The organism is Neobacillus sp. PVCKKU3 (genome assembly GCF_058323225.1).
The window spans coordinates 1-57,671 of record NZ_JBLVQN010000028.1 but is presented as its reverse complement, the minus strand read 5'-3'; the positions used below and the strand labels follow the sequence as shown (position 1 = coordinate 57,671).

General features: G+C 40.5%; 54 protein-coding genes, 1 rRNA gene and 2 riboswitches. Of the genes, 11 read left to right on the top strand and 44 right to left on the bottom strand.

The features are described from left to right. Positions 1–43 precede the first annotated feature (43 nt). Complete coding sequence (locus ACNQGS_RS18555) at positions 44–190, top strand: hypothetical protein (RefSeq protein WP_213118969.1); 147 nt, start codon at positions 44–46, stop codon at positions 188–190. A 46-nt stretch (positions 191–236) separates the two neighbouring features. Here the strand turns inward: ACNQGS_RS18555 and ACNQGS_RS18550 are convergent, their stop codons facing one another. Next, a complete protein-coding gene (locus tag ACNQGS_RS18550; RefSeq protein WP_491488627.1) occupies positions 237–1,298 on the bottom strand; it encodes an LLM class flavin-dependent oxidoreductase in 1,062 nt (353 codons plus the stop codon). Positions 1,299–1,445: 147 nt separating this feature from the next. Here ACNQGS_RS18550 and ACNQGS_RS18545 point away from each other — a divergent pair, with 147 nt between their 5' ends. Next, on the top strand, positions 1,446–2,192 hold the full coding sequence (locus ACNQGS_RS18545; RefSeq protein ID WP_491488626.1) for a YoaK family protein: 747 nt from the start codon (positions 1,446–1,448) through the stop codon (positions 2,190–2,192). Between the two features lie 389 nt (positions 2,193–2,581). Here the strand turns inward: ACNQGS_RS18545 and ACNQGS_RS18540 are convergent, their stop codons facing one another. Further along, the gene (locus ACNQGS_RS18540) at positions 2,582–3,145 is read right to left on the bottom strand and encodes a hypothetical protein (RefSeq protein ID WP_491488625.1); all 564 of its coding nucleotides are present in this window, start codon (positions 3,143–3,145) and stop codon (positions 2,582–2,584) included. A 96-nt stretch (positions 3,146–3,241) separates the two neighbouring features. Between ACNQGS_RS18540 and ACNQGS_RS18535 the strand changes: the two genes are divergently transcribed. Continuing rightward, positions 3,242–5,608 carry a TOTE conflict system archaeo-eukaryotic primase domain-containing protein gene (locus ACNQGS_RS18535; RefSeq protein WP_491488624.1) on the top strand — a complete coding sequence of 789 codons (2,367 nt, stop codon included), beginning with the start codon at positions 3,242–3,244 and terminating at the stop codon, positions 5,606–5,608. Between the two features lie 60 nt (positions 5,609–5,668). Here ACNQGS_RS18535 and ACNQGS_RS18530 read toward each other — a convergent pair whose 3' ends face one another. Both ACNQGS_RS18530 and ACNQGS_RS18525 read right to left on the bottom strand, forming a co-directional pair. Beyond that, positions 5,669–6,400 (bottom strand): gamma-glutamyl-gamma-aminobutyrate hydrolase family protein, encoded by a 732-nt coding sequence (locus ACNQGS_RS18530; protein ID WP_491488623.1) that lies wholly within the window; start codon positions 6,398–6,400, stop codon positions 5,669–5,671. 172 nt (positions 6,401–6,572) lie between these two features. Next, positions 6,573–6,875 (bottom strand): EthD family reductase, encoded by a 303-nt coding sequence (locus ACNQGS_RS18525; RefSeq protein WP_491488622.1) that lies wholly within the window; start codon positions 6,873–6,875, stop codon positions 6,573–6,575. Between the two features lie 184 nt (positions 6,876–7,059). On the opposite strand from ACNQGS_RS18525, the gene ACNQGS_RS18520 reads away from it, so the two are divergent. Then, complete coding sequence (locus ACNQGS_RS18520; protein WP_491488621.1) at positions 7,060–8,283, top strand: NAD(P)/FAD-dependent oxidoreductase; 1,224 nt, start codon at positions 7,060–7,062, stop codon at positions 8,281–8,283. A gap of 101 nt (positions 8,284–8,384) precedes the next feature. Here the strand turns inward: ACNQGS_RS18520 and argH are convergent, their stop codons facing one another. Continuing rightward, the gene (gene argH / locus ACNQGS_RS18515; protein ID WP_491488620.1) at positions 8,385–9,875 is read right to left on the bottom strand and encodes an argininosuccinate lyase; all 1,491 of its coding nucleotides are present in this window, start codon (positions 9,873–9,875) and stop codon (positions 8,385–8,387) included. Between the two features lie 139 nt (positions 9,876–10,014). After that, the gene (locus tag ACNQGS_RS18510) at positions 10,015–10,560 is read right to left on the bottom strand and encodes a TetR/AcrR family transcriptional regulator (RefSeq protein WP_491488619.1); all 546 of its coding nucleotides are present in this window, start codon (positions 10,558–10,560) and stop codon (positions 10,015–10,017) included. A gap of 169 nt (positions 10,561–10,729) precedes the next feature. On the opposite strand from ACNQGS_RS18510, the gene ACNQGS_RS18505 reads away from it, so the two are divergent. Beyond that, entirely contained in the window at positions 10,730–12,202 is a 1,473-nt protein-coding gene (locus ACNQGS_RS18505) for a DHA2 family efflux MFS transporter permease subunit (protein WP_491488618.1), read from the top strand. A gap of 121 nt (positions 12,203–12,323) precedes the next feature. Here the strand turns inward: ACNQGS_RS18505 and ACNQGS_RS18500 are convergent, their stop codons facing one another. Both ACNQGS_RS18500 and ACNQGS_RS18495 read right to left on the bottom strand, forming a co-directional pair. Further along, a complete protein-coding gene (locus ACNQGS_RS18500; RefSeq protein ID WP_491488617.1) occupies positions 12,324–13,469 on the bottom strand; it encodes a DUF3800 domain-containing protein in 1,146 nt (381 codons plus the stop codon). Between the two features lie 97 nt (positions 13,470–13,566). Further along, complete coding sequence (locus ACNQGS_RS18495; RefSeq protein WP_491488616.1) at positions 13,567–13,752, bottom strand: hypothetical protein; 186 nt, start codon at positions 13,750–13,752, stop codon at positions 13,567–13,569. Between the two features lie 114 nt (positions 13,753–13,866). On the opposite strand from ACNQGS_RS18495, the gene ACNQGS_RS18490 reads away from it, so the two are divergent. Beyond that, a complete protein-coding gene (locus ACNQGS_RS18490) occupies positions 13,867–14,931 on the top strand; it encodes a sulfite oxidase (protein WP_491488615.1) in 1,065 nt (354 codons plus the stop codon). A 54-nt stretch (positions 14,932–14,985) separates the two neighbouring features. Here the strand turns inward: ACNQGS_RS18490 and ACNQGS_RS18485 are convergent, their stop codons facing one another. After that, a complete protein-coding gene (locus ACNQGS_RS18485) occupies positions 14,986–16,269 on the bottom strand; it encodes a Zn-dependent hydrolase (protein ID WP_491488614.1) in 1,284 nt (427 codons plus the stop codon). Between the two features lie 282 nt (positions 16,270–16,551). On the opposite strand from ACNQGS_RS18485, the gene ACNQGS_RS18480 reads away from it, so the two are divergent. After that, positions 16,552–18,102 carry a nuclease/transposase family protein gene (locus ACNQGS_RS18480; protein WP_491488613.1) on the top strand — a complete coding sequence of 517 codons (1,551 nt, stop codon included), beginning with the start codon at positions 16,552–16,554 and terminating at the stop codon, positions 18,100–18,102. A 206-nt stretch (positions 18,103–18,308) separates the two neighbouring features. On the opposite strand, the gene ACNQGS_RS18475 is transcribed toward ACNQGS_RS18480, so the two are convergent. From ACNQGS_RS18475 to lipP1, 17 genes are all read right to left on the bottom strand, one after another. Next, positions 18,309–19,235: a DMT family transporter gene (locus ACNQGS_RS18475; protein ID WP_491488612.1), complete on the bottom strand. Its 927-nt coding sequence runs from the start codon at positions 19,233–19,235 to the stop codon at positions 18,309–18,311. 189 nt (positions 19,236–19,424) lie between these two features. Next, positions 19,425–21,113: a bifunctional metallophosphatase/5'-nucleotidase gene (locus ACNQGS_RS18470; RefSeq protein WP_491488611.1), complete on the bottom strand. Its 1,689-nt coding sequence runs from the start codon at positions 21,111–21,113 to the stop codon at positions 19,425–19,427. Positions 21,114–21,274: 161 nt separating this feature from the next. After that, complete coding sequence (locus ACNQGS_RS18465; protein ID WP_491488610.1) at positions 21,275–21,727, bottom strand: flavodoxin domain-containing protein; 453 nt, start codon at positions 21,725–21,727, stop codon at positions 21,275–21,277. Continuing rightward, complete coding sequence (locus tag ACNQGS_RS18460) at positions 21,724–22,761, bottom strand: ribonucleotide-diphosphate reductase subunit beta (protein ID WP_491488609.1); 1,038 nt, start codon at positions 22,759–22,761, stop codon at positions 21,724–21,726. Before ACNQGS_RS18460 ends, ACNQGS_RS18465 begins: the two co-directional genes overlap by 4 nt. A 15-nt stretch (positions 22,762–22,776) precedes the next feature. Further along, positions 22,777–25,065, bottom strand: coding sequence for a ribonucleoside-diphosphate reductase subunit alpha (locus tag ACNQGS_RS18455; RefSeq protein ID WP_491488608.1), 2,289 nt, complete (start codon positions 25,063–25,065; stop codon positions 22,777–22,779). Positions 25,066–25,205: 140 nt separating this feature from the next. Then, a riboswitch (cobalamin riboswitch) is annotated at positions 25,206–25,405 on the bottom strand. A gap of 86 nt (positions 25,406–25,491) precedes the next feature. Continuing rightward, on the bottom strand, positions 25,492–25,944 hold the full coding sequence (locus ACNQGS_RS18450) for an OsmC family protein (RefSeq protein ID WP_491488607.1): 453 nt from the start codon (positions 25,942–25,944) through the stop codon (positions 25,492–25,494). A gap of 284 nt (positions 25,945–26,228) precedes the next feature. Next, the gene (locus tag ACNQGS_RS18445; protein ID WP_491488606.1) at positions 26,229–26,762 is read right to left on the bottom strand and encodes a cysteine hydrolase family protein; all 534 of its coding nucleotides are present in this window, start codon (positions 26,760–26,762) and stop codon (positions 26,229–26,231) included. A gap of 129 nt (positions 26,763–26,891) precedes the next feature. Then, the gene (locus ACNQGS_RS18440; protein WP_491488605.1) at positions 26,892–27,893 is read right to left on the bottom strand and encodes an LLM class flavin-dependent oxidoreductase; all 1,002 of its coding nucleotides are present in this window, start codon (positions 27,891–27,893) and stop codon (positions 26,892–26,894) included. 127 nt (positions 27,894–28,020) lie between these two features. Then, the gene (locus ACNQGS_RS18435) at positions 28,021–28,164 is read right to left on the bottom strand and encodes a hypothetical protein (protein WP_491488604.1); all 144 of its coding nucleotides are present in this window, start codon (positions 28,162–28,164) and stop codon (positions 28,021–28,023) included. Positions 28,165–28,202: 38 nt separating this feature from the next. Beyond that, complete coding sequence (locus ACNQGS_RS18430; protein ID WP_491488603.1) at positions 28,203–28,340, bottom strand: hypothetical protein; 138 nt, start codon at positions 28,338–28,340, stop codon at positions 28,203–28,205. A 118-nt stretch (positions 28,341–28,458) separates the two neighbouring features. After that, positions 28,459–29,358, bottom strand: a complete 900-nt coding sequence (purU, locus tag ACNQGS_RS18425; RefSeq protein WP_491488602.1) for a formyltetrahydrofolate deformylase — start codon at positions 29,356–29,358, stop codon at positions 28,459–28,461. A 108-nt stretch (positions 29,359–29,466) separates the two neighbouring features. After that, positions 29,467–30,135, bottom strand: coding sequence for a phosphatase PAP2 family protein (locus tag ACNQGS_RS18420; protein WP_491488601.1), 669 nt, complete (start codon positions 30,133–30,135; stop codon positions 29,467–29,469). Between the two features lie 165 nt (positions 30,136–30,300). Further along, positions 30,301–31,317, bottom strand: coding sequence for an NADPH-dependent curcumin/dihydrocurcumin reductase (curA, locus tag ACNQGS_RS18415; protein ID WP_491488600.1), 1,017 nt, complete (start codon positions 31,315–31,317; stop codon positions 30,301–30,303). 166 nt (positions 31,318–31,483) lie between these two features. After that, a complete protein-coding gene (locus tag ACNQGS_RS18410) occupies positions 31,484–31,672 on the bottom strand; it encodes a hypothetical protein (protein WP_491488599.1) in 189 nt (62 codons plus the stop codon). Next, positions 31,647–31,793, bottom strand: coding sequence for an NAD(P)-binding domain-containing protein (locus tag ACNQGS_RS18405; RefSeq protein ID WP_491488598.1), 147 nt, complete (start codon positions 31,791–31,793; stop codon positions 31,647–31,649). Before ACNQGS_RS18405 ends, ACNQGS_RS18410 begins: the two co-directional genes overlap by 26 nt. A gap of 22 nt (positions 31,794–31,815) precedes the next feature. Beyond that, positions 31,816–32,748, bottom strand: coding sequence for a D-2-hydroxyacid dehydrogenase (locus ACNQGS_RS18400; protein ID WP_491488597.1), 933 nt, complete (start codon positions 32,746–32,748; stop codon positions 31,816–31,818). Positions 32,749–32,846: 98 nt separating this feature from the next. Further along, positions 32,847–33,800 (bottom strand): LipP1 family hormone-sensitive lipase, encoded by a 954-nt coding sequence (gene lipP1 / locus ACNQGS_RS18395; protein WP_491488596.1) that lies wholly within the window; start codon positions 33,798–33,800, stop codon positions 32,847–32,849. A 228-nt stretch (positions 33,801–34,028) separates the two neighbouring features. Then, a riboswitch (Lysine riboswitch) is annotated at positions 34,029–34,209 on the top strand. Between the two features lie 111 nt (positions 34,210–34,320). Here lipP1 and dapA point away from each other — a divergent pair. Then, the gene (gene dapA, locus ACNQGS_RS18390) at positions 34,321–35,208 is read left to right on the top strand and encodes a 4-hydroxy-tetrahydrodipicolinate synthase (RefSeq protein WP_491488595.1); all 888 of its coding nucleotides are present in this window, start codon (positions 34,321–34,323) and stop codon (positions 35,206–35,208) included. 198 nt (positions 35,209–35,406) lie between these two features. Continuing rightward, positions 35,407–36,177 (top strand): sulfite exporter TauE/SafE family protein, encoded by a 771-nt coding sequence (locus tag ACNQGS_RS18385; RefSeq protein WP_491488594.1) that lies wholly within the window; start codon positions 35,407–35,409, stop codon positions 36,175–36,177. Positions 36,178–36,211: 34 nt separating this feature from the next. On the opposite strand, the gene ACNQGS_RS18380 is transcribed toward ACNQGS_RS18385, so the two are convergent. Next, positions 36,212–37,516: an ATP-binding protein gene (locus ACNQGS_RS18380; RefSeq protein WP_491488593.1), complete on the bottom strand. Its 1,305-nt coding sequence runs from the start codon at positions 37,514–37,516 to the stop codon at positions 36,212–36,214. A gap of 132 nt (positions 37,517–37,648) precedes the next feature. Between ACNQGS_RS18380 and ACNQGS_RS18375 the strand changes: the two genes are divergently transcribed. Beyond that, positions 37,649–37,861: a hypothetical protein gene (locus tag ACNQGS_RS18375; protein ID WP_491488592.1), complete on the top strand. Its 213-nt coding sequence runs from the start codon at positions 37,649–37,651 to the stop codon at positions 37,859–37,861. A 48-nt stretch (positions 37,862–37,909) separates the two neighbouring features. On the opposite strand, the gene map is transcribed toward ACNQGS_RS18375, so the two are convergent. The 5 genes from map to ACNQGS_RS18350 form a co-directional block, all read right to left on the bottom strand. Next, positions 37,910–38,650, bottom strand: a complete 741-nt coding sequence (gene map, locus ACNQGS_RS18370) for a type I methionyl aminopeptidase (protein ID WP_491488591.1) — start codon at positions 38,648–38,650, stop codon at positions 37,910–37,912. 128 nt (positions 38,651–38,778) lie between these two features. Further along, entirely contained in the window at positions 38,779–39,606 is an 828-nt protein-coding gene (locus tag ACNQGS_RS18365) for a dienelactone hydrolase family protein (protein ID WP_491488590.1), read from the bottom strand. Between the two features lie 202 nt (positions 39,607–39,808). Next, positions 39,809–40,999 carry an aminotransferase-like domain-containing protein gene (locus tag ACNQGS_RS18360; RefSeq protein WP_491488589.1) on the bottom strand — a complete coding sequence of 397 codons (1,191 nt, stop codon included), beginning with the start codon at positions 40,997–40,999 and terminating at the stop codon, positions 39,809–39,811. Between the two features lie 261 nt (positions 41,000–41,260). Further along, on the bottom strand, positions 41,261–42,004 hold the full coding sequence (locus ACNQGS_RS18355) for a glucose 1-dehydrogenase (RefSeq protein ID WP_491488588.1): 744 nt from the start codon (positions 42,002–42,004) through the stop codon (positions 41,261–41,263). Positions 42,005–42,096: 92 nt separating this feature from the next. Further along, positions 42,097–43,077, bottom strand: coding sequence for an NADPH:quinone oxidoreductase family protein (locus tag ACNQGS_RS18350; protein WP_423798664.1), 981 nt, complete (start codon positions 43,075–43,077; stop codon positions 42,097–42,099). A gap of 295 nt (positions 43,078–43,372) precedes the next feature. On the opposite strand from ACNQGS_RS18350, the gene ACNQGS_RS18345 reads away from it, so the two are divergent. After that, the gene (locus ACNQGS_RS18345) at positions 43,373–44,356 is read left to right on the top strand and encodes an alpha/beta hydrolase (protein WP_491488646.1); all 984 of its coding nucleotides are present in this window, start codon (positions 43,373–43,375) and stop codon (positions 44,354–44,356) included. A 55-nt stretch (positions 44,357–44,411) separates the two neighbouring features. On the opposite strand, the gene ACNQGS_RS18340 is transcribed toward ACNQGS_RS18345, so the two are convergent. The 12 genes from ACNQGS_RS18340 to rrf all read right to left on the bottom strand — a co-directional run bounded on the left by ACNQGS_RS18340 (position 44,412) and on the right by rrf (position 57,478). Next, positions 44,412–45,236: an IclR family transcriptional regulator gene (locus ACNQGS_RS18340; RefSeq protein WP_491488587.1), complete on the bottom strand. Its 825-nt coding sequence runs from the start codon at positions 45,234–45,236 to the stop codon at positions 44,412–44,414. Positions 45,237–45,343: 107 nt separating this feature from the next. Then, positions 45,344–46,279: an amidohydrolase family protein gene (locus tag ACNQGS_RS18335; RefSeq protein ID WP_491488586.1), complete on the bottom strand. Its 936-nt coding sequence runs from the start codon at positions 46,277–46,279 to the stop codon at positions 45,344–45,346. Between the two features lie 18 nt (positions 46,280–46,297). After that, positions 46,298–47,734: an NAD-dependent succinate-semialdehyde dehydrogenase gene (locus ACNQGS_RS18330; protein ID WP_491488585.1), complete on the bottom strand. Its 1,437-nt coding sequence runs from the start codon at positions 47,732–47,734 to the stop codon at positions 46,298–46,300. A gap of 74 nt (positions 47,735–47,808) precedes the next feature. After that, positions 47,809–48,513, bottom strand: a complete 705-nt coding sequence (locus ACNQGS_RS18325; RefSeq protein WP_491488584.1) for an alpha/beta fold hydrolase — start codon at positions 48,511–48,513, stop codon at positions 47,809–47,811. A gap of 28 nt (positions 48,514–48,541) precedes the next feature. Next, the gene (locus tag ACNQGS_RS18320; RefSeq protein WP_491488583.1) at positions 48,542–49,375 is read right to left on the bottom strand and encodes a beta-keto acid cleavage family enzyme; all 834 of its coding nucleotides are present in this window, start codon (positions 49,373–49,375) and stop codon (positions 48,542–48,544) included. Between the two features lie 53 nt (positions 49,376–49,428). Then, positions 49,429–50,415 (bottom strand): NAD(P)H-quinone oxidoreductase, encoded by a 987-nt coding sequence (locus ACNQGS_RS18315; protein ID WP_491488582.1) that lies wholly within the window; start codon positions 50,413–50,415, stop codon positions 49,429–49,431. Positions 50,416–50,644: 229 nt separating this feature from the next. After that, the gene (locus tag ACNQGS_RS18310) at positions 50,645–52,132 is read right to left on the bottom strand and encodes a carotenoid oxygenase family protein (RefSeq protein WP_491488581.1); all 1,488 of its coding nucleotides are present in this window, start codon (positions 52,130–52,132) and stop codon (positions 50,645–50,647) included. A gap of 43 nt (positions 52,133–52,175) precedes the next feature. Beyond that, a complete protein-coding gene (locus tag ACNQGS_RS18305) occupies positions 52,176–53,198 on the bottom strand; it encodes a Bug family tripartite tricarboxylate transporter substrate binding protein (RefSeq protein ID WP_491488580.1) in 1,023 nt (340 codons plus the stop codon). Positions 53,199–53,290: 92 nt separating this feature from the next. Beyond that, the gene (locus ACNQGS_RS18300; RefSeq protein ID WP_491488579.1) at positions 53,291–54,817 is read right to left on the bottom strand and encodes a tripartite tricarboxylate transporter permease; all 1,527 of its coding nucleotides are present in this window, start codon (positions 54,815–54,817) and stop codon (positions 53,291–53,293) included. Between the two features lie 13 nt (positions 54,818–54,830). Further along, a complete protein-coding gene (locus ACNQGS_RS18295) occupies positions 54,831–55,286 on the bottom strand; it encodes a tripartite tricarboxylate transporter TctB family protein (RefSeq protein ID WP_491488577.1) in 456 nt (151 codons plus the stop codon). 232 nt (positions 55,287–55,518) lie between these two features. Beyond that, positions 55,519–57,141 carry a chaperonin GroEL gene (gene groL, locus ACNQGS_RS18290; RefSeq protein WP_491488576.1) on the bottom strand — a complete coding sequence of 541 codons (1,623 nt, stop codon included), beginning with the start codon at positions 57,139–57,141 and terminating at the stop codon, positions 55,519–55,521. A gap of 220 nt (positions 57,142–57,361) precedes the next feature. Then, a 5S ribosomal RNA gene (rrf, locus tag ACNQGS_RS18285) occupies positions 57,362–57,478 on the bottom strand. Positions 57,479–57,671: the final 193 nt, after the last annotated feature.

Here is a 57,671-nt window from a genome sequence, read left to right as displayed (position 1 = left end):
GGTTTGTACAATGATAATAAGGATTTCGGAAGGCGGGAATAGAATGGACAACAACACTCCTGTAATTTATAACGGCAAGAGGTATGTCATCCTTTTTAAGTACACTTCTGGGTACTGCGAAATTAAAGAAGTAGGAAGCTTGCATCACATCGAATTGGTTCATTTATCAGAATTAACAGATGTATCATAACACCACAAAAGGCATGCCACTTAAGCATGCCTTCTTTTATTTAGACCTATTCTTTTCCTCCGCCAGACGCTTCCCATTTAGCAACTTCCTCATGGACAATTGGTGCCACTTCTTTTCCTAAAAGCTCAATCGCTTTCATCACGTCTTCATGAGGCATGGTGCCAACAGGGACATGCAGCATAAACCGGGTAATCCCAACATTTTTTCGCAAATGAATGATTTTTGTGGCGACCGTTTCTGGGTCTCCAACGTAAAGAGCCCCTTCAAAGCTGCGGGCAGCATCGAAGCTTGTACGGTCGTATTGACCCCAGCCACGCTCCCGGCCAAGTTTATTCATGGCATATTGGGTTGGCGGGAAAAACTTTACAACAGCAGTTTCAGTAGTCTCCGCGATAAACCCATGCGAATGCGAGGCAACCGGAAGCTTCTCCGGGTCATGACCTGCGCGGGCAGCAGCTCGTTTATAAAGCTTGACTAGCGGTGCAAAATGTACAGGACTTCCTCCAATGATAGCGAGGACTAATGGAAGTCCAAGCAGGCCTGCCCGGACCACTGACTCGCTGGTACCGCCGCTGCCAATCCATACAGGGAGCGGGTCCTGAACTGGTCTAGGATAAACGCCGCGATTGTCGATTGCCGGACGGTGCCCTCCACGCCAGGTCACTTTTTCCGATTCGCGTATTTTTAACAAAAGTTCAAGTTTTTCATCAAAAAGCTCATTATAGTCATTTAAATCATATCCGAATAAGGGAAACGATTCGATAAAGGAACCGCGTCCAGCCATAATTTCGGCCCGTCCGTTCGAGATACAGTCAAGTGTTGAAAAATCTTGAAAAACCCTGACTGGGTCATCAGAGGATAAAACTGTTACAGCGCTTGTCAGTCGGATCCGTTTGGTTTGAGAGGCCGCCGCCGCTAGAATAACAGCAGGTGCAGATGCTGCATAATCCTCTCGATGATGCTCGCCTACACCAAATACATCAAGCCCAACCTGATCTGCTAAAACGATTTCTTCCACCACTTCCCTAATTCGCTGGGCATGGCTAATTACCTCGCCAGTTTGGACATCCGGCGTTGTTTCTACAAACGTGCTAATACCTATTTCCACTAAAAAACCCCCTGAATAACTTTTAATTCTTTTTTATCATTTATTGTGTGTTTTTACCAAGAAAATAGCCTGAACGCCTTATTTAATATGTAATTCGTTGAAAAAATGGTTAATCTATTAGGAAAAGCGTGCTTGGGGAGAGTCTTCATGGATAAAACTTACAATAAAAAGGTATCGCTTTACTCTGTACGTGAGCAACTACATAGAGGCGTTGAAAGAGTGCCGCATTTAACGCCTGAATCCATCGGATTGGGTGTCTTACTGGCGTTAATTGGCGGATTCTTAGATGCTTATACGTACGTGAGCAGAGATGGGGTTTTTGCGACTTCCCAAACCGGCAACCTCGTATTGTTGGGAGTTGAGGTTTCAAAGGGAAATTGGGAGCAAGGCTGGAGGCATATACCGCCTATTTTGGCCTTTGTAATCGGGGTTGTAGTTGCTCAAAGCTTGAAACAACCGTTTATTACGAGGAAGTTCCCTCATCCCGCCCGATCAGTTCTTTTCTTAGAAAGTCTCGTCCTTTTGTTTGTCGGGGCCCTGCCAGCGGCCGTGCCGAATACGTTCGTGGTAATAACGATTGCCTTCGTGTCCTCCGTTCAAATTTCGTCGTTTCGAACCTTGGTCAAGTGGCCTTATAATTCTGCGATGGTGACTGGTAATTTGCGGACAGCAGCCGAAGCAGCCTATTCTGCGTTTTTGTTACGCAACCGTCAAGGCATCCAGCAATTCTTCGATTTTAGCGTTGTAATAGTATCATTTTTAGTGGGGGCGTTGCTGGGAACCCTATTCACCCAGCATTTTGGAACAAAAGCGATTTGGTTTGTGTCGGGGATATTAATTTGTGCGTTGATGGTGTTGAATGCGAATCCGAGGACGTTGTTGAATAAGGGGTAATGTTTTATCTTTTAAGAACTTTATTGGACATTTCCTCTCATCCACTAGACCGTTTTGTCCTTTAGACACCTTCTATTGGACATTTCGGCACCTGACACCCCTTGTTTTGTCTTTTAAAAGCGTTTTATTGGACAGTTTGATCCCTGACACCCCTCGTTTTATCTTTTAAAAGCGTTTTATTGGACAGTTTGATCCCTGACACCCCTCGTTTTGTCATTTAAAAGCCCCTTATTGGACATTTCGGCACCTTACACTCCTCGTTTTGTCTTTTAAAAGCCTCTTATTAGACATTTTGGCATCAGACACCCTTATTTTTGTCTTTTAAAAGCCTTCTATTGGACATTTTAACTGCCACCCACCTCATTTTTGTCTTTAAATCCCAAAACACCTTAATAGGAAGTATGAATACTTTCAAGTTTAGGAGTAACACCCATTATAAACGCCCTAAATTTTTCAACCAGTTCAAGATATTCGGAATCCACAACTAATTCATTCCACTCAATTTCATCATATTCATCCATGAATCGGTAATCTAGATAATTGCCCTGATCGATTTTATAATCATACTTTAGCGTTATCACTTCCCACACTTCTTCGAAATCTTTCATGAGCCCATCAGCAATGAAAAAGGGAATATCTCTATCCGTTTCATATCGAAAAATAACCGGAATTTGAAAATAGTTACCGACAATTACCGCGTACCGTTTTCCCATATACTGAAAGATTATATATTCTTCCGTATCATTCTTCATAATTAGCTTTATTTTTAAAGGTTTCCTATACGGATTATGGCGTTGTTTTACCTGAGAGAATTGTTCCTCCTCAACCCCTGCTCTACCTTCTTTTTTACAGTCTTTACATATATGAATTTTATGTCCCTTGCCACTAAACTTCTCATTTGCTCGATATCGGCCGCAGCCTTTGCAATAATGGCCTCTACTTTTCTTAGCCATCCTTTTCAACTCCAATAATTTATAAAATCTATCAACTTTGGCTATAATGATATTATACTATTTTGGATTTCATTAAAATTATAATGAGGGATTCCAATGCAAAACCTTGAACAGCAACTTCAGCAAGCATTAAACGAATGCCAAAGACTTAAACAAGAGAATCAGCTATTAAAGCAAATATTAAAAACTCATAACATAGATTACCGGCCGGAACAGTCATATACCATTTCCATGAAGGAACAGGATAAAAAGGAAAAGATTCTGGAAAGAATCAAGATTTTCAAAAATCTTTTTAAAGGCAGGACCGATGTTTTTGCCGTTCGCTGGGAATCTAGTGATGGTAGAAAGGGGTATTCACCTGCTTGTGAACATGAGTGGCATCCAAACCTTTGCCATAAACCTAAAGTGAAATGTGCCGTTTGTCAGCATCGAAAATTTCTCCCCCTTACCGACCAGGTAATCTACGATCATCTATATGGGAAACATACAATTGGAATCTATCCCCTGCTACTAGATGATACTAGCTGGTTTTTAGCAGTTGATTTTGATAAAAATAACTGGCAAAAGGACTCGCTCGCTTTTTACAGCACTTGTAAAGAGTTGAATGTCCCTGCCCACATTGAACGGTCCCGCTCAGGAAACGGCTGTCACATTTGGCTTTTTTTCGAGCAAGCACTGCCAGCCTCCCTAGCACGGAAACTGGGTAATCTTTTATTATCGCTGACTATTGAAAAAAGACATGAAATCGGAATGACTTCGTATGACCGTTTATTTCCGAACCAAGATACTATGCCTAAAGGGAACTTTGGTAACTTAATTGCCCTGCCCTTGCAAGGTCGGTCAAGAAATGAAGGAAACAGTTTATTTGTTGATGAAAACTTTTTCCCATTTGCGAATCAATGGGACTATTTAAAACAAGTTAGGAAAATGTCTTTAGCAGAAGTACAAATCTTAATAAATGAATTCAACGGTGCTTCTTTTAAAGAACTCCGCCAACCAACAGAGAATAAAAATCTGCCTGAAAAATTAAAGGTCATTGAAAGAAATGGTTTATACATTGAAAAGGAAGAGCTCCCATCCTCTTTCATCCATAAACTGATGCAGGTGGCAACCTTTAATAACCCAGAGTTTTATAAAGCCCAGGCCAAGCGATTTTCAACACATGGAATCCCTAGAAAAATAGCTTGTTATGGCGAAACCGACCAATTCTTCATATTGCCAAGGGGATGTAAAAATGAACTTTTGTTATTGCTTAATGAACACAAGATTAAACCAGCTTTTCAAGACGAGACCAATTGGGGCTCCGAGATTTCGTTAAGCTTCCAAGGGACTTTAAGAACAGAGCAAGAACAAGCCGTCACAAAATTATTGGAGCACTCTAATGGGATACTATCGGCAACCACTGGATTTGGTAAAACTGTTATTGCAGCTGCCCTAATAGCTGAAAGAAAGGTAAATACATTGGTAATTGTTCACCGAAAGCAGTTAATCGAGCAGTGGAAACAAAGCCTATCGAACTTTTTAAGTTTGGAAACTAATCAAATAGGACAAGTTGGCGGTGGAAAAAACAAACAGTCTGGACTCGTTGATATCGCAACCATACAAAGCCTTAATTATAACGGTGAAATTAAAGATATAATTATGCAATATGGCCAAATCATTGTAGACGAATGTCACCACATCGCAGCCTATAGTTTTGAGAAAGTATTAAAAGCAGCAAATGCAAAATTTGTTCATGGGTTAACAGCAACCCCAAAAAGAAAAGATGGGTTGGACCCAATTTTAACGATGCAACTAGGACCAGTTCGTCATAAGGTTACCGCTAAAAATCAAGCAAAAGTGAGGCCGTTCAATCATATCCTTCTGCCAAGGTACACCAATTTAAGAATTCCAAAGAATGGAGAACAGAAAGATATTCAATCTATTTATAGCGAACTCGTTAAGGATGAAATCCGAAATCAAATGATTTTTGATGATGTTTTAAAAGAACTTGAAAAAGGTTCTGTCCCACTTATATTAACTGAGAGAGTAGAGCACGCCTATGAGCTAAAATCAAGGTTTACGGGATTTGCCAAAAACCTCATCATCCTAACCGGTCAAATGAGCAAAAAGGAACAAAAGGAAAATTTAAAAAGACTAGAAGAGTTATCGGATGATGAGGAAAGACTAGTTATTGCCACCGGAAAGTACATTGGTGAAGGCTTCGACCATGCCCGATTGGATACCTTATTTTTAGTCATGCCGTTATCCTGGGAAGGTACATTGCAACAATATGTCGGCAGACTTCATCGACTCCATGAAGATAAATCCCAAGTGAAGGTCATTGATTATGTGGATCATAAAGAGCCAATTTTGAAAGCTATGTTTGAAAAACGAATGAAGGGCTACAAATCGATGGGATACAAATTGCCGGAAACGAAGTCAAAGGCAGGATCTGAATCCGAACAAATGAGGTTGTTTTAAAAATTACAAATGGGGTGTCAACAAATGACACCCTTATTTTGCATTTGTGGCTATAATTCCTTACAAAACCGGCACTTTCGAACAGCTTTTAATGAACTCCACAAATAAATTATTCATCACTGAATCGGTACTCGCCATTGATTCCGGATGCCATTGTACTCCTAATGTAAATGTGGTTGGATGAATATACTCTACTGCTTCAATAATTCCGTCAGATGCCGTCGCAACGACACGTAAATCGACAGCGACCGTATCCAAGGCTTGATGATGAAGGCTATTAACTCTTACCAGTTCAGAACCTATCATATCAAATAACTTGCTATCTTTTGAGATATTCACCCAATGACTATCCTTGCTCCTATCAATCTTTTGCGTATGCTGGATTGGCTCCTTTACTTGGCTCGAAATATCCTGTATTAATGTCCCGCCTAAAGCTACATTTAAAATTTGGACGCCTCGGCAAATCGCAAGCAGCGGAATATTATTCTCAATTGCATATTTTGCAATGGCTATTTCAGTCAAATCCCGTTCTGGAGTGGTCGGCCCTAAACGGCGATGAGGGTCTTGTCCATAATACTTTGGATCGACGTCCTCTCCACCGCTAAGGATGATTCCATCACATAGTCCTAGAGTTTCAACAGCCAATTCAGGATTTATAAAAGGAAGCACAATCGGGATTCCTCCATTTGCCGCTATGCTTTTATGATAATCATGATGGACATATACACCTTCCATATATTCGTTATGGTTAACATAGGCACCCGTAATGCCGATGATTGGTTTCTTATGCATTTTCATCCCCCTCGTATGTAGCAACACTAAAAACCACCATTTTTTCAAATGATGGTATTATTCAAAATATATCATAAAAAAGTTTTAAAGAAACTAGAAAAAGATTCATATTAAACTTCTTTTAATAGAGTTTTATTACAATCCGCAAAATGGAACTGATTTTCCAATGAAGCTATTCCACAATCGTAATAATTGGAGGGTTCTTTAAGAATCTCATTAAATTAGGTCCATCCTCTTCAGCTGCTTTTGCCTCAGGACTGGCCAATGCCTGTGTTAATGTGTCCAAACTCTCAAACTCAAGCTCCGTAATTAAATAAAAATTTAAATCAGAATTTTGAGTCTGAAGGACGCGTCGAACCGATTCCCTCATAATGTTAGGAATCTTCTTACCTAGTGGAACATGGACATTAAAATAATGTTGATCAAATGCTTCCTTATCAATCGGTTGTTCATACATAATAATCATTTTTGCCATACAAACGCCCCCTTATATACACTGCAATGTCAATATATTTCGGCTTTTTCCTTAAAATACCTTTTTTGATGTGAATAAATGCCCAAATGAAAATAATCGTAATTTTTTAAATAATAGTTCCATAATCTTAGTTTAGTTACCATTGATTAATATCCAGACTAAAAATTCAATTCGGGGTGATTGAGTGAATAAAAAGTTTGACGTAATTATTACTGGCGCAAGGTGTGCAGGCTCCTCTTTAGCTATTTATCTAGCAAAAGCAGGTTTTCAGGTATTGTTAATTGACCGATCTTCTTTCCCTAGTGATACTCTATCCACTCATACCTTTTTCAATAACACAACCGCCCTTTTCCGCGAAATGGGTGTGCTTGATAAGTTATTGGAAACCAATGCCCCGCCGGTTAAAGATATAAAGTTTCTGTTTGAGGATACCACCATTGAAGGAAAAATACCTGAAGTCCATGGTGAGGAAAACTGTTATTGTATAAGGCGAACATATCTGGATCATATTCTTCTTGATCATGCTAAATTATTAAACGGTGTGACTGTATTAGAAGGATTCCGTGTAACAGACATCATCCGCCAAAATGAAGTAGTAGTTGGTATCAAAGGGAATGATTCTCGCGGCCTTGATCAAGAGTTTTTGGCCGATATCATTGTTGGTGCCGACGGAAGAAACTCAACCATCCGCAGGCTTATAGGCGCTAAGCAAAAAGTCCACGCACCTTCAAACGTGGGCATTTATTATGGGTATTTCAGCAATTTTAACAATGATCCCGTACCGAAATTTGAAGTACACAGAGTAAAAGACAACACGGCGATTCTTTTCCCTACGAATGATGACCTATGTACAGTAGTTGGAATTTTCCCATTAGAGAATAAAGCTTTCATTCAGAACTTGAAAAATAAGCCTGAAGAAAGTCTTCGCAGCCTATTAACAGAAGGTTTTCCAAACACCACTATCGGTTCCCGTTTACAGAAAGCCACCCTTGTTGAACCGATCAAAGGGATTCTAGGCTATGAAAACTTCTGGTATACCGGGATGGGAAATGGCTGGGCGCTGGTTGGGGATGCGATTTGTTTTAAAGACCCAAGCATGGCACAAGGGATTCATGATGCGGTATATGGGGCAAAAATACTATCCGAAATACTAGTAAAATATAAAAATCAATATCAACTATGGCCCAAAATGGCAGAGGAGTATCAAAAGGCACTGGAAGATGAGTTTATGGTCCGTTTTTATATGGGCTGTCAAATATCCAAAAATGAACGGATTTCTGAAGAGCAGGATGCAGTAAATAAACTGATCAGCACTCACCCTAAAGCTGTTGAGAAGTTTCTGGGAATCTATAACTATGCTAACGAACCTGCTGATTTGGAAAAAGAACTAATGGGCATTATGGGGTGAAAATACTTAATCATCATAAAAGAGATTTATTACTTCGGAAAATTATTACTAGGCGAATTGCAGCCCCCTAATTAATCTTTGGGGGCCTGTTTTATTAATATTTATACTAAAAATCCCCTTAACTGTTTCTGTTTTCTGGACAATTCGTCCACGATTTGTTCGTACTCATGTAACCTCATTCCTAGACTTTGCTTTCTCTCGACAATCATCCTCTTCACCTCACCTGGATCCGGTCCACCCTGGATGCTTCTAAGCTTTACAAAGTATTCCGGAGAAATAATGTTTTTCCATTCATCCTCAGTAAGGGATACATCGACGAATTCTTGCAGCATCGAGTTAATCTCTTCAATCTTCCAATCATTTAATTCTTTTTGTCCCTTACATGTTTTATTGGCAATTGCGCTTGCAACCGAATGTGCCTTCCTGAAGGAGATCTTATATTTCCTCGTTAATGTATCGGCCAGTTCCGTAATCGTGATGCAGGATTTTTCGGACATCGCCTTTAAGTGCACCTTATTAACTTGAAGAGTCGATATCACAGCATACATTAGCTTCATAACCCGATTAGCCTTCGCAAATGCCCGGTATAAATGCGGCTGCAGATCATCTTCTGTATCAACAATATCCCCGAATGGTGTATTATGAATCATCTGGATGGCAGCGAGCGCCTCACCAACAGAACTGCTCGCAAGCGATCGGGAATGTTCCACTGAAACTGGGTTCCTTTTTTGAGGCATTATGCTGCTGACTTGAACATAGGGGTCAGCTACCTTAAACGCGTCAAATTCCCTCATTACATATAATAAGAAATCCTGAATCCATCTACCGGTATTCACCATGCATGTCAAGATGGCGGTTGCTGTTTCCAATAAATAATCTGCCCCCGCAATGGAATCATAGGAATTCTCAACAATCCGGTCAAACCCCAACAACTCCGCCGTCCGCGACCGATTGATAGGAAAACCAGTCGTTGCTAACGCGGCTGCTCCGAGCGGTGATTGGTTTACCGTTTCATATGCAGACCATAACCGTTTCATATCCCGCTGCAAAATATCATAAATCGCTAAAAAATAATGCCCTAACGTCGTCGGCTGCGCCGGCTGTGTATGGGTATAGGCCGTCATATAGGTTTCCACATGACGCTCCGATTGCTCCAATAATGCTTCACTCAGCCGATATCCATTCCCAATCAGCTGTAAAAGATGCTCCCTCAGCACCAAACGGTACATCGCCACCCCCATGTCGTTTCGGCTTCGGCCGATATGGATTTTCCCTGCTAGGTCATCACCAATTTCATCCGCAATTTTTGCCTCCATCATGAAAAATAAATCTTCATATTGAGGGTCATAGGTGATTTGCGAAATATCCGTTTTTGCCACTTTATTAATACCTTCCAGCATGATTGTGGCTTCGTCATTTTTGATGATTTGTTGTTCCGAAAGCATTATCACATGTGCACGGTGAATATCAAACATTGCCTCAAACAAAAAATCTCTTTGATCATTAAATATTGGCTTTAACAGCTCTTCAATATAAGTTAATCCTGGAAATGCATTCCCTTCATTTTTGAGAAATTCATGATGCTTGCTCATATAGTCCACTCCGATTTTTTGGCTTTGATGGTTGAATCTTTTCCCCGCCAAACAGTCCCTGCAATATGTATACGGGATTAATTTTCTGACAGTGACATCTGATTCCTTTATTAACACAAAAAATCGGATCAAAAATTGTTCATCGCTTGTACATTAAAGAAATTTGGTTAGCTATATATTCAGAGCTAAAATGAATACCATCCTTGATCCACCACATAATAATGCCCATCAATGAAGCTGTCAGGATTTCAATGGAAACAAAATTTTGGGGTAACTCATTTTGCTTGTTATTTCTTCTAGTTTCAATGAGATTTTTTATAAGGTTGAATAAATTGGTTTCGATGCTTTTATTTTCAAATAAAATGGCAAAAAATTTACGATTGTCATATATGTAGTCTAAAAATATGACTAATTGTTCTCGGTCGTCTATGATTTCTGTTTGTATAAATGGTTTTAGCTTAATAGACAGTTCGTCAAAGATTTCATATGTGATCTGCCTTAATAGGTCGTTAATATCTTGATAATGTAAATAAAAGGTCGCTCGGTTTAATTCCGCGCGATCCGCAATTTTTTGAACAGTTAATTGCGATAATGAAGGTTCTTCTATTAAAAGAGATAGAACGGCATGTTTAAACATTTTTTTCGAGCGAATGGCACGGGGATCTTCCTTTTTTAGACTAGACATTTCGAACTCCTTTATCGATTATTAATGCTTTCTTCAACAGATTGCTTACAAGATGTTGATTAGTTGACGTTTTGAAAAAAATTGTAGATGGGCAATTCTTATTTGGTCTGTTAGTATTTATTTTATTGACACTATGTTGATAATGCAAACAAAAGAAAAGGAGTTTGAAATGGAACGAAAAAGAGAAGATGTTAACAAAGGAATCCTATTATTTGTTTTAATTTCGGGTTGTTTCTTATCGGTATTGAATCAAACGTTATTAAATGTAGCCTTAAGTAACTTAATGGATGTATTTGATGTTTCAGCCACAACCGTTCAATGGCTGTCAACTGGCTTTATGCTAGTAAACGGTGTATTAATTCCGATAACAGCCTTTTTAATGAAACGCTATACGACAAGGCAACTATTTATCAGCTCCATGCTGTTTTTATTAGCGGGAACCGTTATCTGCGCGATTGCTCCAAATTTCAGCCTATTATTAATCGGGCGAATGATTCAAGCAGCAGGCGCAGGGATTATTATGCCTCTGATGATGAGCGTCATTTTATTTATTTTTCCAATCGAAAAAAGAGGCAGCGCCATGGGCTTGATTGGGTTTGCCATGATTTTTGCCCCTGCGATTGCCCCTACCTTGGCTGGGTATATTATTGAATATGGTTCATGGCGATGGCTATTTATTGGTTTAGCACCTTTTGTCCTGATTGTGATTTTATTCGCATTAAAATATCTAGTGAATGTATCTGAAACCGCCAAAACAAAACTAGATGTAGGAAGTGTCTTTCTTTCAACAATCGGTTTTGGTTTAATCTTATATGGCTTCAGTAATGCAGGTAATAAAGGATGGGACGATCCGGTTGTTATTTTTTCACTAATAATTGGATTGGTTGTTACAGTTTTATTCAGTGTTCAACAAATTCGCTCAAATGATCCTTTATTGAATTTATCTGTATTCAAGAACAAGGTTTTTACATTAACGTCATTAATAAATGTTTTAGTAACGATGATGATGTATGCCGATTTGATCTTATTACCGATTTACCTTCAAAGCGGACGGGGTTTTACAGCATTTGAAGCTGGCCTTTTATTATTGCCAGGCTCTATCATCAATGCCATCTTGTCGCCAGTCACTGGCAAGTTGTATGACAAACTTGGTGCAAAACCTTTATTTATTACGGGGCTTATATTTATCATTCCTTCGATGTGGGCTGTTACAGATTTAACCAGTTCAACATCTTATATGTATTTAATGATTCGTACCATCTGTTTACGAATTGGTTTAAGTTTTATCACGATGCCTCTTAATACTGCCGGTTTGAACGCATTGCCTAAGCAATTAGGGACACATGGCTCTGCTGTTAATAATACGGTCCGTCAAATTGCCGGAGCAATTGGGACAGCAGTGGTGATTACCATTTATACCTCACAAGCAACCAATCACGCAGCAGAAATAATGCGGGAAAAGGCAGCTGCTACCCCGCAGCAAATAGCATCACTATCTTCGATTCAAGGGTCAAGTGATGCCTATTACTTTATGATGATATTAGCTGTTGCTGCACTCGTTTTAACATTATTTATGCCGGGGAAAAGTGCTGCTGGTAAAAAAGAAACTGCATTGTCATCTAAAATGGTTGAGGAAAGTTAGATTGAACATAAATGGTATTTGCTAATAAAAAATGACTATCAAAACATATCCGTTGATAGTCATTTTTTCGTACATATTTTATTTATGATAGTTGACGGAAGCCGGCGACTAGAAAGTTTTTTTAGTGGGCCTTCGATTTTTCCATCTCAATTATTTTTTTCAGATATCCATATTCCTTTGGGTCGAGAATGTCTATTTCCTGGTTTGTCGCAAGGAGAATCTGGTCACGGCACTTTGAAATTCGTTGAAGCATTGGGTAAATAGTCAAACTTGATAGATTCACAAAGTCATATAAGTCGTTTAAGCAAACCGGTAATTTATAGCCTTTATTGCTGCTGGCGATTAATAACCCGGTATCACACAGCTTTGAAACAATGTTGGAGCGGAAATAATGCTGATTCATTTTCACATCCCGAATGGCATTCAAATTATCAAGAATTTCTTGAGTATACACGTATTCATCGGGATTTTCCTTCAAATTGAATAAAAGAAACTTCAAAAAATCGATTCGGAGCCTTTCCTCCTCTTCCTCACTCTTGCGGTGTTTTTCGATATAGTGATAGGAGGAATTGACGGCCTGTTTGATGATTACTTCGTTGTAGCGGGAGTCAGCGGGGTCTGTTTTGTAATCATAAAGAAAATGTCGGTAATCCAAAGGCAGCAGATTAAGAGCGGCAATTTTATGTTTAATCGTTTTTAACAATGAATAGGAATGGACGGAATAAGAACTCCGGTCATAACTATTGCCCAAAGTCTCCGCAATTAATCCGGACAGTTTAAGCAGGATTTCAGAATGGCTGTTCTTGAACCCAAACGAAGAATAATTGAATAAATCCGGAATACTCCTTGTCATGATGTACTTTTTAAATTCCTGCAAAAATTTCTTCCCATCAGCTTCATACGCCACAAGATCAAGCTGATCAAAGGTTCTGTTCAAGTCCTCATAAACCATTCGATTAACATATTTAATAAAAGGCGCTTGATGTAGAATGCCGCTGTCTTCTCTTACCTTCCGCTTATCAATGACGTACGCATATATGCTAAAAGGCAAATCCTTAATATCCTGCAAAAGCTTGGATCTTTGGGCATCCTCCATAGGCACTGCTTCTGACGGGAAATAGTTTTGAAGCTGTCGTTCTAAGTTTTCTTTTTCAGATTCTTTCACAAGTATGGATACAATGATAAAGTGGGTCGAATGGTCGTGGTTGTCAAAATCAAATCCATAATTTCCAAATTCATCGAAAAAAGCTAATTGTAATTCGGTCAACCTTCCCACCTCACAAAGTGAAGACTTTACTATATATTTCAACAATATTGGTCGAAAACCTTTTAAAAGCCAAAAAAATAAAGCAGGAGTTCCCGCTTTATTCTGCAAACAGTATTCTGATTTCGTTTTCCGCTTCCACCTTGCGTCCGTAACGGTACCCTTCGATCAACAAGTGCCGTTCGTGGTCATCCAAAGGACGTCGCCACTTAGATTCAAGATACAAGATGACTTCGTTGTACAGGATGTACGGATACTCCATTGGTTCATTCATTGGTTCATTCATTGATTTTCACCTCATCCTAAAAATAAAACCTTCTCATTTTATTTTTGACAAGGGCTTTGATTTATATAAGTCTATATTTTTAATATATTTATAAGGTAGGAAAGGAGTGATTGTTTGTATCCAAGAGATCCTTTTTTTAAAAATAAACCTTACCTAACAACCCGCAGTTTACAGCCCGAAAATCAAGAAACACCCATCCATTTTCTTGAAAACAGTGAAACGCCAACCGCATTAACCTATCGAAGAAATCATTTTCAATATCCCGCCTTTTCCAACCATTCGTACTATCTAGCCATTACCGGCGCAGTGAAGACTCCGATTACCATTCCATACAACCAAATCATTACAATGCCTTCCCGAACAGTTACCGCTCTGGTTGAGTGTTCTGGGAACAAACGATCCCACTTCAGACCAAAAGTGTTTGGAGAGCAATGGAAGGATGGGGCGATTAGCCTGGGGACATGGAAAGGGGTATCCCTCTTTCATCTGCTTCAGATTGCCGGAGTTCAGGATAGTACCCATGAAGTGGTCTTTGAGGGGAATGATTCTGGGATCAAGAAAGGTCAACAAGTTCCTTTCGTAAGAAGCCTTCCGCTAAAAAAAGCCATGGAACATGATGTCATCGTTGCCTGGGAACATAATCACAAACAGATTAGCCCGAAACATGGATTTCCGTTTCGATTAATCGTTCCCGGCTGGTACGGAATGGCGTCAGTAAAGTGGCTAAAAACTATTCGTGTAGTGGACCATCCTTTTTCCGGGCCCTTCCAGACAGATGATTATGTCTATTATCCTCATAAAAACAATAATGAAGAGGCCGTCCCTGTAACAGTGAGCCATGTGAATTCGATTATTCAGCAACCGCTTGACCGGCAAATCTTGCAGCCTGGCCAGCATGAAATAAAGGGTCTCGCTTGGACTGGCGAAGGTGTGGTTATATCCGTTGAGGTTAGTGTGGATGATGGTGAAACATGGAAGACGGCCACTCTCCATGGCCAGCCCCGGCAATTTCAATGGATAAAGTGGTCATATTCTATTGTATTTGAAAAAAATCGCGAATACTCCATCAAGGTACGTGCCTATGATTCAAACGGCCATTTGCAGCCCGATACCGCTTTCTGGAACCGGAAGGGCTATGGGTACAATGCGGTGTCACAAATTAAAATAAAGATAGAATAATGATACATGGGGACGGTTCTTCTGCTTCAGAAGCAGAAGAACCGTCCCCGCGTTTCACAAACTTTCAATAAAGCTTTTAAGCACATGCACTGATATTACGCAATCGTTTAGAGAGGACCATTCTTTTGGATTGTGGCTGATTCCGTCCTTGCTTCTTACAAAAATCATGCCAACTGGGATCTCCTCTCCTACGATCATTGAATCATGACCGGCACCACTAGGTAATCGCATTGGCTCAATTAGATTTTCTTGAAATGCTTTTTCCAATTTCGCTTGAATGTTGTCATCAATCGGTACAGGCTTAACAGAGGTATTCACCTTAATCGATACCTCAATCCCTCGTTTTTCAGCAATGGATTTTGCTTTTTCAATAACAAGTGATACGAGTTCATCACGGGTATACTCGTAAATGTCACGAATATCAGCAAACAAGGAGACCTCTCCTGGGATGACATTTACCCCATTTGGATGAACAGAAAGCTTACCAACCGTTGCAACGGCAGTAGAGCTTACTTTTTCGGGTAAAGTCTCCACCGCAACCACGAATTCACCTGCAGCAACTATCGCATCCTTTCGATCATCCATCGGTGTATTTCCGGCGTGGCCCGCTTTACCTGAAAAAATAATTTCCAGCCAGCATGGCCCAGCTATTCCGCTGACAATGCCAACAGGGAGCCCTGCCTTTTCAAGTCGCTTTCCCTGTTCAATATGTACCTCAACAAATAATCCAATGTCCTTCTTGTGGCTTGAAGCCTTTTTCAAGTCGTCGAGACTTGTCCCGTATTTTTCAAGCACCTCTTCAAATGAATCCCCATTAAAATCAGTCAATTGAAGCTGTTTATCGAGATTAATCGTTCCCATCAAGCTCATACTTCCTGTTAAACTGCCATTAAACCGAGCTCCCTCTTCATCCGAAAAAATGACAACTTCAAATGGACGCTGCGGAAGATATCCCGTGTCCTTCCACGCCTCAACCACTTCAAGAGCAGCTAATACGCCAAGTGGGCCGTCAAAATTCCCTCCATTTGGGACACTATCGACATGGGAACCTGATGCAATCGCTGGCACGGCATCATCTAATCCCGCCAATCTTCCGAATACATTCCCTGCACCATCTTCCCATACCTTTAAGCCAGCCTCTTGCATCCATGTTTTCACCAATTCTTTAGCTTGCTTTTCCTCTGCTGAAAAACCGGGACGATTCACTCCGCCTTCAGGGGTAGCACCGATTTCGGAAAGCTTGGCCAATCTTTTCGCCAGACGGTCTCCGTCTATTCCGGAGTGATTGAGAGATGGATCAAAATCTCCTAAGAGTTTTGCTAAAAAATCTTCTGTCATATTCCTTACCTCCCGTTCTTTTATTCTATTTTATTAAATTATTCCTAAGTAATAAACGGATATGCTGTTTAAACTTAAAGGCTTTGGGAAATTTGGACAATATCTTTTCATTATAAAAAGAGTAGTGATAGATGTTTCACCAAATTCTAATCGAAGGAAGCCCCTACGTTTAAGTATGGGGAGGAAATCGGTTTTTTTGATATTTTCAAAGAGGTCTTGATAGACTCAATAAGAAAAATTTGGTATAGTAGTAATAGAACAAACGTTTGGAGGCTTTAAGAGATGTCGAAGAAAGAAGAACCAAATTTTATATTAACTCTTTCTATGGATACAAACGATTCAGCTAGCTTTCGCCTGGATAAAATCTTTGAGGTTTCTCGAAAAATCCAAAACGCATGTTTAGGAGAAATTTTGAAACGTGACCGTTTGGTTCAAGACAACAAACAATATCGAAAGAACGTACGTTGCATAAAAGCGGTTAAGAATAAAATTTCAAAATCTAAAAATGAAAAAGAAGTAAAAAGACTCGAACAGGAAGTTCGCTTATTGTACAGCAAACAAAAAGAAATAGAAACTCAATTTGGCTTAACTGAATATGCCATACATAGCTTTGTCGCTCCAATGAAACGACATTTTGAAGGCGTTTTAGATATTAATTCTGCCCAAAAATTAGCAACTCGTGCTTGGAAGGCATATGAAAAAAAGCGATATGGAAACGCTAATCATGTATACTTTAAAAAGTACGGAACCATGACTTCCATTGAAGGTAAAACAAACAAATCAGGCATTACTTTTCGTGAAGAAAATGGCCAGTACTTCACCAAAATAATCGGTTTAAAAATATCTGTTAAAGTGAAACCAATTGATATTTACACAAAAGAAGCTTTATTACACTTGGAAAATATCAAATATTGCCGAATCGTTCGCAAAATGATACGTGGAAAAATGAGATACTTCGTTCAACTGATTATCAAAGGAATTCCACCAAAGAAACGGGATCAAAAAACAGGGCAATATAAAATTCTTCTGGGCAAAGGCAGAGTCGGAATTGACCCTGGAACCCAAGCTATGGCGGTTGTATCGGATGAAGCAGCCATATTACAAGAGTTAGCTCCAGGCATTGACAAACTGGAAAAAGAAAAACGCATTATACAGCGAAAAATGGAACGCTCCAAACGGGCAACGAACCCAAATAAATTCAATTCTGACGGTACATTTAAAACGGGCAATAAAGAAAAATGGGTATTTTCTAATAATTACCTTAATCTTCGTAATAAGTTGCAAGATATTCATCGTAAACAAGCGGCGAAACGTAGACAATCTCATTGTCAGTTAGCCAATATTGTGTTAAGGACAGGGAATGAGTTTTTTGTTGAAACCATGAACTACAAAACTCTGCAAAAACGAGCAAAAGAGACTAAGATTTGTGAAAAGACTGGTAAATTACAGCGTAAAAAGCGTTTTGGAAAGTCTCTTGCCAATAAAGCACCAGCTTTATTTGTTTCAATTTTGGAATATAAATGCAAATATCTTGGGGCAAAATTAAATAAGATTAATACTTGGACAGCCAAGGCCAGCCAATATAACCACGAAATGGATGATTATCAGAAGAAAAAACTCCATCAACGATGGAGTCAAGTCGGCAATTATACTGTTCAAAGGGATTTGTATTCTGCTTTCCTCATTAAAAACATTGATGATACTCTAGAAAAAATTGATAAGGAATTATGTGATCGAAACTTTGAAAATTTCATCATGAAGCACGACATAGAGATTGAACGATTAAAACTAAAAATGTCAACCATTTCAAGTATGGGGATAAGGGCTTCTTAAAATGAAATCAAAAGGTCTGACCTACCTACCGAACGTTAAACAGCCATTAGGTTGTTTGTTCAAGAAAGGTTCGATGAACTAAGCAAGTGTCTTATTGTTGTACTTAGGCATCCCTTCGGATGGCGCTAGGGAGAAATAAGAAGAAGCTTGGATAAGAGAACCCACCACATTTATGCGTGTGGAGTGTCAGCGCCCTTTTAAATATATTAGATGCTTTTCTTATGTTCAACGGCCATGATCGGTTTGAAACTAGGCATGTTGGCGATATATACCCCCAGCAGCACTAAGATTCCCCCTAAAATTTGCGACAGCATAATCCGGTTCCCTAATATGAAATGTGAAGCAAGAATAGCGACAAACGGCTGGATGTTCATGAACATGGAAGCAGTTCCTGCTCCAACCTTAGCCACCCCGCTGTTCCACCAAAAGCCGGCCATTCCTTGGGCAAATATCGCCGCAAAAATCAGCAATGCCCACATGAAAACAGAATGACTAATGGCAGTCCCGCTCACCATTCCTTCCACCCCGGCAGCAGGAATCATCAGGACACTCCCCAAAACAGTTGCGTAAACCGTAACGACAAAAGATGGCATGGTTTGGGATAGGCCGCGGATAAATAAAATACTAATCGACAAACAAAGCATTGCTATAAAAATATTAAAATCTCCCCAAGAGATTCCTAATGATCCTCCGGCAACCCCAATAATTGAAAAAACACCTATCAAACTGATGATAGCCCCTAAAGATTTTTTAGCTGTTAATTTCACCTTAAAAATAATCCGTTCGAGGATAATTGTCGCAATTGGTGCCAGCGAAATAATTAACGAAGCATTGGCAGGTGTTGTATGTTTCAGGCCGGTAAAATAAAACGTCTGGTTTAAAAGCGTACCAAAAATTCCAACACCAACAAGATATCTCCACTCCGAGGTTGTTGGCCGCTTTATGCCCTTATAAAAGAGCGCGACAATGATGAGAAAAAGTGACGTAATGCAAATTCGGACAGTTGATAAGAATACCGGGGAAAACCCTTGAAGCAAATAAGCACTGATGGGATAATTACAGCCCCAAAAGACAGAGACTAAAAACAAGCTGATAAAAGCTTTATTTTGGCCGACATTCATAAGGATGTACACGAACCTTTCCAATTTACTATAATCATGTTATCCATTATAGCATGGTATTTCGTGACACGAAACGTATTTTTAATGCTAGAATTCTATATTATTTACATAAAAAGGGGAATCTTACCATAAGTAAAATTCCCAACTGTATTAACATAGTTTTTCTGGATTTCTTTTTTAGCCTACAAATACGTCCAGCTATTAATTTGCCAGATTTACGATGCGCCCCTCCAAACTTGGACTGACGGTTTTATCTTCTTGGGCGCTCACATATTCAGTAAAGGTTTCCCAGTCGACATATCCAGGCTCGCTGACACGGCCTTCACTGTACGCTTTTGCGAAAACAGTAAAACCGTCTCCGCCTTTTGCGGTGAAAGTGTTCGTGGCAACAACGTAAGTTTTATTAGGATCAAGAGGAACATAATTAACGCCATCCTCTTTTACATCGATTGATTTCACCTTTTGGCCAACAGGCAGACTGCTGTCATAGGTGAATTTCAAACCGGATACTTGCAGGAAGCCACCAAATGCTTTCGGTGCGTCTTTCACACTGATTTCTAAAGCCTCTTTAATTTCCGCGCCCGTTAATTTCATGATGCCCAGCGAGTTTCCAAATGGCATGACTTCGAGGACCTTTGCCAAAGTAATATCCCCTTCCGGCACTGAGGTCCGAATCCCGCCCCCATTTTGGAAAGCAATAACGGTATCCGGATTGATTGTTTTTGCTTTGGCCAGCATTCCATCCGTAATTAAGTTCCCCAGATTGGTTTCACCAGTTCGGGCCGGCGGATTGCCGCCGATTAAGTCAACGGTTGTTTTACCAATCACGGTCTTTTCCATTTCTACTACAGCTGGCTTATATTTAGTTTCGAGTATTTGTGCCGCCTCCGGATCTTCTGGTACTTGACTAAGATCTACAAGCTTGCCTCCAAAGTTCACAATTTTTCCTTTTTTATCAAATCGAACATCCAGTGTCCCTAGGAATTTGCTGTATTCATTGGCTTGGACAATGACTGTCGGTTCCTTGCCGGCTTCTACCATGACCGGTTGATCCAGTTTAGTATGGGTATGGCCGCCCACAATGATGTCAATCCCGTCGACTTCCTTGGCTAACGTTAGGTCGTTATCCCCACCGCCATCATCGTACCCGATATGAGTCAGAGCAATAATTTTGTTGACGCCTTTTTCTTTGAACGATTTGACTGCTTGTTTTGCTTCTTCTAGATAATTTTGAAAAGCCACATCAGGGCCTGGGCTGGAGATGTCCACGGTTTCTGCAGTCGTCAATCCAAAAATCCCGATTCGCTCCCCGTTTACCTTTTTAATAATGCCATTGTAAATTTCGCCATTGCCCTTGGGATTGTTTTTTATTTCATCATTAAAATACGGGTTGATATTTCCATCTTTCTTGAAGTCGACATTGGCGCTGACAAATGGAAATCCCGCCCCTTTCACAAAATTCGCCAAGGTGGCTGTCCCTTTGTCAAATTCATGGTTGCCAAATGTCATCGCGTCATAGCCCGCAAGATTCATAAACTCTAGATCCGCCAGACCCTCATACTTGTTAAAATAAAGTGTACCGCTAAAAACATCCCCAGCATCCAATAAAAGTGAACTTGGATGTGCTTCACGCACTTGTTTAATAGCTGTTATCCTTCTTGCAACATTGTCTAAATGTGCATGGGTATCATTGGTGTGCATGATAGTCAACGTATAGTTGTTTTTGTCTTTATTATGTAGAGCAGATTCATAGGAGGCATTTGCTTGTGCTTTAACTGACGATACAGGAGGTTCTTTAGGGGCTGCAAGAGCAGCAGTGGCAGTTGTCATCATGGCGGCGGCAGTTAATACAGAGAAAAACTTACGGTAAAGCGTTTTTTGAACTTTCATCCAATCCCCTCTTTACATATAAATTTTTTACCTTGGCGTATGAAATATTACACCACATTTATTCTAGCAAATTTTTCAAGGAATTTCCTTCCTTTTCAGATAGGACTAAAATTAAATCTAAAAATGCGAGAACTTTTTAAATCCTCGCATTTCTTTTATTACTAACCTAAAGCAATTTTTTGGTTTATCCGTTTCAATATACTTTCCACAAACTTCCTGCAACGCTCTATGTCCTTCGCCTGCGGAATCACTTCAATTTTAAGAGTGGCGGCCAAGTTAGTCTGAACATAAAGCATATCCCTAAATTCATCAACTGCCCCGCAAAATCTTGGGTACCCGCTGTCGCCAGTTCCTGCCGCCCCCGTAATCATACCGCTGACCTCCAATGTTTCAAAAGCGCGGTATAGTTCCATCATTTCGTATGGGATTTCCCCATTTCCCCACGTATAGGTTCCAATCACGACCGAATCAAACCTCGCTGATTCCCAAACCGGAAATTGGTCAACACGAAACAGGGATGTATCTCTATTTTTCTGTAAAAATAAACGCCACAGCAAATAGGCTAACTCCTCCGTATTCCCTGTTTTTGAAGCATAGACGATGGCTATTTTCATAACTCATCGAACCCATTTGATTGGGTGACCTTAGAATATGTCCGCGGCTTCTGCTCGAAGAAATCAGATTTTGTTCCGTTCAGCATTTCATCGCTAAACACATGAATCCACGGCATCGGATTGTTCCTTTCCTTATATAAATTCTGCAGTCCAAGCTGTCGGAGGCGCTTATTGGCGAGGTATTCCGTGTAATCTTCGTACTCACCTAAATCAATTCCGTCAATATCCTTCAAAATAAAGGAAGCCCATTCTTTCTCAAGCCCGACGGCTTTTCCAATGGTCTGATATACATAATCCATATTCTCCTGAGTGTACAGCTCCGGATTTTCTGTTAACAAAATCCGAATAAACTGGGCCATGAAGTATGCATGCTGCATTTCGTCCCGCTGAATATAGCTGATCATCGTGCTCGTTTTCAGCATTTTCTGCTGCCGGGCAAGATAATAGAAAAAGGCAAAGCCTGCATAAAAATAGATCCCCTCGAGATTAATAGAATTTACACTTAACTCAAATAAATGCTGTGGGGTAGGATTCTCGCGAAATCGTTCATAAGCATCTAAAATCAATTGGTTTCGTTTTTGGACAATGGGGTCACTTTTTGCTTGATTAAATCGCTCATTCTGCTCACTTAACGGCACCAGCGAGCTCAAAATATACGAATAGGATTCATTATGGACCGCCTCCTGTTGGGCAATCACAGCAAAAACCGCTTTAAAGCTGGAATCGGTCACATAATCCATTACTTGTGTCATCGTCGGCGTTTGCAAGCTGTCTAGCGATGCAAGCTGAGTATTGATCCGTAAAAATACATCTTTTTCTATCTCACTAAGCAGGTCCCATTGTTTTATGTCATCCTGCATATTAATCTCTTGTGCCTTCCAAAAATTTGACAGTAAGGTTTGATACAAATCATACATCTGCGGGTAGGCAATATCGTTCCAATTCAGCAGGCCTGATGATTCTCCGTTGATAATCCCTGTTGATTTGTTTGGAAATTCCGGATTTAGCAATTTAATTTTTTTCAAAAGTTTCATCTTTATTTCCCCCTGTTAGCTATGGCAAGCTTCGCATTCCTCGATTTCCGTTTGCGAAGTGCTTCTTACGTAGTACGTCGTCTTTAACCCCTGCCTCCACGCTTCCATATGAAGGTTCAGCAGCTCTTTCGCCTTGATATCATGACGGACATAAAGGTTAAAGCTGATTGCCTGGTCGATATGGCGCGAGCGTGCCGCATTTTGTTTGATACTCCACGTTTGATCCAGTTCATGCCTTGCCCGGCGATAATAGAGGTATGTTCGATGATTCAAATCCGGTGCGGTCACTTTAAATTTAAAGTTTTTCTTTTCTTCTGCGTATTCGACTGAATAGATGGGGTCAATGCCATCTGTTGAACCACCAATCTTTGCTGTTGATGAATTTGGTGCGATAGCCATTAGCCAGCCATTCCGGAGACCGGATTGCGCGACCTCCCTCTTTAACTCCAGCCACCTCTCAGACCGATAATTTTTCCGTGCAAAATACTCACCAGTCTGCCACTCCGAACTTTGAAATTGGCTGTATGCCCCCTTTTCTAAGGCTAATTCCATTGAGGAGCGGATGGTATAGTAGGCAATATCTTCATATAGCTCGTCCGCAAATTCAACGGCTGACTCAGATTCCCAGTGAATCCCCTTCAATGCTAAAAGATGATGCCATCCAAACGTGCCAAGACCAATAGCCCGGAATTTCTTATTCGTCAGCTGTGCCTGTCCTACCGAAATAGTATTTAAATCTATGACATTATCAAGCATTCTTACCTGTATCCGTATCAAACGTTTCAGCACATTTGCCGGTACCGCTTTTGCGAGATTGATGGACGAAAGATTACAGACAACAAAATCGCCAGGTTTTCGAACAATCACGACGTTTCCATCCTGATCCTGGTATTCGTTAACAATTTTTGTGGCTGACATATTTTGCGTGATTTCCGTACAAAGGTTGCTGCAGAAAATCGAGGTACGGCCCTTCCCTAATAGATGTTTATTGGGATTTTGCCGGTTGACCTCGTCCCGGTAAAACATATACGGCGTCCCCGTTTCCAATTGCACCATCATGATTCGCGCCATAATATCCATAGCCCTATACGTTTTTCGCGGCAGTAACGGATGGTTAACAGCCTCTTCATATTTATCCCTAAAATATTTCCGGTCAATTTCATCGTAAAAATCCTCTAGCCCTAGGGGATTTCCATTCGCATCTTTCCAGCCCATCACCTGTTTCACTTGATGAGGACAAAAGGTATGCCACTCGCCGATGCTTCTGCCATTCCCATCGGTCTCCTGCAGTTTTTCCATAAAAAGATCCGGCACGCAGACACCTGTAAAAATATCATGTGCTTTCCGGCGTTCGTCCCCATTGTTCGTTTTCAAATCCAGGAAACCGTTCATTAGATCCTTGTGAAACAAATCCAAGTAAACAGCAATTGCCCCCTGGCGCTGGCCTAATTGATCAACACTGACGGCCGTATCGTTGACCAATTTAACCCATGGTACGACACCGGAGGAATTACCCTTGAACTTTTTAATGTCTGAGCCTAATGCCCTCACCTTTCCAAAGTAAATCCCAATCCCGCCGCCATCTTTGCTTAACCGGGCAATGTCCCAGTTATTTAAATAGATGCCATCAAGGGAATCGTCCACCGTATCAATGAAGCAGGAGGACAGCTGGCCAAAGCTTTTTCCGGCATTCGCCAAGGTGGGGGTGGCGACAGTCATATATAAATTACTCAATGCCCAGTAAGCTTCTTTTACCAGTTTTATCCTCACGCCCCTTTTCTCGTATTTCATGATTGTCATAGCAATGATCATGAAACGTTCCTGCGGTAGTTCGAAAATGTTCCGATTATGGTCCCGGGCAAGATAACGGTCTGCCAATAGGAATAACCCTATGTAATTAAATAACTCATCCCGCTCAGGATTAATCTCTTTCGCTAATTCCTCTATTTCCTCTTTCGTATATAGATTTAATAGGTCACTAGAATAAATCCCTATACTACTTAAATGTATAATTAAGCTGTGTAGATCCCCATATTTTAGTGAAGAATCATAGCCTCTATTCTCTGCTGCATTAATATAGAGTTCATACAGATATAAGCGGGCCGCAACAAAAGTCCAATCCGGCTGGTCCATTGCAATTTTGTTGACTGCATATAATAATCCCTTCTGATTTGCCTCCAATGCTGACCCATCCAGCTCCATGATTTGTTTTTGCAGCTCCATCGTATCCACTCCGTATTTATCGGATGCCTGCCTAATCGTCTCAAATACTTCCTTTATTTCTGTCTTAACCTGTGTGGTCATGTCACTTTCCTCCTAAAAAAATAAAAAATCCGCTCCGGCGAGAACCGAGCGGATGAAACGAGCACACAACAAAAGGGAATAACGAGGCCATGTCTTCCTTATGTTGCCGTCGTTTCCTCTTCTCAATCCCCGAAGAAGTTGAAACATCTTAAGAAAGACAGGTCTCCTGACTTATGCATCACTCTACTCTAAGCCCTTCCCGTATAAGCACCTATTTTCATAAGCATTCTTATACAGTGGTTTGCTCATTTCGTCAGCATTTACAGTTGCGGGGGCAGTTCCGGCATCACACCGGATTCCCTATTAAGCCGTGTTCGGCATCTTCCCTTAAGGCTAACACAATATATAGTTTTCAACTTTACAAATCGAACAGCATATAGAAAAACTAATATCAATATTAGTACATGCCCATTTTTGGGTCAAGTATTATTTTCCATCAACAACAACATTTGGCTCAAGTGAAAAATTGATGCTCGGCCGCAATGTTTGCGAAATAAAGCAAGCTTTTTCAGCTCGAACTGCAATCTCTTGCAATTTTTCTGGAGAGATTCCAGAGTCACTACTAATATAAAAAACTGGGCGATGGATAATTTGTTTAAACTTCAATTTACCGTCCTCTCTGTCGACTACACCCTCAGAAACAACCTCGAGTTTTTCTACCTCAATTTTTCGATTCCCCAGCATCGCCCCTAGTGTAATCATATAACAATTATTGGAAGATGAAATAAGCAGCTCCTCTGGATTTGAACCGATTCCTGGACCCTCCATATCCGCCGGTGCCGAAACAGCGATATCAAGACCACCGTTTGTCTGAATATGCCCCTTCCCATTCCGATCTCCCTGCCAGGTGCCATTTACTTTAAAGTGAAAACTTTCCATTTTGCAAATACCCCTTTATCATTTTTTATGAAACCATCCTTATTAACCTTTCAACAAAAATTCCGAAAACCCTGCAAAAAATAACAAAAAGGAATCTTACATTTTCCAATGTAAAATTCCTCCATTCTTCCCTTTAATGTGCATGGTGATTATGATGGCGGTGGAACATTTGATGATTAGAATCCACTGCCATGATCAAAACTCCCAAGCCCATCTCCACAATCCCAACAATCAGAAAAATCGGCAATGTTTAGCGAGACATTCGTCCGCAAAAAGTTCTTAATTTAAAAGATAACCTCATCCGCCTTTACAATGGCAACCTGATGTTCAGGAGTTTTCACCCCTCTTAGTGTACTATTATGGAGATTTATTATTTGCTCGGCAGTATAAACTCCGTCAACGGTGGTATGACCATCCTCAACTAATGTAACATCAAAACCTTGTGATAAGGCCGCACGGCAAGTCGTATCAATGCAGAATTCCGTTCTAACTCCGACCACAACAAGGTGAGTCACACCGCGATTTTGCAACTCTTCTTGTAATTCCGTTTGATAAAAAGAATCTGCCGCCCGTTTATGGATCACAATATCCTGCTCGCGTGGAGTAATCCCAGGAGCAAACTGCCAAAACTGTGTTCCCCTTGCCAGCAAATCCCCCTTCGGACCTTCAAACTGTATATAAAAGACAGGGACATTTTCTCTTTCCGCCTTAGCAATCATCTTTTGTATTACGGAAAACGTTTCATCCTGTTTATAAGTCCCCCAAAGCGGACCTAACTGAACGTCAATAACCAGTAATGATGATTTTCCTTCTCTCATTAATCCATTCCCCTTTCAGCGAATTTTTTAATTGCCCCCTACTAATTTTACATCTAATTCCCTTAAAATCCGTACAAATAAGATAATAAAAAAGCGCAAATATCCTGCAAGATATTTGCGCTTTTCTTTCTATTTCCCGTCCACAATTTCCTTTAATATCTCATACGACCGTTTTTGTTTTTCAACATCATAAATATAGGTAACAGCCATAAGTTCATCCACATTATATTTTTCCTGAAATGCTGACAACTGCTCCCGGACGGTCTCTTTACTTCCCAACATCGTCATTCTCGACATGGACATTACCATTTCCTTCTCCATTGGAGTCCAAATTTGATCCATATTTTCAACAGGTGGCTGCAATGGCATGCGGGAACCGCGAACAACGTTTAGGGAAAATTGCCGCATCGTAGTTGATAAGAAACTTGCTTCTTCGTCCGTTTCAGCAGTAACTACGTTTAAACAAACCATCATGTATGGCTTATCCAAATACTCTGACGGCTGGAATCGGCTGCGATATATCGAAATCGCCTCCTCCATATATCTTGGCGCAAAATGGGAGGCAAAAACATATGGCAAACCTAAGCTTGCAGCAAGATAGGCGGAATCAGTTGAAGATCCCAGGATGTAAATTGGGATCCCAGTCCCTGCCCCAGGATATGCCCGCACATAACCTTGCTGGTCTTCTGGTCCAAAATACGTTTGCAACGCTTTAACATCTTCAGGAAACGTAAAAACAGAATCATTTTTCGAACGTCTTAGTGCATTTGCTGTCATCATGTCTGTTCCAGGCGCGCGGCCGAGTCCAAGTTCAACCCGCCCCGGATAAATGGTTGCCATCGTTCCGAATTGTTCAGCAACTACCAAAGGGGAGTGGTTCGGGAGCATAATCCCGCCCGAGCCCACGCTAATTTCATTTGTATGTTCTAAGGTATGTTTTATTAAAATGGCAGTTGCAGAACTGACCAGCGTCGGGGTGTTGTGGTGTTCCGCAATCCAATAACGTTTATATCCCATTTTTTCAACTGACTGTGCTAAATCCACCATTGCATCAATCGCTTGTTTCGAATCCTGTCCTTCCCGAATTGGGGCAAGGTTTAATACTGAAACTGGTATATGAGTATTTGTCATTATTTATAAGTCCTTTCTTTAAACAGATACACTACTATAGTAACAATGACAGTTTAGGAACAAAAATTAAATGCTTATACAAAAAGAAAAAGGTGCCGCACCATCCCGACACCCTTTCCATTCAAACTTAATCGTTATTATTCTTCTGCTGTATTGATACATGCTTTGGAGGTTTCGGATAACCCGTTTTTCCTGAATCGTCTGGACCGGTTAGGGTATTTCTTTGATCTAATACCTTTCCTGAGTACTCAATTGGATTTTTATCTGCCATCTTTTTTCACCTCTATTTTTTATTGGATTCAGGTAAGTTTAAACTTCTTTTCCCTTTTCGCCATATTTCATTCTTCTTTCCGCTTCGCTCATCCGGTTTTGCGGCGGTCTGGTTTTATTGAGCGCCTTCTTTAATTCCACCGTTGCATCATCGTTTGTGTTATATTTCTTATCCATGAATATCACTCCTTTTCGTTCTTATTATGAACTGAATTAAAAGCTTCATTCTTCCAGACTAACGCAAAAAAGCCCCCCATTATCACGGGATGGCTTTTAAAAATATATAAACTTCGCATTAAAAGACAATCGTTTTATTCTCATGGACAATAACCCGGTCTTCTAAATGCCATTTGACCGCACGCGCTAATACACTCCGCTCGATCGAACGGCCGATTTTCTTTAGGGCCTCAACATTCGAACGGTGGTCAACCCGGGCAATATCCTGCTCGATAATTGGCCCTTCGTCCAAATCATTGGTCACATAATGGGAGGTGGCCCCGATTAATTTTACACCGCGGCCATATGCCCGTTCATACGGCCGGGCCCCAATAAAGGCTGGCAGGAACGAATGGTGGATGTTGATAATTTTATTCGGGTTAGCAGCCACAAAGTTCGGCGTCAAAATTTGCATATAGCGGGCCAGCACTATGACATCAATTTCATGTTCTTTGAGGAGCTGCAATTGCTTGGCTTCAACCTCCGCACGAATGTCCTTATTGGCAGGAATATAGTAGAACTGAATATTCAGTCCTTCGACCACATCCCTAGCCTCTTCATGATTGCTGATGACAAGAGCGATGTCCGTCAATAAATCACCGCTTTGCCATTCCCATAAAAGTTCAAGCAGACAATGCAATTCCTTTGATACAAAAATCGCCGTTCTTTTCACCTCAAAAACCGGTCTAAAGCTCCATTCCATTGAAAACTGCGCAGCGATCTCAATAAATTTCTGTTTCATTTCCTGAGCTTTATCTTTTAAAGAGGGGCATTCAAATTCAATTCTGATGAAAAAACGCCCGCCCTCTGGATTAGTAGAATACTGATTGGACTCAATAATATTTGCATTGTAGGAATATAAAAATTGCGAAATGGCAGCCACAATACCCGGTTGATCCGGACAACTGACTAAAAGCCTGCCGCGATTTTGATTCTTCTTTTGAAATTGTTCTAACTGATCTTTAAAAAACGAACTCATGATAGCTACCTCTACCCTCATTTTAATTATTGTGAATTATTATACAATTTAAAGTAGGGCCTTGTCACCATCTTAATAGAAAAACGGGTGGCGTGCCACCCCGTTTTTTTACGTCTTTTTCAACTGTCTGCCTTTTAATTGCGGCTGCCTTTCTACATACCATTGGAAAAACCAGATTGTTGTTGTCATCCAAAACCCGCTCGCAAAATAGCCGCCAATAATATCACTTGGATAATGAACACCCAAATAGATACGGCTGATGCCAATCATCAAAATCATAATAATACTAAAAATAATCAACAGTGTGCGGCCTGTTCGGGTAGCAATATGTCTCCAAAGCAGGAAGGCAAGTATTCCATATACAGAAAATGCATTCATCGCATGTCCGCTCGGAAAACTATAGCCACCGATTTCTATCAATCGATGGAATTCGGGCCGTGCTCGGTGAAAGATTGATTTTAATATGGAATTGATAATCGGGGTTCCCGCAATCACGGCAATGAATAATATCAATTCCAGCCGATGGTGAAGCACCTTATAGAGAAAGTAAATAATAAGGATGCTGAGAATTACCACTATTTTTGTCGACCCAATAAAGGTGAAAAATTTCATGATGGCTGTTAAGGCAGGTGACTCAAGTCCCTGAACCGAATTTATTATGGTGCTATCAAATTGGACAATCTTATGAGCCTCGATAAGCGTTGCCATCAATGCAAAGGCTGCAAGGGAGATGACACTTATGATGAATGCGCGTGTTAGCTGAAACTTCAAGTTCATTGCTGGTAACCTCACCGATAAAATTTCCTTTATTTTACCCTATTTCTGTTTATATCATAAAGCTTCGGGTAAAATAGGCAACTTGTTTGTTACTTCTAATACCGTTTTATACCCGCTCCGGGCAAAACACAAAAAGTGCCCCAAAAGGGACACTTCTTTTCTTCTTTATTCCTCAGCCACTTTCACCAGCTGTTTACCAATGTTGTCACCGCGGAAAAGTCCTAGGAAGGCATCTACAGTGTTATCAAAGCCTTCGACAATCGTTTCACGGTATTTGATTTTTCCTTCCCTTACCCACTGGGTTAGCTGTGTTAAGCCTTCCTTGTTGTGCTGGGCATAGTCAGAAACAATGAAGCCCTTCATCAAGGAACTGGTTGTCAACAACTGACCAGCCACTCTTGGACCGATAGGCAGCTTATCCGCATTATATTGAGAGATTTGTCCGCAAATGGCGGTTCTGGACTGGAAGTTAATTAAGGACATCACCGCATCGCTTACAGTACCCCCAACATTGTCGAAATAAACATCGACACCGTTAGGGCAGGCTTCCTTCAATGCTTTGCGAAGGTTGTCTGCTGTTTTATAGTTAATCGCAGCATCAAAACCTAGTTCATCTGTTAAATAGGCGCATTTATCGTCTCCGCCTGCAATACCAACGACTCGGCAGCCTTTTAATTTAGCGATTTGACCGACAACTGTTCCAACAGCTCCAGATGCTCCTGAAACGACGACCGTTTCCCCTTCCTTCGGCTCCCCTATGTATAACAATCCAAAATAAGCAGTTAATCCAGGCATTCCGAGCACATGCAGTGCAGTAGTCACAGGTGCCAATTCTGGGTTAAGTCTGCGAAGACCGCTTCCATCAGAAACGTTATACTCAGCCCATTCCATAATGCCATCTACATACTGCCCCACTTCAAACCGAGAATTTTTCGATTCGATTACTTTTCCAACGACCCCGCCTTTAAATGGCTGACCTACTTCATATGGCTTGGCATAAGATTTGGCATCCGACATCCGGCCTCTCATATAAGGGTCAACAGACAAATATAGTGACCGTATTAGCACTTCACCATCCTGAAGTTCAGGAAAATTCACCTCAATAAATTCAAAATTGCTTTCATCTGGCATTCCTACTGGCCGACTAGCCAATAAAATTTTTCTGTTCAAAAGGTTTGTCATCTAACCACTCCCTGTTTTATCTACTCCAAGAAGCAATTCTAGGTGCTTGATTATAATGTTCTACTTTTACGGCCATTCTCCTGCCAGAACACAAAATTAATGCGCGTATACCTTCAATTTATCCTATTTTTCTTACTATTTCGGCAATATCCTTCGCTGCACCCTGTTATTCCAATCCCGCTTTTTCAAGAGCAATTCTAGCAAGTGCAGCCCAATCCTGATTTCCGCGATTTTTGGCCACTGAGGCGAGCAGGCGGTTATGTAATAGACCCGCTAACGGCATCGGTGTCTGGGTCGAGTTTGCTTCCCCCAAAACTAGGTTGCAATCTTTAAGACCAAGCGCCAGCTTCCACAACTGCCTTGGTTTTCTCGGGAGTTCGATTGTAAACCTTCACCTGAAAACCAGCCTTCAATAAATTCATGACCATAGGCTCTCCCATATTTCCAAGGCCAATAAAGCCGATTACTCGTGTCATTTTCGTTCATACTCCTGTTATTCTAATATCCCTTATTGGTATCTACTATATTGTTAAGAGGTTTATTTTCTTCCAAGTTTCTGAGTGTATCCAAAAAACACGCCGCCCCTTCTTCAGGTGTCGTTACCGCTGAAATATGAGGGGTAATCAGTACGCCAGGATGTATCCATAATGGTTGATTTTCCGGCAGCGGCTCCTGTGTAAATACATCCAGGACAGCATAACGGACCTGCCCGTCTTCCAAAGCTTGCAGCAATGATTCTTCATCCACCGATGCTCCCCGCCCTACATTAATAAAACCGGCGTTTGTTACTTTTTGAAAAACTTGACTATTAAAAAAACCAGCCGTTTCTTCCGTCAGCGGCATCGTGTTGATAATCACATCCATTTCCCCTAGGATGGTAAAATGAGATTCAACAGTCATAGCCTCTTTAAAATACTCTTTTTCTTTTCCACTTTGGGAGACGCCGTAAACCTCCACTCCGAAACCAGACAAAAGCTTGGCGACAGCCTGCCCAATTTCACCGGTTCCATAGACCATCACTTTGAGTTCATTTAATAGCTTCGGAGTCCGTTGCCGCCATTTTTTCTGCAGCTGTAATTCCCGAAACTCCTCGTGACATTGTAAGTCTCTTAATATGTAGCTTAAGCAATACTCTCCGATTCTTTGACCAAACGTACAAACTGTCCTTGTTAAAAGTACACGATCGTCCCAGGTCTTTTTATATAAAAAGCGGTCAACTCCCGCACCGAGCGAGTGCACCCATTTTAAATGACTGTAATCGTAATCCGATTTAAGATTAAAAGATACAAGTGCATCCGCCCATTTCAAATTCTCCTGAGTGGCTTCATCCTCCGGAATATAACGGAAATTTTTTTGGACGCCCGCATTTTGGATGTATGCCCGAAGCTCCTTATACATGGGGCTGACAATTAAAATATTTTCGATTTTCACAATAATTCACCTCTTCAACATTAACTCCATTTTAAGGATAATTGGGAAAAAACTCAAAAAAGAAGAGCAAGGCTGTAAATCCCCTGCTCTCTACCTCATTATTTGGAAGCTGCTGGTGCTATTTGATGAACAAATTCCTTCATCAAATCAAAGGACTCCACAGCTACATCCTGGTCCGCAAAAAATTGCAGGAAACCATGGACCATACCCTCAAAGCGTTTAGCGGTTACTGGAACGCCCGCATCACGTAACCGCTTTGCATACATTTCCCCCTCATCTCGCAGCACATCATACTCCGCCGTTAAAACCAGCGCCGACGGCAGACCGCTTAGATCCTCTGCTTTGATTGGTGATGCATATGGATGCTTTCGGTCCTCTTCTTTTTCAAGATATAAATCCCAGAAAAGTCTCATATGAGTGTTTGTTACCCCATACCCATCGGCATTTTCCGAATAGGATGGGTAGATGGAGGAACCATCTAATGGATGGAAATCGATAACGGGATACATTAAGATTTGTTTAGCGATTTTCGGCCCCTGCAGGTCTCGCGCCATTAAAGTCACCGCAGCCGATAAAGCTCCTCCGGCACTGTCGCCGCCGACAATAATATTATTTGGAATGCCATTTAACTCAGACGCATGCTCAGCAGCCCATATTACCGCTGCATAACAATCCTCAGGGGCTGCTGGGAATGGATGTTCAGGCGCTAATCGATAATCAACCGAAATAACTTTTGCACCGGTGTGAATGGTTAATAATCGGCCCAGCACATCATAGCTTTCTACATCACCAACGACAAATCCGCCGCCATGGAAAAAAAGGAACAACGGAAACGGACCTTCACCGGCTGGCGTATAGATACGAATAGGTACTTCCTGCCCTTTAGACCCATCAATGGTACGATTTTCAATGGATTGTACCTGTGGTCTTTCGTTTTCCGGCGGCAGAAATGCTAAAGCCGCCCCTCGATAATTGATTAGATCATCCGTTGTGTTGAGCTCTCCTAATGGGTTTCCAGCTAGAAATTGCTCTACATATGGTCTAAATGTCATCCAAAAACTCCTCTCGTATTTTAAAAGATTATGAGGAGAAATCGCATCGTTGCTATCTTCCGTCAAGTTTACCAGTGATTTCCTTTACTTATATATGATGATACCCAGTTTCTATATAACTATCAGTAAATATACGATTTTAGTATTTTTTATAAAAACCCCTTGAACAAATAGGAATATTCTGTTATATTAATTTTAATTACATACTTCTTACTTCATACCTTATGAAGTGAGGATAGAGGCGCAAAGACCATCAGTAAACCATCCAAGGGTAATGGGACCCGTTGACGGTGGCGGAAAGGGGAATTTGCCGAAGCTTCTGAGGATCTCATTGTTCCGGGAGCTGGTTCTGTTATTTAATAAATACAGAATTGTCATATAGGAAACTATATGGAGGGCTATCTCACGCAGGGGAACTTGTAAAATTAACGTTTCTGATGCAGCTGTTGGGCCTTTCCCGCAGCTGCTTTTTGCGTTTGGCCTACCTCTTTTTAAAAATAATTTTAAAAGGGTGAAATTTATGTACTTTGGCCAAGTTTTAACAGCAATGGTGACTCCGTTTGATCAGGATGGCGAAATTGATTTTAATGCGACGAGAGATTTAGTAAATTATTTATTAGCGAATGGTACTGACGGGTTGGTGGTTTGTGGAACAACCGGTGAGTCCCCTACCTTATCAACTGAGGAAAAAGTGGCTTTATTTAAATTTGTGGTTGAAGTTGCGGACGGGAGAGTTCCCGTTATTGCAGGGACTGGCTCAAACAACACAAGAGCCTCAATCAGTCTAACAAAGCTAGCAGAAGAAGTCGGTGTAGACGGCATCATGCTTGTTGCCCCATACTATAATAAACCATCCCAGGAAGGCATGTATCAGCATTTTAAAGCGATTGCTGAATCTACTTCTCTTCCGGTAATGCTTTATAATATTCCAGGACGCAGTGTCGTCAATATATCTGCTGAAACGGTTATCCGCCTTTCTCAGATTCCTAATATTGTAGCGGTTAAGGAAGCTAGCGGCCACTTGGATGACATGGCCGAAATTATTAAACAAACTGCTGATGACTTTTCTTTATACAGCGGTGATGATGGAATGACCTTGCCGGTGCTTTCGATTGGCGGCGTTGGTGTGATTTCCGTTGCATCTCATATTATCGGGAATGAAATGCAAGATATGGTGTCACGCTTTAAAAATGGGGATTTAGCAGGCGCTGCTGCTGCACACCGTGAATTACTGCCAATTATGAAAGCTTTATTTGCAGCACCAAGCCCAGCACCTGTAAAAGCAGCTTTAAATATGAAAGGGATCCATACCGGCGGTCTGCGCTTGCCGTTAATTCCTTTAAACGAAGAGGAAACCAGAACACTTCAGAATGTCCTATTGCAGAATAGCGAACTGGAAGTTATTTAGAGTGATACCCGAAAGCAGGACAAATCGAGCGGGCTCCCGTTCGATTTGTCCTGCTTTTTTTAATTTCTGCTTCCCCCCATCCTCACTGCAAAAATATTTCTTTAATAAATTCAGAAAAGTGTTTACAAAACCTTCTTCAAACTCTATAATTCACATATATTTACTCGGAATTAGTCACAAAAGAAGGAGGCCCCCAACATGAGCATAGGAATTGCCTTAATGGGATTATTAGTTGGGTTATTGGTAGGTTTAACAGGGGTTGGAGGGGCAGCATTGTTAACCCCGGTGCTCATCATGGTCGGAATTCAGCCTTCCATTGCGGTGGGAACGGACCTAGTTTACAACTCCATTACCAAACTGTTTGGAGTCATTCAGCATTGGAGACAGAAAACGATTAACTTTAAACTCATGAAGTATCTTGCAATCGGAAGTGTCCCAAGTGCAACAGGAGCCATTCTCATCCTTCAGGTTTTTGAAAAATATTTCCACAATCAAGAACAAATTATCAAACATGGACTTGGCTATGTCCTTATTTTAGTGGCCACAGCCATTTTAATTAAGACATTTTTTGATAATAAAATCAGGCCGAACCGCTGGCAAATAAGGCCGATTGAGGAAAAACGAACATTAACAATTTTAATCGGTGCCGGTTTCGGCTTTATTGTCGGCCTGACTTCAATTGGATCAGGATCATTATTTGCCCTTGCCATGCTATATCTCTACCGCTTGAAAGGATCTGAGCTAGTTGGCACCGATATAGCCCATGCCTTTTTATTAGTGACTGTTGCCGGACTCCTTCACGCGAATGCCGGAACTGTCAATTATATGCTTGTAGGGAACCTGTTAATCGGGTCAATCCCGGGCGTGTTAGTAGGGAGTACCTTATCTTCAAAAGTACCAACAAAGCCCCTTCGTACGGTCATCTCAGCGGTCATCATTTTTAGCGCGTTAAAACTTATTGGATTATAATAAAAAAGAGCTTAAACGTTTAAGCTCTTTTTTGTTATAATTCAGTTTCTAACTTTAAATGGCTATCCATCTGAACCATTTTATATTCTGTTATAAAGGCAGGTAATGTGATGGTAATGGTCGTTCCGACATTTAAGATACTCTCAATATCAAGCTTTCCGTTCATTGTCTGAATGGTTTTCACCGCGACCATGGAACCTAATCCTGTACCCTTTGTTTTACTGCTGTAGTATGGCTCACCGAAGCGGTTTATTTGCTCTTTGCTCATGCCGACACCGGTATCAACAATTTTAACGGTGACATTATTTTTTTCAAGCGCTGAAACTACATGAAGCTCCCCGCCGTTTGGCATTGCTTCGATTGCATTTTTTATTAAGTTTAAAAAGCATTGGCGAAAATAATTCTTATTCCCTTGAACAGTTCCTTGACCAAGGTTATCTGTAATAATCACGGAACTCATTTTTGCTAAAGGATTCATGATATCAATGACATTGCGGATCTCTTGTTCGACTAGAAGTGGTTCTACTTTTTCAATTGCTGGTTTTGCGAAGGCCAAGTAATCACTAATAATCGATTCCGCATTATGAAGTTCTCTTTCTATATGTTCAATATAGCGTTTCTTCTCGTCTAGAGATAGACTAGGAGATTTCAGCAATTCCATAAATCCTTTTACAACGGTTAAAGGATTTCGAACTTCGTGTGAAATACTTGCCGCCAATTGGCTGACAACTTCCATTTTTTCAAACTTAACTATTTTTGATCGGATATACATAGCATCAGACAATAATTCAATGATATATACCATAAAAAACATAAGAATAGGAGGCAGAATAATAAAATAAAAAATGTATGCTTCTGTCACAACGAAAACATCAGACATCCATAAGGCGACATAAGTCGTAAGAACCTCAAGGACAATGGTCAGCAATACGGAACTGATTAATTTATTTTTTCGATTAAACCTATTAAATCTTCCTGAAAATAGGGCTGTTGCCACAAAGATCACAATATATACAACTAATGTAATACCATTCATTCCGTAAATGGCAAAGCGGGATGTTAACATAATCACCAATAGAACAGCCCCGACTGGCCATCCGCCATAAAGTGTTCCAATAAATACTGGAATTTGCCTTAAATCATGTACACAATACTCGTCAATGTAAATCGGGAATTTCATACAAAATATGATAGGTAAACTCATGCAGGCTGTCAGAAGGGTTTTTTGATACTGTTTAAATTTTTTGACGTTATCAACTAGCACAAAAAACATTAACAGACTGACAATTATATAAAACACATTATCTAAAACATTGTGATTAATATAAACAAATTCCATTACAGGCAGCCCCTTCAAGTTTTGTGCATTTCCAAGTTACAAATAGAAGAAACACAACCCATTTATTATAGCATTTATCATACTAGTAATTAAAGGGAAATTTTGCCTGCCTTACTGTTCAATTAAAATAGAATGAATATTTCTTCAAAGATATTTGCAATATATGAATGGCTAGAAAGCCAAATTTACAAAGGTACATATATGAAAGGAGAAGCCATGACGAATCGTAACGACAATCGAAAACAGCCGCATACTGGCAGCAACGATGCCGAATTTGGCTCCGAATCAACTTTAAGTAAAAAAGAGCGTAAGAGTGCTGCTAGGCAAAACAAGAAAAATCAATAAGAAAAAAGGATAACTCTTCTCCAAGGGTTATCCTTTTAACGTTCGCTCCTATTTAGTTACTATGATCGGCCCATTTTTCGTCAGAATCAACGTATGTTCGATTTGAGCGACAAAGCTTTTTTCCGTAATGTAGGTCCAGCCGTCTCCTTTTTCATAAACCTCTTCCTCATGAGTAGAAATAAACGGTTCAAAGGCAATGACCATTCCTTCTTTTAAAAGCTCATCATCCCATGGCTCATGGTAATTGTAGATATGGTCTGGACGTTCGTGAATTCTCCGTCCAATTCCATGTCCGGTCAGGTTTTTAATAACGGTGAAGCCATGCTGTTTTGCGGTCTGATAGACAGCTTTGCCGATTCCGCTCTTTTTTGAACCCGGTTTTGCTTTTTTCAGGCCTGCATCAAAAGCTGCTTGTGCCGTTTCACATAATTTTGTCAGCACTTCGTCCCCTTGACCACAAACAATGGAAATGCCCGTGTCTGCGAAATAACCATTCTTTGATGCCGACACATCAATGTTAACGAGGTCCCCTTCATTAATGACCCGATTGCCCGGAATTCCGTGGGCAACCTCCTCGTTGACACTGATGCAAGTATAGCCAGGAAAATCATATTCCCCTTTTGGAGCAGAAATGGCTCCTTCCTTTGCAAAAAGTTCACCAGCGATATCATCTAGCTCTTTCGTAGTAATACCAGGCTTTGTCCGTTCAACCAATTCATCACGAATTGCACCAACAATCCTGCCAATTTCCTTTATTCCATTGATATCTTCTTCTGTTTTAACAATCATGCGATTCCCCTACTTATGTTAGTATTGTTTGTCTAAATGACTTATAGGTTCTATTGTAGCCTTTCTTTTTCGAAAAAAACAAGTGAAAAACAGGTATTATGATTTCATTAGTACCTGGTTTCTTAAAATTATTCGGCTGTAACTCGGTTCAAAAACGCAAGTGCTTTAGCAAAGGAATCCCTAGCATAGCGAGCATTATAAGTTGGATTCGTATCATTAAAAAATGCGTGCGGTGCATTAGGATAAACAATCGCTTCAAATGACTTCCCAAACTTCTCCATTTCTTCCTCAAAAGCAGGAATCAAATTCGTTATATTCGGATCATTTCCTCCATAAAAGCCAAGAATTGGACATTGAATTTTGTCTATATGTTCTTTTGGAGGGCGGCCGTAATACACAACGGAACCGGCATGCTCGGGGTCGTTAACGGCAAGTGCAGCTGATAGGGCGCCTCCCAAACAGAAGCCGACAGAGATGACCGGCATTCCCTTGGTGTTGGGATACGTATTTCTAGCATAATTGGCGGTCGCTGTTAAGAGATTGACAAATCCTTCAGATTTTCTTGGGTCTAAGACTCCAAGCAGTTTGGTTAACGTTGCGCGTAATGTTAGTTGCCGGTCTTGAGGCTGTTTTGAGATTTCCTCTTCCCGTATTTCTGGGTTGAACCACGCTTGATGTGGAATAGAATGAAGAAATTGTTTGGCGTCTTTCACTTTCTCCTCGCCAAGGTCTTCAGGTCTTACTCCATTTTCTGCAAATAGGTCTGGTGCAATGGCAACATAGCCTGCGGCTGCAAAACGCTCAACCACATCTCTAATATGGGCGTCAACACCCCACATTTCCTGAATTACAATAACTGTCGGCCTTGGTTCGGTAACAGGTTCAATTGCGGCAAAATAGGCACGAATATCCCCATTTGTCCCTGTAAATGTTCTCCATTCTGATTGTACTGGCATCGTGACACCTCTTTTATGTATTTTTTCTATCCCAATTTACCATAATAAAGCTGTTTTTAAAATAAAGTGAACCGCCCCATCTGGATAATTTTAGGTATTACAGGATTTGCTCGTCAATTTTTGACTTTTACTCGCCTGATTCGAGGTTTACATGCGCATTTTGGATATAAAAAAACAACCTACAATTTTTAGGTTGTTTTCTTTAAGTAAAAGAAGCAATAAGCTCTCCAAGTATCTGAACGCCCGCTTCCATTCGCTCTTCAGACTCATAGCTGAACGATAACCTTAGGTACTCGATGCCCTCCTGCTGGTTTGCAAAAAAGAACTTTCCAGGCACATACGAAACACCTGCAGCTAAAGCCTTTTCTAACATTTCAGCTGTATCGATACCCGAAACCTTTACCCAGACAAAGTAACCACCCTGGGGAACATACCAAGAAACTGATTCGGGAAAGTACTTCACAATATACTGGGCCAGTCTTTCACTTTTGCTCCGGTATACGGTTTTTAACTCCGCAAGCCTTTCATCGAGATCAACTTTTTCTAAATAGGCGGCCATTGTCGCTTGAGCAAATGGGTGGTCCAAATCCTTTTTAAACCATGAAAAAGCAGTAATAAATTCACTCTCCCCCACTATCCAGCCAACCCGCATACCCGGGGCAACGACTTTGGATAAAGAACCGACATGCAATACGCGGCCTTCTGTATCCAGTGCTTTTAATGTTGTTGGGCTTTCTCCGAAAGAAAGTTCACCATAAGCATCGTCTTCTAAAATAAGGAAGTCGTAATCAGCGGCGAGCTCCAATAGGTGTTTCCTACGCTCACCACTTAAAGTCGTCCCAGTAGGATTTTGAAAGGTCGGAATCGTGTATAGCAGGCGGGGCAAAGTTAGCCCTGCACTTTTTCTTTCGGCAAGGATCTTAGCGAGTTCATCCGTCCGAAGTCCCTGGCCGTCAATCGGGATGCTGATAATTTGTTTCGTGTAGTTGCGAAAAATCTCCAAAGCTTCCATATAAGTTGGCGCTTCAACGGCAACAGCTACATTTTCGTCAAGCAGCACACGTGCAATTAAATCAATTGCCTGACATGCCCCTGCTGTAATTAACAGTTCATCCCCTTGGACTTTTATGTTGCGCTCAGCCAAGCGGTTCTGGATTTGCTGTTTTAATTTCTCCATCCGTGGGGTGCCCAAATAATGAAGCGGCAAATCATGTTCCTCATCCAGCAAGCGGTCTGCTGCCGCCTTTATTTCACCTGAAGGAACCAGTTTAGGCGCAGGATACCCTGAACTTAAACGGATGCACTTCTTAGGTAATGCAGGCATCCATTCCCCAGGCGGGTCGTTCTTTAACGCCGCTTTCACGTTGTCAGGAAAAAAAGAATCAATTTTCACGTTAAACAAACACCTTTCACTACAAACTCAAACTGTTAGTTAATTGCTTTTTTTATAACGTTCAATTTATAATTATTCACGCAATTAACTTCCTTGATATATTTTCCATTTTTATTATTCTGATAATATTTATAGTCTCCATTTGACCATTGCAAAGGTGATTTTTTGAAAAAGAGTTTAAAAAAGCGCTAGTAAAAATCCAAAATGGAAGTTTACTAGCGCAAAATATTTTATCAAATATCAATCTAAGTTCCACACAAATTACAAGTTCAATGTACCACCATCAATTACGATTGTTTCGCCGGTAATGAAGGATGCTTCATCTGAAGCAAGGAATAAAACTAAGTTAGCAATCTCCTCAGGATAACCAATTCGGTTCAGTGCATTTGCTGTAGATAACACGGGCCATTTTTTTGTTTTCTTCCAATCCTCAACCATATTTGTATCAATGATTCCCGGAGCGATTGCATTCACACGAATATTCTTTTTCCCAAACTCAGTAGCCGCTGTTTTCGTAAGGGCAATTACACTGCTTTTTGATGCAGAATAAGCTGCGACCAGCTTTTGGCCTTTGATGCCGGCGATACTTGCTGTATTAATGATAGAACCGCCTGAAGACATCTGGGGAATGGCATATTTTAAGCCTAAGAAAACTCCATTTGTATTTACATCAAACACCTGCTGCCATTCTTCAAACGAAACATCTGGAATCTTACTCTCGCCACTTTTTACACCAGCATTATTAAATAAAATATCTAATTTGCCATAAGTATCTATGGTTTCTTGAACCATAATCTGTACATCTTCGGGTTTGGTCATATCAGTTTGAATAAACTTAGCTTCGCCGCCAATTTCATTCACCAGCTGAACGGTTTCTGCTCCCGCTTTTTCACTATAATCGGCAATGACCAACCGGGCTCCTTCTTGTGCAAAGCGAATTGCTGTAGCTCTGCCAATCCCTCCGCCGCCTCCTGTTATAATAGCTACTTTATCTTTTAAACGCATATTTTTCACCCTTTTTCCATTTTATTTAGGCACACTTCCTGCTATTATCATCGGGTAAAATCTATCTAACGCGTCTTGTCTAAACTATTTCATTATGGCAGTGCAACCAATTTCCCATAAGTTTGACGGTCACCGAGAACTTCCAGTGCGGAAGGAACATCCGTAAAATCAAATTCACGGTAAATGAGAGGCTTGATTAAGCCTTGGTCATAGAGTTTCATTAAATCCTCATGAATTTCAACCGCCTTCTCCGGATACAATCGGCGGAACAAGCCCCAATGCACTCCGACGATTGAATAATTTTTAATTAAGGCATGATTCGCAGGGGCTTCTGGAATACGTCCGCCAGCAAATCCAATGACCAAAAGACGTCCATCAAAAGCAATACATTTTCTGGAACGGTCAAAAACATCACCGCCAACCGGATCATAAATGACGTCTGCACCGCGCCCGCCAGTTTCTTTTTTCACAACATCAACAAAATCTTCGGTCAAATAATCGATGGCAATATCTGCGCCAAGTTCTTTACATAATTGAACCTTTTCCGGTCCACCAGCAGTGGCGATGATTTTCGCCCCTCTTGCCTTACCGAGCTGGATGGCAGCCGATCCAACACCGCCGGCACCGGCATGTACTAAAAGAACTTCCCCTTTTTGAAGATTAGCACGGTGATATAAGGCATAATAAGAAGTTTGGTATGTAATAAACATAGATGCAGCCTCGCTAGGAGACATCTTCTCGGAAATGACATAAACAGAATTTTCAGGTACACTGACCCATTCAGATAATCCCCCGTTTGGAAGTGGAGGTGTAGCTATAACTCGCTGTCCTACCTTAAACCGGCTTCCTTCCCCCACTTCCCGGATAATCCCCGATATCTCAGCACCCGGCGTGAATGGCGTCGGCGGCTTTTCCTGATACTTCCCTTGGCAAAGCAATATATCGAAAAAGTTAAGAGAGGATGCCTCCACTTGAATTAACACTTTTCCCTCTTCAAGGGCAGGTACAGATTTTTCCTCCAGGTTTAACACATCTTTTGGATCCCCTAATTCATTTACAATCCAACTTCTCATTTCTACTTCCTCCTAAAAAAATATAATTTTTTCAAAATAAAATTGCTGAAAATTAGTTTGTTTTCTGAAGGTGTCTTGACTGTACTTTCTTCAAATACTAACCAGTCAGTATTTTATAAAAGGACAATCTATATAATTATTATATTCTATATTTTCTGATTAATAAAATAGTTTGCTTAAACTAGGAAATTAATCATTCTAAAAAAACAGTCTTACTATAAATTTTTATATATAAAAATGATTTACAAATATAAAAAAATAAAGTATAAATTACTTATAACAATTTTTTAGAAAAATCGGACATATAAACTACAATTATAAGGAGGCGCTACTAATGAAAATTCCATCATTATTTAATAGGAGTAATATTGAATTTAATGCAGAAGGTGCCATGTTAAGGGGCTGGCTTTACACCCCTAATACTAATGAAGAGAATTTTCCTGCTATCATTATGTCGCATGGATATGGATCGCTAAAGGAAATGTACCTAGACGCTTTTGCTGAGCATTTTGCCAATAACGGTTTTGCCGTTCTTGTTTATGATCACAGAAATTTTGGGGATAGCGATGGGTTTCCAAGGCAGGAAATCAATCCATATGAGCAGGTTCTTGATTTTCAGCATGCCATTACCTTTATCTGTACATTGAAGGAAATTGATCGTTCACGAATCGGGATCTGGGGAACGAGCTATAGCGGAGGTCATGTTTTACAAGTTGCCGCTATGGACAAAAGAATCAGCTGTGTTGTTGCGCAGGTTCCTACGGTTAGCGGTTCACAAACGGCACTAAGAAGAGTACAGCCTGATGAGGTGCCAGCATTGTTAAATACTTTCTATGATGATCGAGAAAATCGAATGCTTGGTGGAAAGCCTGCTTATAAAAAGATTGTTGCTGAAACTACTGACGAACAAGGGATTTATCAAAATGAAGAAGCTGTAAAGTGGTATTTAAAGGCTGGTGAACGCTCACCCAATTGGAGAAATGAAGTGACAATCCGTTCCATCGATCTTTCACGTTCATACGAGCCTGGGAAATATATTTCCATGATATCTCCTACTCCTTTACTCATTCTTGTTGCTGCAGATGATATTGTCACACCTACCGATTTAACACTTGCTGCTTATGAGGAAGCTCGTGAACCCAAAAAATTAGTGATTATTGACGGTCACCATTTTACACCTTACATTGAGAAATTTGATAAATACAGTAATGAGGCTCTTAAATGGTTTACGCAGCACTTGAAGAAAGTTGATTCTTCGATCATTCCGGCAATGAAATAATCATAAAAAAATCCTCCTATTAAAATGAAAGGAGGATTTTTCAAGAGAAAATATATTATACTAAAGAACTAATTGCTTGCGTAATTTCCTGTGCTTTCGATTTCATAATCGCTTTCAGTTCTTCCTCGTGGATATGCTCAATTAACGATTTAGGCATATATGAGCCAAGTCCCAAAATGATATTGCCTTGACTATCAAATATTGGACAAGCATAAGCTGAAATGCCAAGCGAGTATTCCTCGTGACTTTCCGCAATACCTTCTTCACGGATTTTCGGTACTTGCTTTTTCAAATCTTCAATGGCAGTAATCGAGTTTGACGTATATTGAGGAAGCTGGTGATCAATTAATAGCTTTGTGACAACATCATTGGAATCCTTTTCTGGCAAAAACGCAAAAAAACATTTTCCAAGCGCCCCTGCTGTAATAGGAAAGGAATCACCTGTAGAAACAGTTAACCGAACTTTCAACGGGGGTTCTTCTTTTGCAACATACATCAGATGTGTTTCACGTATTCTTTTTACTAATACAAAAGTTAAACCCGTTTTCACAAGGTCCTTTAAATATATACTGGCAACTTCTATATAGTTATTAATCTCCTTTGCGCGATTGCCTAAAGCGATTAGAGGTGGTCCTAGTGAATAAGTTTTCGAGCTGCTTTCCAATACTACATAGTTTTTTTCTTCTAACGTTCTTAGGATCCGCAAACAAGTACTAAAATTGATTGATAGTGCATTCGCGATTTCAGTGAGCGTAGCTGAATGAAATTCCTGTTTTGCAAGTAATTCTAAGATTTTTATAGATGAGTCCAATGCAGGCACTAAACTCTGTTTTTGACCCATTCCTGTCAAACCTTCCACCTTCCCTAAATGAATGTCCATTCATAATTACACCATATTTAAACAACAATTTCAAATTTGAAATTCACATTCCCCCTCAAAATACTGTAAAAAAAGCTGCCATTTATTTTGAAGGGGTATTCATGTATTTATGATATTAAAGAATCCCATCCTGATAGATTCTTATTGATTGGGGGGAAATCTTTTAGCTCAAACGGAAAGTCAGATCCTGGCACAACTCGACCCTCACCTACCAATTTGACTAAGTAGGAAAGCGCATCATCATTCCAAAGTACGGAGTCAAACCAAAACTTTCTCAAATAGTCCTCCGGAGATGCGCTTAAATTTTTTGAAACAGATTCCCACTGCTGGTATCCCTTCGACATTCTCCCAATCTGGTAAGGAAGAAAGCCCCCGCCATGCGCCAAGAGAATCCTTACGTTTGGATAAACGTCTAAATAGCCTTGTAGCAATAAATCTGCAGCACATACTGTTGTCTCCCATAGAACCCCCATTAAGGTCGACATCTTTCCTTTATTCATCCTTTTGTCCTGACTAAGAAGCGGATGTATAAAAACAATCGCTTTTTGACGATTAGCCTCTTCCCAAAATGGAATATACCGTTCATCAGTTAATAAAGTACCGTCTATGCCGGTGCCAATAATCGATCCTAACAACCCTTTTTTCATTGTAGACTTCAATTCTGATGCCGCTTTAATTGGATCATTTAGGGGAACTGTTGATAAGCCAGAGTATCTAGTGTTGCTTCTTTTCATCATATCAATCAGCCCTTGGTTGTATACTGCGGCAAATTCAGACGTAATAGCAGGGTCAGTATTATATAGAAACAATTGTGGTAGAGGTGACACTAATGTATGGTCAATTTGAGCTTTTCTTTGCGCCGCTGCATGCTGGTTTTCATCAATGAAGGCTTCAGATAATGAGAACGGCCAAGTATCATTAATGATAAGGACATCTGGCAGATCTTCTGTTAGCTGTTCCCGCCTTACCGAAACAAGATGCTGATGCTGTTCAAGCCACAATAGAGCTTCTTTTGGAATAAAATGCGAGTGAACATCCTTCATGATCTCATGTTTCCCCATTTAGCCAACAGGTGATTGCTTAATCATAATGGAAATTGATTTTGTTTCCAGATAATCTTCCAAACCATATTTGCCGCTTTCCCTGCCGTAGCCGCTTTCCTTTACCCCACCAAACGGTGCTTGCATGGAGAATGGTGCTGGATCGTTTACACCAACCATTCCATATTGCAATTTCTCAGAAACGCGATACATCCGTGACAAATCATTCGTATAGAAATAGGATGCAAGGCCATAATTCGTGTTATTAGCCTTCTCTATTACTTCTGCCTCTGTTTGAAAGCGAATGAGCGGGGCCACAGGACCAAATGTTTCCTCCCTTGTAATGACCATCTCTTCTGTTACATCAGCTATTACGGTTGGTGCATAGAAATAGCCATTTGCATATTCCTCAGTTGTTAATCTGACACCTCCACAAAGTACCCGAGCACCTTTTTCTAGGGCATCATTTACTTGGCCATGAATACTATTAATGGCATTTTCGTTAATTAAAGACCCCATTTGATTGGATTCATCCATTCCGTTCCCAACCTTCATTTGCCTAACAGCCTTCTGGAATTTCTCAGCGAACCGCTCATAGATTGATTCCTGGATATAAACGCGGTTCGTACAGACACATTGCTGCCCGGATGAGGCAAATTTACTTGAAATAACTCCTTGCACTGCCAAATCTAAATCGGCATCTTCAAAGACAATAAAAGGAGCATGCCCTCCCAGCTCCATCGAAACACGCTTGATTGTATCGGCTGATTGGCGGATTAATGTTTTACCTACTTCTGTGGACCCTGTAAATGAAATTTTGCGTACATCCTGGCTATCCATTAATGTTTTCGCAATTTCAGCGGAAGGTCCTAGTACAAGATTCACTACTCCATTTGGAAGTCCAACCTCATCAAATATCTTAAAAAGCTCAATCAATGATAACGGCGCCTCTGATGATGGCTTAACAATCACAGTACACCCAACAGCGAGTGCAGGAGCTAATTTCCTGGCACCCATCGAAAGCGGGAAATTCCAAGGTGTAACGGCAGCTACTACTCCAATTGGCTGTTTAATAACATGCGCTCGTTTATTCGCTGTTGAAATCGGCAATACGTCACCGTATACCCGCCTTGCTTCTTCGGCAAACCATTTGAAAAATGAAATCGTACTGCCAACCTCATACCTTGCGTTATGAATTGATTTCCCCATTTCCTTTGTTATGATTTTAGCGAGATGTTCCTTTTTTTCTAGCAATTTATCAACAATTTGGTAGAGATAATCGCTGCGTTGTTCTGCTGTTAAAGAGGACCATACCGGGAAGGCATTCTTTGCGGCTCGGATAGCTTGGTTTGTTTCTTTTGCTCCAATCAGATATGCAACATCTACCAATTCACCAGTTGCAGGGTTCTTTACTTCTAAAACTTGATCTGATTTAACCCAACTTCCATTTATATACATGAATTTTATCCTCCAATCTATTACATGAATTCTCCACCTGCTGTATATGGCGGCTCTCTAAATTTCAGGAATGATTATTTTTCCAGCCATGGTTCCATTAACTCCGCTAACTCTTTAGGCTGCTCCAGCGGTATTAAGTGACCGCTTCTATCGACAGTAGCAAACTTGGCTTTCTTTGCATAATTGGTCATTTGCTTCGTCTTCTCCAGAGGAACAACGACATCATTGACACTTGCAACAAATAAATATGGGATATCATGTTTCTCCAATAAGTGATGACGGTCGACTCTTGCCATCGTGGCAGTAGCATGGGCAATATAGCGGTCTTGTCCGTAATCTGTAAGCATTTGCTTTCTAATCTTTTGAAACTTTTTATCCTCGACATTGCTAGGATAAAATGTCCGATTCACACCTGCTGCTACCATTTCTTCATATTCACCGGACTCAGCACGGGCAATGGACTTTTTCCGAAGCTCCTTTGAAGCGTCTGACTCCCCTTCAGCACTCGTGCCAATAAGAGATAAGCCGGTAATCCGTTCAGGCGCCTTTTCTAACATTGCCAGTGCCAGGAAGCCGCCAAATGAAAATCCGGCAAGATGAAACTGATCAGGTAAATCCTTTAATACTTCCTCAGCTAATTGATCTAAGTTAGCAATCGCCGGAACAGTAATCGGGTAGCATTCAATCGATGAAGGCAAGTGTTCGATTACTTCGTCCCAAATTTGTTTTGTGTTGTTAAGCCCGGGGATTAACACAAGATTTTTTACATATTCAGACATAGTCATACTCCTTATTTATAGTTTTGTTTTAAAATTTTGCCGCTTTTTGTTCTACCTTCATAATTTTTCGGGCTTCAACTGGTGTAGCGACATCACGCCCAAATTCATAAGAAACGTTTTTAATCCGTTCTACAAATTCTGCATTCGATTTAGCAAGAACTCCAGGCCGTATGTAAACATGGTCTTCCATACCCACTCGAACATCGCCGCCCAGACCAATGGTCAGTGTATTCATTGCGAATTGATTTTGAAATGCTACACAGCCCCAGCTTGCTCCTTCTGGTAAAGAGTCCAACATATACAGCAGGCTTTTTGGAGTTGCCGGCATGCCGCCATCAGCTCCTAATACAATTTGAAAATGCAAATCACCCGTAATCAAGCCTTCATCGACAAGCTTCATCGCATTTGTAATCATGCCTGGATGGAATACTTCTATTTCAGGCTTAATTTGATATTTCTGCATTTTAGCAGCTAAATTCCGCAAGAATTGCGGGGAATTCATAAAAACGATGTTTCTTAGGTTTAATGATCCAGTATCTAATGAAGCAAAATCAGGCGCCAATTCACAAAACGCCAGCCTCTCTTCGTCTGACAGGCCATGTTTGCCCGCAGAAGATAAACTAATGATCAGTTCATCCCCACATTTTTCTTTTACACGTTCTACAGTTTCACGATATAAATTAACATCCATGGACGGTGAACCATCTGCTTCACGAACATGCAGATGCGCGATGGCAGCTCCTGCTTTCCAGGCGAGATAAACTTCATCGGCAATTTCCTTTGGTGTTAGAGGTACATACGGTGTGTCAATCCTAGTAGTATTTGTCCCCGTCGGCGCTACTGTAATAACCAATTTCTCCATAAAACCCTCTCCCTTTTTATTTGTATAAATACGTCTTATCTAAAAATATCCTTTTACTCTGTTACACGGAGCACAATCTTCCCTTTGTTTTTATTAGCTTCCATATACTGGTGGGCTTCTCTAACTTCTTTCCAGTCAAAAATAGTATCTATTATCGGAACCACTCTTCCATTAGCAAAATGGTCTCCTAAAAACTCTAATAGTTCCTTGGTTAATTCGATTTTCCGAAAAAGCGGCTGCGACCTTAAGGTAGTTCGTAACAGCTGGAATCTTTTTAATAGAAGTGTTCCTAAATCCAGTTGATTCACAATCTTTTCACCAAGAGACCCAATGATAACCAATTTTCCGTCTGGAACCAATGATTGTATGTTTTGTTCAAAATAAGGAGCTCCAATGCAATCGAGAATGATATCAACACCGTTACCATTGGTGTACTCATTAACAAAAGGTAAAAATGGTCCCTTTTTATAATTCCAGCCTGCCTTTGCCCCCAACTGCACACAATACTCAATTTTCCTATCACTACCTGCTGTAATTAACGCAGTGGCCCCCGCCAATTTGATTAATTGAAGTGCAGCACTCCCTATACCGCTAGCGCCTGCATGAACTAACACTATTTGCCCTTTCCTTAATTGCCCCAATGAAAAAAGACTTTGATACGAGGTTAGGAACGTTTCAGGAAAGGCAGCAGCTTGTTCAAATGTCATGGTATCTGGAATCTTAATTAATAAACCTTCTGGTACACTTACATATTGAGCATATCCGCCTCCAGGTAATAAAGAACAAACTCGGTCACCAATTGAATGAGATGAAACACCAGCCCCGAGTTCTACAACCTCTCCTGACATTTCAAGACCAAGTATGTTTGACTCTCCTGGTATTGGCGGATACATTCCACGCCGTTGCTGCAGGTCAGCACGATTTAACGCCGTTGCTTTTACTTTCACCAATACTTCTCCAGGGTTTACAGCAGGGGTTTTTGCTTCGCCAATATAAAGCTGATCGGCCGAACCGAAATCCTTCATTAGAATTACCTTCATTTCATCACTCCTTATATCAATGTCTTATTAAGACTTGATACTTCCTGCTGGCAATTAAAATGGGAATTACCAAATGCTTTAGCACCTACATGCACGAAGCATTTTTAGCACTAAACCATAAAAAAGTGAATTCCCATACCTATTTTCATATCTAAATTTATCAACAAGATGATGATGGAAGAAGAACTTCAAACAATCCCATTTAAAGTTCTTCTTTTGTTTGAAAAATTTATACTCTTTCTCCCTTAATACGGTCACCTTCTACCCAACAAGAATGAGCGCCAATTGGAATTCGGTGTGGGAGAATAATACGCGCTACTGGTCCAATTGAAAAATCTTTCGCATCAAGAATGAGACATTCTGACCGATTTTCATTCATATCAGTAATTAACGTAATTAAGTACCCGTCATCCTCTTCTACAGCATTAAGTCTTCTTGCTAATTGCGGCTCACTGCCTACTCTGCCCTCACCGTATTCGTAGCGCTGATATGTGCCATCTAAAAGATCATATTTCTTGATACCACTCAGCCACCATGCTTTGGAGTTATCGAAAGTAGAGTTATAGCTATATCTGTATTTCTTGCCGACAAAGTCATTGCTTACCACTGGGAATTCTGTTATTTCGTCATCTAAGAATTCCTCTTTCGTTTTTCCTGTTTTAAGGTTAAAACGCCAGCGATACATGCGATAACCTGTTTGCTTTTTGTCAAATTGATTTTTCATCTTATCGATTGCATCTGCACCCTGCTTCCCTACCGCTGGTTTTCGCGGATTAAAGGTAACACAGCCTTCCATCACTATCTCATCGCCGTTTTCATAGCAGTTTGACAAATGCAGGATGAAACAAGGCCTTGCTTCAAACCATTTGATTTTACTGTTATCACCATATCTAGGGATAATACCAAACCGAGCAGGCATATCCGTAAAGAAGGTAACTTTACGCTCCCCTTTAGCCAACAATTCTGGATCGAAAATGAACGGCAAATCATGCAAGATGGAAAAGTTTTTTGTGATCCCTAAATCATGCGGCCAACGAACACCTGGCAGGTCGATTGGAACATAATGTTTTAGTTGGCTATTCTGATCGACTACACCATAATACATATAAGGATACGTTTCACTAAAATTGAAGAACATTAGCTCTCCAGTATCGTTATCTACTTTAAAGTGAGAGCATATACCTGCAGGTGCAATGGTTGCATTCCAGCCGTCGGATTCGAGCATTTCTAATGAAATAGGATCTAAGCGATTCGCCTCACTACATTGTGACATTGTCGCAAGTAGCTTTCCTGCATGAGCTATAACATCTGTTCCAGCATTATCTTTCATGGTTCGCATACTGCCCCAGCCTTGACGAGTAGCTAGATGAGGCTCGAGCATCCCCGGCCATAACGATTTACCGGCAGCCTGCTCTGCTAAAAATCCAGTGGTACGGACAAATCGGTTTCGATAGGTTGCTTTTCCATCCTCGAAATGGAGAGCATGAAGCATTCCGTCTCCATCAAAAATATGAAATACTCCCATGGGTTCATGAACCTGATTATGACCATTACGAACATAAATACCATGTAAATCTCTTGGAATTTCGCCAATTACTTCTAAACTATCAGTGTCAGCTGTGTATTCCTTTCCTACTGGTTCGAAATGATCTTTCAGAAATGGATTTAGATTATCTTCGCGTATAGTGATTTTTACCTCATTTTCAATTTTAATCAAAATAGCAACCTCCCTAAATTTTGCTTAAATGTATGGATAAAAATCATTTCTTAATAATCCCTAATTTTTTTAACAGGTCACCAGCAAGTTCAAAGGTACGTGTTGCTTCAGCCTGTGACTTACTTGGGTCCAAATACAAAATTTGCGAATTGCTATTTTTTACATAATCCACATATTCTGGGTCCTGTTGCGCTTTATGGAAAGCTTCCTCTAATATGGATAATTCTGTTTTCGAGATTTTTTTAGGTGCAAACAGCATTGAAAATGCTTCAATTCCACCTTCCATCTTTAAATCTGCAAGTGATACCGCCCCGTCATATTCCGTTTTTTCAGTGCCAAATACAATTAAAGGTTTTAATGTGCCTGCTTTAATATGTTCTAATGCATCACTAGGCATAACAACAGCTCCATCAATATGGCCGCCTAGTAATGCGGTAATCCCTTGGGCACCGCCTTCATACGGAACGTTCTTAACCTTAACTCCTACTTTTTCGGCAACTGCAACCATATTTAAATTCGAAATACTTCCTGGTCCAGTAGTTGCATAAGAAAATTTCCCTGGATTCTCTTGTACAAATTTTAACCAATCTTCGAATGTATTCCATTTAGAATCTGTTCTCACTACCAGCATCGGAATCGAAGCTGTATTTTTCATGATTGGCTGGAAGCTATCATGTGTAAAGGAAGCTTCACCGAAATGAGGCAGAACGCTTACATGGGAGACAGTTCCATATGCGATGGTATAGCCATCTGGTTTTGCGTTCATTAATTGTGTCATTCCAATAATTCCGCCGCCGCCTTCGACATTTTCAATGGTGATGGATTCTTTATGTGGAAGATGCTTTTCGGCAAGTTTTGCTAAAAGTCGTGCGCTATTATCGTTGATGGAACCGGGGGCAAAAGGAACAATCATTTTAATTGGTTTTTCAGGAAACTTTGATTCTACTTTTGCTTCCTTATCACCTCCTTTACTGTTGTTTTGGGAAGCGCTCTCTTTTGTGTTTGAGCATGCCGAAGCTAGGATTAATACCAGAGAGAACAATAACAATTGAATCGATTTTTTCATCCATCTCACCCTTTTCTGTAATTTTTAATCATTTCAAACTAAAACAATGTTTCGTTTGTTTTGGTGGGACACCTCCTTACCAGCCAATGTATTTATCCCTTAACAGCAGCTGCTGTGCTATCTTCAGCCAACTTAGACTCTTTTCGCCTGTTCTTTATTTTTGAAAATAGCGGTGATATCAGCATCAGTATAATAATAAGCAATAAAACTAGTGAAGCTGGTCTTGTCACAAAGGCGGAATAACTGCCCTCTGTGAGCAATAAAGTTCTTCGCAAACTCTTTTCAATTATCGGGCTTAATACGTATGCCATGACAAAAGCAGCCATCGAAAATCGTCCCATTATAAAGATAAAAGAGAGAACACCCAGGATTAGGGAAAACCACAAATCAAAATATTTAGTGGAGGCTGAGAAGCCGCCTACGAGAGCGATGACTAGCACAATCGGCATGAGAAATGAGTTAGGAACAACAAGCATCCTAGCAAATAACGGTGTTAGTAATCTTCCAATTATATACATAGAAATAGTAGTTAGGAGAAATCCAAAAAGGATTCCATATGTTAAGGTCGGATCTTTAGCAAAAATTCTTGGACCTGGCTGTATGCCATGAATAATGAACGCACCCATGACGATGGCGATTCCTACTGAACCTGGAATACCTAAAGCGAATAGTGGAATGAGCGCGCCACCAACTGAAGCATTATTAGCGGATTCTGGTGCAGCAATTCCCTCAGGGTTCCCTTTACCAAAGGTTTCAGGGCTTTTTGATACTTTTTTTGCCCCGATATATGAAAACCACGATGCCGCTACCGTACCTAGTCCGGGTAAAATTCCTGCGATTGTTCCTATTACTGAACCAATTCCAATTGGCTTTGCGACGCTCTTTATCTCTTTCAATTCTAGTTTTGTAGAAAGATTACTAGTGTTGGAAGCAAATCTAATATGCAGTTCATCTTTTACAACTCTTAATATTTCAGGAATCGCAAACAACCCTATTAGCAAAGCCACAATGCCAAGACCTTCCATTAAATCTAATTGCCCCATCGTAAACCGAGGGCTCCCAATAAACATATCCATTCCGATTGTTCCTGCCATCAAACCAAGAACGACCGAAATTAGGCTCTTTGTCATTGTCCCCTTAGTACTGATAGAAGCCACGGCAATCAATCCCATAATCCCAAGCAATACGAATTCAGGGTCAGATAGTTTAAGTGCAAAATTGGCAATAGGCTCTGTCAGAAAGATCAAACATAAAGCACCAAAGATTCCCCCTATTGTAGAAGCTGTCAATGAGTACCCCAGCGCCTTCCCAGGCGATTTTTTTCTTGCTAAAGGCACTCCATCCTCCAAAGTAGCTGCAGCAGCCGGTGTTCCAGGTATCCCCAAGGTTATAGAGGAAATAGATCCCCCGTATTCAGCTGCCTGATAGGCCGCTAGCAATAATAATACGGCTGCTACAGGTGACATGGAATAGGTGAACGGAAGAAGAAAAACAATCGCAATCGTCGCGCCTAAACCTGGCAAAGCTCCTATTACAAGGCCAACGATCGTACCAATTATAATGACAACCATATTTGTAAGCGTAAACAAAGTAGTGAAATCAAAATTAAGAATTCCCATCTTTTCACCTCCTTTAGAAATCTATTTGCAACAGCAAATCGAAGAATAGGTATATGCCTAAAAGTACACCAGAAGTAGATATTAGATTCATTATCAGCACTTTTTTTGAACTTTTCTCTGGCTGATAAATATGAATCAATGTAAACAAATACAGGAATGTTGGAATATAAAAGAAATTTAACTTCGCCCAGATGAAAATATAAACTAACGTCAGCAGCAGAGTAATCCCTACCATTTTGATATTTCCTAAATTAATGATTTCGCTTTTTTTATCCATTATTGTTTGGAAAATACTTATTATCGTTAGTCCGATTAGAATAAGAGCCAATATTTTTGGGTAATAACCTGGCCCAATATCACCGGCTCCTGAGCCCCCCATATTGTGAAAACCACTAGCAGTTTTGTAATAAGCAACTCCCAAAATGAGGATACCAATCAATAAAAATAGTGAAGTTTTCTTTAAAGACAATTTAACCTCCCCTTTCTTTTTAGTTGAAAATCAATTAAATTCCCTCTCATCGATTGTCATATACGGAAACGTTTTCCTCATATGACAATTATAAGTCCTTGATTTATAGATTGTCAAACTAATTATTAGAATGTTTGAAATATTTTATCAAAAATTATACTAATAAAAAACTGGTGAGAATCTGATTGATTTTCACCAGTTCAAACAATGCCTACAACCTTTTCCTAACTTATTAATGATGGTGCATCATTCCGCCCATGGAATCATCATGTTTCTCTGTTCCCGGAATAATAGAAATAACGGCTTCGGTCGTCAAAAACACTCCGGCAACGGAAGCCGCATGCTGAAGGGCGGAGCGTGTTACTTTTACAGGATCGATAATACCCAACTCCAACATACTTCCCCATGTGCCGTCGGCCGCATTGAAGCCAACTCCAAGCTTTTCCTGCTTTAATCGTTCTACAATTACCGAGCCTTCTTCACCTGCGTTTTCTGCAATTTGCCTAACAGGCTCCTCCAAAGCTCTCAGAATTATTTTCACGCCTGTTTCTTCGTCCCCACGAACTGTTTTCAGCACCTCGTTTACTGATGCGTAAACATTCATCAACGCTGTGCCTCCACCCGGCACGACTCCTTCTTCAACCGCTGCCCTTGTAGCATTTAAGGCATCTTCAATGCGGAGCTTTTTCTCCTGCAGTTCAGTTTCTGTATGGGCACCAACTTTAATGATTGCAACACCGGAAGCTAATTTTGCAATACGAGTTTGCAGCTTCTCTCTATCAAATTCATAGGCTGTTTCCTGTAATTGAACCCGTAAACTCTGTACTCTAGTTCTGACGGATTCTGCTTCTCCAGCACCATCGATGATCGTTGTATTGTCTTTTGATACTATTACTCTGCCTGCATTCCCCAACTGGTTGAGACTCGTTGTTTTCAAGTCAAGGCCAATATCTTCCGTGATCAACGTTGCTCCTGTTAGAAGAGCAATATCTTCGAGCATAGCTTTTCGATGTTCGCCAAACCCTGGTGCCTTAACAGCAACTGCATGGAATGTACCACGCATGCGATTGACAACTAACGCACCAATCACATCACTCTCCAGATCATCCGAAATAATCAAAAGCTGTCTATTTTGACGGACTACTTCCTCAAGGATCGGTAGAATGTCGTGGATTATTTTGATTTTATAATCTGTCACAAGAATATAAGGATTTTCTAATACAGCCGTCATCTGTTCATGATCTGTAACCATATAGGAAGAGGTATAACCCCGGTCAAATTGCATACCATCAACAAAATGGAGTTCTGTCATAAATCCTCTTGACTCTTGAATTGTAATGACACCATCATGACCGACACGGTCCATGGCTTCAGCAATCAATTCTCCTATTTCGTCATCACCGGAAGAAATCGATGCTACTTGAGCAATCGAATTTCTATCATCTATTTCTTTAGAAATTTCTTTTAATTTTACAACAGCAGCCGTTACGCCTTTTTCCATTCCCTTTCGAATACCGACAGGATTCGCACCGGCTGTTACGTTTTTTATTCCTTCTTGAATCATTGCCTGGGCCAAAACAGTAGCCGTTGTTGTTCCATCACCAGCCAATTCATTGGTCTTTGAAGCCACTTCCGCTACTAACTGGGCTCCCATATTTTCTATAGGATCCTCTAACTCTACTTCATTGGCAATTGTCACTCCATCATTCGTGATTAACGGTGAGCCAAAGCTTCGTTCAATGACCACGTTTCTTCCCTTTGGACCCAAGGTTACCTTTACCGTATCAGCCAGCTTATTAACACCTTCCAGCATTAACCTTCTTGCTTCTTCTTTAAATTTAATGTCTTTAGCCATTTTTACCCCCTAAATTTAATAATATTCTTACTATATCTATTAAAAAGGTAATTACCATATCCGGAATTTATTTCCGTATATAAAATAAATATAGATATTATAAAGGTAGTTGTCAATTAAAATTCTGAAATTTTAGATTTATCGTTTCAGTATATTATTTAAGAAAAACAATATTATTGCTAAAAAAAGACAACCTGAATTTTTCAGATTGTCTTTTTTTGCCCGGCAGTGTCCTACTCTCACAGGGACTTGCGTCCCAACTACCATCGGCGCTGAGAAGCTTAACTTCCGTGTTCGGGATGGGAACGGGTGTGACCTTCTCGCCATTACTACCGGACCTATTTAATTAGAGGTTTCATTCCCTCAAAACTAGATAATACAGAAGAAGTGTATAAGAACGAGTTCGCTAAATTACATTGATTATTGTCTAGCTCCAGCGTCCAGCAACTAGTGTCCTTCGGTCTTTTCCCTACGATAAGTCAACATCGATTCGCTAGCGCTCATCGTGTTTCCTTTATCTCAGTCAAAGT

What these genes read in the sequence shown, in the direction of transcription:
- ACNQGS_RS18555 (WP_213118969.1), top strand. Translation starts at nt 44, where the DNA reads ATGGACAACAACACTCCTGTAATTTATAACGGCAAGAGGTATGTCATC.
- ACNQGS_RS18545 (WP_491488626.1), top strand. Translation starts at nt 1,446, where the DNA reads ATGGATAAAACTTACAATAAAAAGGTATCGCTTTACTCTGTACGTGAG.
- ACNQGS_RS18540 (WP_491488625.1), bottom strand. Translation starts at nt 3,145, where the DNA reads ATGGCTAAGAAAAGTAGAGGCCATTATTGCAAAGGCTGCGGCCGATAT.
- ACNQGS_RS18535 (WP_491488624.1), top strand. Translation starts at nt 3,242, where the DNA reads ATGCAAAACCTTGAACAGCAACTTCAGCAAGCATTAAACGAATGCCAA.
- ACNQGS_RS18530 (WP_491488623.1), bottom strand. Translation starts at nt 6,400, where the DNA reads ATGCATAAGAAACCAATCATCGGCATTACGGGTGCCTATGTTAACCAT.
- ACNQGS_RS18525 (WP_491488622.1), bottom strand. Translation starts at nt 6,875, where the DNA reads ATGGCAAAAATGATTATTATGTATGAACAACCGATTGATAAGGAAGCA.
- argH (WP_491488620.1), bottom strand. Translation starts at nt 9,875, where the DNA reads ATGAGCAAGCATCATGAATTTCTCAAAAATGAAGGGAATGCATTTCCA.
- ACNQGS_RS18510 (WP_491488619.1), bottom strand. Translation starts at nt 10,560, where the DNA reads ATGTCTAGTCTAAAAAAGGAAGATCCCCGTGCCATTCGCTCGAAAAAA.
- ACNQGS_RS18505 (WP_491488618.1), top strand. Translation starts at nt 10,730, where the DNA reads ATGGAACGAAAAAGAGAAGATGTTAACAAAGGAATCCTATTATTTGTT.
- ACNQGS_RS18495 (WP_491488616.1), bottom strand. Translation starts at nt 13,752, where the DNA reads ATGAATGAACCAATGAATGAACCAATGGAGTATCCGTACATCCTGTAC.
- ACNQGS_RS18485 (WP_491488614.1), bottom strand. Translation starts at nt 16,269, where the DNA reads ATGACAGAAGATTTTTTAGCAAAACTCTTAGGAGATTTTGATCCATCT.
- ACNQGS_RS18480 (WP_491488613.1), top strand. Translation starts at nt 16,552, where the DNA reads ATGTCGAAGAAAGAAGAACCAAATTTTATATTAACTCTTTCTATGGAT.
- ACNQGS_RS18470 (WP_491488611.1), bottom strand. Translation starts at nt 21,113, where the DNA reads ATGAAAGTTCAAAAAACGCTTTACCGTAAGTTTTTCTCTGTATTAACT.
- ACNQGS_RS18465 (WP_491488610.1), bottom strand. Translation starts at nt 21,727, where the DNA reads ATGAAAATAGCCATCGTCTATGCTTCAAAAACAGGGAATACGGAGGAG.
- ACNQGS_RS18460 (WP_491488609.1), bottom strand. Translation starts at nt 22,761, where the DNA reads ATGAAACTTTTGAAAAAAATTAAATTGCTAAATCCGGAATTTCCAAAC.
- ACNQGS_RS18455 (WP_491488608.1), bottom strand. Translation starts at nt 25,065, where the DNA reads ATGACCACACAGGTTAAGACAGAAATAAAGGAAGTATTTGAGACGATT.
- ACNQGS_RS18450 (WP_491488607.1), bottom strand. Translation starts at nt 25,944, where the DNA reads ATGGAAAGTTTTCACTTTAAAGTAAATGGCACCTGGCAGGGAGATCGG.
- ACNQGS_RS18445 (WP_491488606.1), bottom strand. Translation starts at nt 26,762, where the DNA reads ATGAGAGAAGGAAAATCATCATTACTGGTTATTGACGTTCAGTTAGGT.
- ACNQGS_RS18440 (WP_491488605.1), bottom strand. Translation starts at nt 27,893, where the DNA reads ATGACAAATACTCATATACCAGTTTCAGTATTAAACCTTGCCCCAATT.
- ACNQGS_RS18435 (WP_491488604.1), bottom strand. Translation starts at nt 28,164, where the DNA reads ATGGCAGATAAAAATCCAATTGAGTACTCAGGAAAGGTATTAGATCAA.
- ACNQGS_RS18430 (WP_491488603.1), bottom strand. Translation starts at nt 28,340, where the DNA reads ATGGATAAGAAATATAACACAAACGATGATGCAACGGTGGAATTAAAG.
- purU (WP_491488602.1), bottom strand. Translation starts at nt 29,358, where the DNA reads ATGAGTTCGTTTTTTAAAGATCAGTTAGAACAATTTCAAAAGAAGAAT.
- ACNQGS_RS18420 (WP_491488601.1), bottom strand. Translation starts at nt 30,135, where the DNA reads ATGAACTTGAAGTTTCAGCTAACACGCGCATTCATCATAAGTGTCATC.
- curA (WP_491488600.1), bottom strand. Translation starts at nt 31,317, where the DNA reads ATGACAAACCTTTTGAACAGAAAAATTTTATTGGCTAGTCGGCCAGTA.
- ACNQGS_RS18405 (WP_491488598.1), bottom strand. Translation starts at nt 31,793, where the DNA reads ATGACACGAGTAATCGGCTTTATTGGCCTTGGAAATATGGGAGAGCCT.
- lipP1 (WP_491488596.1), bottom strand. Translation starts at nt 33,800, where the DNA reads ATGACATTTAGACCATATGTAGAGCAATTTCTAGCTGGAAACCCATTA.
- dapA (WP_491488595.1), top strand. Translation starts at nt 34,321, where the DNA reads ATGTACTTTGGCCAAGTTTTAACAGCAATGGTGACTCCGTTTGATCAG.
- ACNQGS_RS18385 (WP_491488594.1), top strand. Translation starts at nt 35,407, where the DNA reads ATGAGCATAGGAATTGCCTTAATGGGATTATTAGTTGGGTTATTGGTA.
- ACNQGS_RS18380 (WP_491488593.1), bottom strand. Translation starts at nt 37,516, where the DNA reads ATGGAATTTGTTTATATTAATCACAATGTTTTAGATAATGTGTTTTAT.
- ACNQGS_RS18375 (WP_491488592.1), top strand. Translation starts at nt 37,649, where the DNA reads ATGAATATTTCTTCAAAGATATTTGCAATATATGAATGGCTAGAAAGC.
- map (WP_491488591.1), bottom strand. Translation starts at nt 38,650, where the DNA reads ATGATTGTTAAAACAGAAGAAGATATCAATGGAATAAAGGAAATTGGC.
- ACNQGS_RS18365 (WP_491488590.1), bottom strand. Translation starts at nt 39,606, where the DNA reads ATGCCAGTACAATCAGAATGGAGAACATTTACAGGGACAAATGGGGAT.
- ACNQGS_RS18355 (WP_491488588.1), bottom strand. Translation starts at nt 42,004, where the DNA reads ATGCGTTTAAAAGATAAAGTAGCTATTATAACAGGAGGCGGCGGAGGG.
- ACNQGS_RS18350 (WP_423798664.1), bottom strand. Translation starts at nt 43,077, where the DNA reads ATGAGAAGTTGGATTGTAAATGAATTAGGGGATCCAAAAGATGTGTTA.
- ACNQGS_RS18340 (WP_491488587.1), bottom strand. Translation starts at nt 45,236, where the DNA reads ATGGACATTCATTTAGGGAAGGTGGAAGGTTTGACAGGAATGGGTCAA.
- ACNQGS_RS18335 (WP_491488586.1), bottom strand. Translation starts at nt 46,279, where the DNA reads ATGAAGGATGTTCACTCGCATTTTATTCCAAAAGAAGCTCTATTGTGG.
- ACNQGS_RS18330 (WP_491488585.1), bottom strand. Translation starts at nt 47,734, where the DNA reads ATGTATATAAATGGAAGTTGGGTTAAATCAGATCAAGTTTTAGAAGTA.
- ACNQGS_RS18325 (WP_491488584.1), bottom strand. Translation starts at nt 48,513, where the DNA reads ATGTCTGAATATGTAAAAAATCTTGTGTTAATCCCCGGGCTTAACAAC.
- ACNQGS_RS18320 (WP_491488583.1), bottom strand. Translation starts at nt 49,375, where the DNA reads ATGGAGAAATTGGTTATTACAGTAGCGCCGACGGGGACAAATACTACT.
- ACNQGS_RS18315 (WP_491488582.1), bottom strand. Translation starts at nt 50,415, where the DNA reads ATGAAGGTAATTCTAATGAAGGATTTCGGTTCGGCCGATCAGCTTTAT.
- ACNQGS_RS18305 (WP_491488580.1), bottom strand. Translation starts at nt 53,198, where the DNA reads ATGAAAAAATCGATTCAATTGTTATTGTTCTCTCTGGTATTAATCCTA.
- ACNQGS_RS18300 (WP_491488579.1), bottom strand. Translation starts at nt 54,817, where the DNA reads ATGGGAATTCTTAATTTTGATTTCACTACTTTGTTTACGCTTACAAAT.
- groL (WP_491488576.1), bottom strand. Translation starts at nt 57,141, where the DNA reads ATGGCTAAAGACATTAAATTTAAAGAAGAAGCAAGAAGGTTAATGCTG.